The organism is Acetobacterium tundrae (genome assembly GCF_008086615.1).
GTDB classification, from domain to species: domain Bacteria; phylum Bacillota; class Clostridia; order Eubacteriales; family Eubacteriaceae; genus Acetobacterium; species Acetobacterium tundrae.
The window spans coordinates 1-57671 of sequence record NZ_RXYB01000014.1; the positions used below are offsets into that span (position 1 = coordinate 1).

General features: G+C 40.0%; 46 protein-coding genes and 2 riboswitches (1 of these 48 running past the window's edge). Of the genes, 17 read left to right on the forward strand and 29 right to left on the reverse strand.

The annotated features are described in order from the left end of the window. Window positions 1–4: 4 nt before the first annotated feature. From prfA to uvrC, 4 genes are all read right to left on the reverse strand, one after another. Window positions 5–1075: a peptide chain release factor 1 gene (gene prfA, locus FZC40_RS11335; RefSeq protein ID WP_148604421.1), complete on the reverse strand. Its 1071-nt coding sequence runs from the start codon at window positions 1073–1075 to the stop codon at window positions 5–7. Between the two features lie 100 nt (window positions 1076–1175). Continuing rightward, on the reverse strand, window positions 1176–1952 hold the full coding sequence (locus tag FZC40_RS11340) for a phosphatase (protein ID WP_148604423.1): 777 nt from the start codon (window positions 1950–1952) through the stop codon (window positions 1176–1178). 25 nt (window positions 1953–1977) lie between these two features. After that, window positions 1978–2955: an HPr(Ser) kinase/phosphatase gene (gene hprK, locus FZC40_RS11345; RefSeq protein ID WP_148604426.1), complete on the reverse strand. Its 978-nt coding sequence runs from the start codon at window positions 2953–2955 to the stop codon at window positions 1978–1980. An 89-nt stretch (window positions 2956–3044) separates the two neighbouring features. Continuing rightward, on the reverse strand, window positions 3045–4877 hold the full coding sequence (uvrC, locus tag FZC40_RS11350; RefSeq protein WP_148604428.1) for an excinuclease ABC subunit UvrC: 1833 nt from the start codon (window positions 4875–4877) through the stop codon (window positions 3045–3047). Window positions 4878–5010: 133 nt separating this feature from the next. On the opposite strand from uvrC, the gene FZC40_RS11355 reads away from it, so the two are divergent. Together FZC40_RS11355 and FZC40_RS11360 are read left to right on the forward strand one after the other, a co-directional pair. Further along, a complete protein-coding gene (locus FZC40_RS11355; RefSeq protein WP_148568207.1) occupies window positions 5011–5259 on the forward strand; it encodes a hypothetical protein in 249 nt (82 codons plus the stop codon). A gap of 329 nt (window positions 5260–5588) precedes the next feature. After that, the gene (locus FZC40_RS11360; RefSeq protein WP_014356887.1) at window positions 5589–5789 is read left to right on the forward strand and encodes a cold-shock protein; all 201 of its coding nucleotides are present in this window, start codon (window positions 5589–5591) and stop codon (window positions 5787–5789) included. Window positions 5790–5865: 76 nt separating this feature from the next. On the opposite strand, the gene FZC40_RS11365 is transcribed toward FZC40_RS11360, so the two are convergent. The 13 genes from FZC40_RS11365 to FZC40_RS11425 all read right to left on the reverse strand — a co-directional run bounded on the left by FZC40_RS11365 (window position 5866) and on the right by FZC40_RS11425 (window position 24215). Beyond that, a complete protein-coding gene (locus FZC40_RS11365; RefSeq protein ID WP_148604430.1) occupies window positions 5866–6033 on the reverse strand; it encodes a FeoB-associated Cys-rich membrane protein in 168 nt (55 codons plus the stop codon). A gap of 24 nt (window positions 6034–6057) precedes the next feature. After that, window positions 6058–8079 carry a ferrous iron transport protein B gene (gene feoB / locus FZC40_RS11370; RefSeq protein WP_148604432.1) on the reverse strand — a complete coding sequence of 674 codons (2022 nt, stop codon included), beginning with the start codon at window positions 8077–8079 and terminating at the stop codon, window positions 6058–6060. A 79-nt stretch (window positions 8080–8158) separates the two neighbouring features. Beyond that, on the reverse strand, window positions 8159–8383 hold the full coding sequence (locus FZC40_RS11375; RefSeq protein WP_148604434.1) for a FeoA family protein: 225 nt from the start codon (window positions 8381–8383) through the stop codon (window positions 8159–8161). Window positions 8384–8681: 298 nt separating this feature from the next. Beyond that, window positions 8682–11495, reverse strand: coding sequence for an excinuclease ABC subunit UvrA (gene uvrA, locus FZC40_RS11380; RefSeq protein ID WP_148604436.1), 2814 nt, complete (start codon window positions 11493–11495; stop codon window positions 8682–8684). Between the two features lie 23 nt (window positions 11496–11518). After that, entirely contained in the window at window positions 11519–13495 is a 1977-nt protein-coding gene (gene uvrB, locus FZC40_RS11385) for an excinuclease ABC subunit UvrB (RefSeq protein WP_279233335.1), read from the reverse strand. 184 nt (window positions 13496–13679) lie between these two features. After that, window positions 13680–14879 (reverse strand): S41 family peptidase, encoded by a 1200-nt coding sequence (locus FZC40_RS11390; protein WP_148604438.1) that lies wholly within the window; start codon window positions 14877–14879, stop codon window positions 13680–13682. A 197-nt stretch (window positions 14880–15076) separates the two neighbouring features. Then, window positions 15077–16228, reverse strand: a complete 1152-nt coding sequence (locus FZC40_RS11395) for a murein hydrolase activator EnvC family protein (RefSeq protein WP_148604441.1) — start codon at window positions 16226–16228, stop codon at window positions 15077–15079. A 50-nt stretch (window positions 16229–16278) separates the two neighbouring features. Then, the gene (ftsX, locus tag FZC40_RS11400) at window positions 16279–17196 is read right to left on the reverse strand and encodes a permease-like cell division protein FtsX (RefSeq protein WP_148604443.1); all 918 of its coding nucleotides are present in this window, start codon (window positions 17194–17196) and stop codon (window positions 16279–16281) included. After that, window positions 17186–17875 carry a cell division ATP-binding protein FtsE gene (gene ftsE, locus FZC40_RS11405; protein WP_148604445.1) on the reverse strand — a complete coding sequence of 230 codons (690 nt, stop codon included), beginning with the start codon at window positions 17873–17875 and terminating at the stop codon, window positions 17186–17188. The genes ftsX and ftsE overlap by 11 nt, the downstream gene beginning before the upstream one ends. Window positions 17876–18255: 380 nt before the next feature. Then, window positions 18256–19533 (reverse strand): murein hydrolase activator EnvC family protein, encoded by a 1278-nt coding sequence (locus tag FZC40_RS11410; RefSeq protein ID WP_148604447.1) that lies wholly within the window; start codon window positions 19531–19533, stop codon window positions 18256–18258. 445 nt (window positions 19534–19978) lie between these two features. After that, window positions 19979–21259 carry a murein hydrolase activator EnvC family protein gene (locus tag FZC40_RS11415; protein WP_148604449.1) on the reverse strand — a complete coding sequence of 427 codons (1281 nt, stop codon included), beginning with the start codon at window positions 21257–21259 and terminating at the stop codon, window positions 19979–19981. A gap of 343 nt (window positions 21260–21602) precedes the next feature. Then, window positions 21603–22781: a methionine adenosyltransferase gene (gene metK / locus FZC40_RS11420; RefSeq protein WP_148604451.1), complete on the reverse strand. Its 1179-nt coding sequence runs from the start codon at window positions 22779–22781 to the stop codon at window positions 21603–21605. A 91-nt stretch (window positions 22782–22872) separates the two neighbouring features. Further along, a riboswitch (SAM riboswitch) is annotated at window positions 22873–22975 on the reverse strand. Between the two features lie 58 nt (window positions 22976–23033). Then, complete coding sequence (locus FZC40_RS11425) at window positions 23034–24215, reverse strand: M24 family metallopeptidase (RefSeq protein ID WP_148604454.1); 1182 nt, start codon at window positions 24213–24215, stop codon at window positions 23034–23036. A gap of 217 nt (window positions 24216–24432) precedes the next feature. On the opposite strand from FZC40_RS11425, the gene FZC40_RS11430 reads away from it, so the two are divergent. From FZC40_RS11430 to FZC40_RS11445, 4 genes are read left to right on the forward strand one after another with little or no spacing between them, the layout of a single operon-like run. Continuing rightward, window positions 24433–25143 (forward strand): tRNA lysidine(34) synthetase, encoded by a 711-nt coding sequence (locus FZC40_RS11430; RefSeq protein ID WP_148604456.1) that lies wholly within the window; start codon window positions 24433–24435, stop codon window positions 25141–25143. Window positions 25144–25185: 42 nt separating this feature from the next. After that, window positions 25186–25872, forward strand: coding sequence for a response regulator transcription factor (locus FZC40_RS11435; protein ID WP_148604458.1), 687 nt, complete (start codon window positions 25186–25188; stop codon window positions 25870–25872). Next, entirely contained in the window at window positions 25872–27677 is a 1806-nt protein-coding gene (locus FZC40_RS11440; RefSeq protein WP_148604460.1) for a HAMP domain-containing sensor histidine kinase, read from the forward strand. The genes FZC40_RS11435 and FZC40_RS11440 overlap by 1 nt, the downstream gene beginning before the upstream one ends. Next, window positions 27658–28788 (forward strand): hypothetical protein, encoded by a 1131-nt coding sequence (locus FZC40_RS11445; protein WP_148604463.1) that lies wholly within the window; start codon window positions 27658–27660, stop codon window positions 28786–28788. Before FZC40_RS11440 ends, FZC40_RS11445 begins: the two co-directional genes overlap by 20 nt. Window positions 28789–28920: 132 nt before the next feature. On the opposite strand, the gene pyk is transcribed toward FZC40_RS11445, so the two are convergent. Genes pyk through FZC40_RS11460 form a run of 3 tightly spaced genes read right to left on the reverse strand, consistent with a single transcriptional unit; the run spans window position 28921 to window position 35228 of the window. Then, on the reverse strand, window positions 28921–30663 hold the full coding sequence (gene pyk / locus FZC40_RS11450; RefSeq protein WP_148604465.1) for a pyruvate kinase: 1743 nt from the start codon (window positions 30661–30663) through the stop codon (window positions 28921–28923). Window positions 30664–30700: 37 nt separating this feature from the next. After that, window positions 30701–31657, reverse strand: a complete 957-nt coding sequence (locus tag FZC40_RS11455) for an ATP-dependent 6-phosphofructokinase (RefSeq protein ID WP_148604467.1) — start codon at window positions 31655–31657, stop codon at window positions 30701–30703. A gap of 1 nt (window position 31658) precedes the next feature. After that, a complete protein-coding gene (locus tag FZC40_RS11460; RefSeq protein ID WP_243135803.1) occupies window positions 31659–35228 on the reverse strand; it encodes a DNA polymerase III subunit alpha in 3570 nt (1189 codons plus the stop codon). 506 nt (window positions 35229–35734) lie between these two features. On the opposite strand from FZC40_RS11460, the gene glpK reads away from it, so the two are divergent. The 10 genes from glpK to FZC40_RS11510 all read left to right on the forward strand — a co-directional run bounded on the left by glpK (window position 35735) and on the right by FZC40_RS11510 (window position 46541). Further along, window positions 35735–37225, forward strand: a complete 1491-nt coding sequence (gene glpK / locus FZC40_RS11465; RefSeq protein WP_148604472.1) for a glycerol kinase GlpK — start codon at window positions 35735–35737, stop codon at window positions 37223–37225. 142 nt (window positions 37226–37367) lie between these two features. Next, window positions 37368–37985, forward strand: coding sequence for a glycerol-3-phosphate responsive antiterminator (locus FZC40_RS11470; RefSeq protein ID WP_148604474.1), 618 nt, complete (start codon window positions 37368–37370; stop codon window positions 37983–37985). 107 nt (window positions 37986–38092) lie between these two features. Continuing rightward, the gene (locus FZC40_RS11475) at window positions 38093–39562 is read left to right on the forward strand and encodes an NAD(P)/FAD-dependent oxidoreductase (RefSeq protein WP_148604476.1); all 1470 of its coding nucleotides are present in this window, start codon (window positions 38093–38095) and stop codon (window positions 39560–39562) included. Between the two features lie 2 nt (window positions 39563–39564). Further along, on the forward strand, window positions 39565–40833 hold the full coding sequence (locus FZC40_RS11480) for an NAD(P)/FAD-dependent oxidoreductase (RefSeq protein ID WP_148604478.1): 1269 nt from the start codon (window positions 39565–39567) through the stop codon (window positions 40831–40833). Continuing rightward, window positions 40830–41195, forward strand: a complete 366-nt coding sequence (locus FZC40_RS11485; RefSeq protein ID WP_148604480.1) for a DUF1667 domain-containing protein — start codon at window positions 40830–40832, stop codon at window positions 41193–41195. Before FZC40_RS11480 ends, FZC40_RS11485 begins: the two co-directional genes overlap by 4 nt. A gap of 179 nt (window positions 41196–41374) precedes the next feature. Next, on the forward strand, window positions 41375–42148 hold the full coding sequence (locus tag FZC40_RS11490; protein WP_148604483.1) for a GDSL-type esterase/lipase family protein: 774 nt from the start codon (window positions 41375–41377) through the stop codon (window positions 42146–42148). A gap of 15 nt (window positions 42149–42163) precedes the next feature. Then, entirely contained in the window at window positions 42164–42625 is a 462-nt protein-coding gene (locus FZC40_RS11495; RefSeq protein WP_148604485.1) for a DUF4358 domain-containing protein, read from the forward strand. Window positions 42626–42640: 15 nt separating this feature from the next. Further along, window positions 42641–44041 (forward strand): MBOAT family O-acyltransferase, encoded by a 1401-nt coding sequence (locus tag FZC40_RS11500; protein ID WP_148604487.1) that lies wholly within the window; start codon window positions 42641–42643, stop codon window positions 44039–44041. Between the two features lie 10 nt (window positions 44042–44051). After that, a complete protein-coding gene (locus FZC40_RS11505) occupies window positions 44052–45239 on the forward strand; it encodes a DHHW family protein (RefSeq protein WP_148604489.1) in 1188 nt (395 codons plus the stop codon). 225 nt (window positions 45240–45464) lie between these two features. Next, window positions 45465–46541 (forward strand): N-acetyltransferase DgcN family protein, encoded by a 1077-nt coding sequence (locus FZC40_RS11510; protein WP_148604491.1) that lies wholly within the window; start codon window positions 45465–45467, stop codon window positions 46539–46541. Window positions 46542–46623: 82 nt separating this feature from the next. Here FZC40_RS11510 and FZC40_RS17590 read toward each other — a convergent pair whose 3' ends face one another. Then, window positions 46624–47229 (reverse strand): flavin reductase, encoded by a 606-nt coding sequence (locus FZC40_RS17590; protein ID WP_148604493.1) that lies wholly within the window; start codon window positions 47227–47229, stop codon window positions 46624–46626. 228 nt (window positions 47230–47457) lie between these two features. Here FZC40_RS17590 and ade point away from each other — a divergent pair, with 228 nt between their 5' ends. Beyond that, window positions 47458–49182, forward strand: coding sequence for an adenine deaminase (ade, locus tag FZC40_RS11520; RefSeq protein WP_148604496.1), 1725 nt, complete (start codon window positions 47458–47460; stop codon window positions 49180–49182). Window positions 49183–49298: 116 nt separating this feature from the next. Here the strand turns inward: ade and FZC40_RS11525 are convergent, their stop codons facing one another. From FZC40_RS11525 to secA, 8 genes are all read right to left on the reverse strand, one after another. After that, window positions 49299–51665, reverse strand: coding sequence for a homocysteine S-methyltransferase family protein (locus tag FZC40_RS11525; protein ID WP_148604498.1), 2367 nt, complete (start codon window positions 51663–51665; stop codon window positions 49299–49301). 135 nt (window positions 51666–51800) lie between these two features. Continuing rightward, a riboswitch (SAM riboswitch) is annotated at window positions 51801–51903 on the reverse strand. A gap of 62 nt (window positions 51904–51965) precedes the next feature. Next, the gene (locus tag FZC40_RS11530; RefSeq protein WP_148604500.1) at window positions 51966–52412 is read right to left on the reverse strand and encodes an RrF2 family transcriptional regulator; all 447 of its coding nucleotides are present in this window, start codon (window positions 52410–52412) and stop codon (window positions 51966–51968) included. 247 nt (window positions 52413–52659) lie between these two features. Continuing rightward, window positions 52660–52821 carry a YezD family protein gene (locus tag FZC40_RS11535; protein WP_148604502.1) on the reverse strand — a complete coding sequence of 54 codons (162 nt, stop codon included), beginning with the start codon at window positions 52819–52821 and terminating at the stop codon, window positions 52660–52662. Between the two features lie 169 nt (window positions 52822–52990). Then, complete coding sequence (locus FZC40_RS11540) at window positions 52991–53722, reverse strand: UPF0280 family protein (protein WP_148604504.1); 732 nt, start codon at window positions 53720–53722, stop codon at window positions 52991–52993. A gap of 4 nt (window positions 53723–53726) precedes the next feature. Next, window positions 53727–54131, reverse strand: coding sequence for an NIL domain-containing protein (locus FZC40_RS11545; RefSeq protein WP_148568174.1), 405 nt, complete (start codon window positions 54129–54131; stop codon window positions 53727–53729). Continuing rightward, window positions 54128–55294 carry a homocysteine biosynthesis protein gene (locus FZC40_RS11550; RefSeq protein ID WP_148604506.1) on the reverse strand — a complete coding sequence of 389 codons (1167 nt, stop codon included), beginning with the start codon at window positions 55292–55294 and terminating at the stop codon, window positions 54128–54130. The genes FZC40_RS11545 and FZC40_RS11550 overlap by 4 nt, the downstream gene beginning before the upstream one ends. A gap of 51 nt (window positions 55295–55345) precedes the next feature. Beyond that, window positions 55346–56441, reverse strand: a protein-coding gene (prfB, locus tag FZC40_RS11555; protein ID WP_243135804.1) for a peptide chain release factor 2 whose coding sequence is annotated in 2 segments (ribosomal slippage) — window positions 55346–56365 and window positions 56367–56441 — 1095 coding nt in all. Because the reading frame shifts where the segments join, the coding sequence is not laid out codon by codon here. Between the two features lie 54 nt (window positions 56442–56495). After that, window positions 56496–57671: the 3' portion of a preprotein translocase subunit SecA gene (gene secA, locus FZC40_RS11560; protein ID WP_148604508.1), read on the reverse strand. 1332 nt of this gene lie beyond the right edge of the window; 1176 of the gene's 2508 nt are visible here — the last part of the coding sequence; its start codon lies off the right edge, out of view — the gene reads right to left on this strand; it ends in the stop codon at window positions 56496–56498.

Below are 57671 nucleotides of genomic sequence, written 5' to 3' on the forward strand. Positions count from 1 at the left end.
GGCTTTAGGAATGTTGCTTTAATTTCTCGGCCTGATCACTTGTGACCAGGGCATTGATCATTTCATCGATGTCCCCATCTAAAAATGCTTCCAGTTGATAAACCGTCACCCCAATTCGGTGATCGGAAATCCGTCCCTGGGGAAAGTTGTAGGTTCTGATCCGTTCACTTCTGTCGCCGGTACCGACCTGACTTTTCCGGTCTTTTGCTATTTCACTTGCCTGCTTTTGCTCTTCTATTTCTAATAACCGTGCTTTTAGAACTTTCAAGGCTTTTTCTTTGTTTTTCAACTGTGATTTCTCATCCTGGCAAGTTACCACCATACCCGTTGGCAGATGTGTGATCCGAACGGCGGAATCGGTCGTGTTGACACATTGTCCCCCATTTCCAGAAGATCGGTAAACATCCACTCTTAAATCGTTGGCACTAATATCAATTTCAACATCTTCGGCTTCCGGCAGTACTGCTACCGTGGCTGTTGACGTATGAATTCGTCCGCCGGATTCGGTGGTTGGTATCCGTTGGACACGATGAACGCCGCTTTCATACTTTAATCGACTGTAGGCCCCTTTACCTTCTAATAGAAAAATAATTTCTTTAATGCCGCCGATGTCCGGGATACTTGAACTCAAGATATCACTTTTCCATCCTTGTCGCTCTGCATATCGGGTGTACATTCTAAACAGATCTCCGGCAAATAAGGCGGCTTCGCTGCCGCCGGCGCCAGCGCGAATTTCAACAATAACATTTTTGTCATCATTGGGATCCTTTGGCAGTAGCAGCACTCTTAATTCTTCTTCCTGTTGGATGCTTATCTCTGTTAATTCTTCAAGTTCAGCTTCTGCCAGTTCTATGAAGTCTTTGCTTGAATCTTTATCCGCCAACATTTCCTTGGCCTCTTCAATGCCTGTCAATGTTTTCGAATATTCATTGTATTTTTCAATGATTGGTTCGATGTGTGATTGCTCTTTCATCAGCTTTCGCCATTGGTTCTGATCCGCAATCACCTCGGGATCACTGATCTTTTTATTTAATTCAGCATATTGTCCTGCCAAAAAGTCTAATTTATCTAACATATTGCTCCTTATTTCTTCTTATTTTTCTTCTTAAGTTTTTATATTAATCATCAATGTGACTAACCCACCAGGCCAACACGCATTAAAATAGACCTGATCTTTATTTTATCACAGTTTCATCCTTTTTCAAAAACAAATCTTGGACGATCTTTTCCGCAAAGAGAGTTCGACCTTTGTTTTCTAAATAATCAATGAGACGCTTTGTCTCAAGATTGATGATCAATTCATCCGGAAAATCAACCACATCAAGTAACTTGTCCACATAGGTGAAATCGCCAATATCTGTTGCAAAGTGAGTATCCGTTCCCAGTATCACCGGGATCTCCAATTCTTTGCAGCGGTTTGCAATCCATTCGCAGTTTGGTTTGGAACCTTTTCTAACAAAAAATGAACCATTGTTGATTTCAATCAGGGTATTGTGCTTTTTGGCATCCTGAAGAATTACTTCATAATCCAGTTCATACGTTGGATTTCCCAAATGACAGATAAAATCTACATTTGGATTGGCAATTGCTCCCAATACCGCACTGGTATTTTCATTTTTTGTTTTCGGCTTAAAAGTGGGGGTATGCAATGACGCTGAGATGATTTCCAATCTTTGAATAAACGGCATCGGAATATCCGTATTTCCATCGACATCCATAATATTACTCTCAATTCCTTTAAGCAGTTTTACATTATTCAATTTCCCGGGAATAACTCGATAATTGGCAAAGAATAACGGGGTGGGTGCTCCCGGAAGTTCAGGTCCATGCTCGGTGATACAAATCATTTCCAAATTCTTTTTTGCGGCAGCTTCAATTAGTTCCAATATTGTGTTGTAAGCATGTCCGCAGGCTAAGGTATGGGTGTGTGCGTCCAATACATAATTTCTCATTTTTTCTTTAATTTCCTTCCCTGTTTTACTTTTCTGTATTTTGTTTCTCTTCGTTTTCTTTTTTCTGCAATTCTCTTTTTTCGACCTCAAGTTCGTTTTGATGGGCAACCCGATCACAGAATACTTGAGCGGAATGATAACCGTACTGTTTTGTGCGATTATTGATGGCTGCCGTTTCAATAATACAGGCTAAATTTCGGCCTCCTGATACCGGGATCATGACCTTGGGTATTTCGATCCCCAGAATATCAACTTTTTCTTCATCCAGTCCCAAACGATCATAGGGTGAGCGATCATCCCAGTTCTCCAACTGAATGACCATATCAATTTCCACCACACGCTTAACGGCTCTGGCACCGTAAAGAGTTTTGACATCGATAATCCCGATGCCTCTGATTTCCATAAAATGCTGCAGCAATTTTGGTGCTGTTCCCATTAGATGATTGTCCCGGATCCGTTTGACTTCGACAACATCATCGGCAATCAGACAGTGGCCGCGTTTCACAATTTCCAGAGCCGTTTCACTTTTTCCAATTCCACTGGGGCCGGTAATCAAAACACCGACACCGAACACCTCTACCAGGACCCCGTGCAGACTGACCGTTGGCGCCGATAACTCATCCAGATAGCTGACCAAATGATAAAAAAGCGAAGTGGTGTGTTCTTTGCTTTTTAGCAGAATACGCCCATATTTTTTTGCCGCCTCCAAAAAAAAGTCTGTCTCTGCCAAATCCCAACAAACAATAAAGCATGGAAATTCATAAGCAAAGAAATCATCAATTCGCTGCTTTCTTACCTCAATATCAAGATCGAGCAGATAAGCCACTTCAACCTTACCAATTACCTGAATTCGATCTGAATCAAAATAATTATAATAGCCATGCAGTTGTAGTCCCGGTCGATTAATGCCGCTGTCACTCAAGTCTAATTCACTCGTCTGGCAATAGATTTTTTCCAAATTCATTTCTTTGCAAAAATCATCTAAATTTACTTTTCCATTCATTTTTTTCTTGTCTCTTTTCATTGATCTATCGGTTATTAATTTACCCAAATTATTCTACCTCAAAGTTTAATCATATCAAAGTGTTTTCATTAATCCTGATGAAAATATTCAGATATTGCCTGGGCTGTTTTTTCCGACATCCCGGGGATTGCCATTATCTCTTCCATATTCGCATTTTTTATATTATTAATATTCCCAAAATGGGCCATGAGTGTCGCTCGTCGTTTTTTTCCGATTCCTGGTATTTCTTCCAACCGCGATGCCAGCATTTCTTTATTTCTAAGGACCTGATGATACCCCAATGTGTAACGATGAACTTCTTCTGATACTTCAAAAAGAAATACGCCCAGCGGCGTTGCCTTTTTTAAAGCAACTTCGCTACCTTTATAAAAAATTCCCCGAAGTCGATGGTGGTCATCTTTCACCAGGCCGCAAACAGCAATGCTCACGGGATAGAGAGAAACGATGCTTTCTACCGCGGCGACATGCCCCAAACCGCCATCGATCATCATGATTTCCGGAAGGGGCAAAAAGGTGTTTGTTTCCTGGACTTTCATCGCTCGTTCCATCCTGCGAAACACCATTTCCTGCATGCTTGCATAATCATTTTGGCCTTCAACCGACTTTATTTTAAAGCGGCGGCATGCTTTTCGATTTAACTTACCGTCTTCAAAAACGACCATCCCGCCGACATTATTCGTTCCACTGATATTGGAAATATCATAAGCCTCAATGCGCTTTGGTATTTTTTCCAATTCTAAAAGATCCGCCAATCCCTCCAGACGACTTTTTGACCGCTCTTCCTTTTGTCGTTTTTCCAGTAAATGCTGTTTCAAGGCAAGATCAGCATTTTCTGCCACCATTTCCAGCATCTTAATTTTTTTTCCTCTTTGGGGGATATGGAGCTCAATCTTTTTTCCCGCAGTTAGACTTAACCATTGTTCAATGGTTTTTTCATCCTCCATCGCTTCTCTTAAGATGATTTCTCGGGGAATAAATCCACAGCTTGAATAATATTGCTTGACAAAACTTTCCATGATTTCAGAAAGTTTCACTTCGGCAATTCCTTCCAGGAAAAAATGATCACGTCCCATGAGTTTTCCCTCCCGAACATGAAATACTTGAACGCATCCCATATCGTCTGCCATCGCCATCGCAATAAAGTCCTGATCCTGTTTGGTATTCGATATAATTTTCTGTTTTTCAACAATATGTTCAATACCGGATATTTGATCTCGAAGCATTGCCGCCTCTTCATAATTTTGGCGCATTGCCGCTGAATTCATTTTATCCTTGAGTATTTTAATCAGATTGGGGTGTCGACCATTTAAAATATCTAAAATCGATTGAATATCCTGACCGTATTTTTCCATGGATACATTTCCCCGGCACGGGGCCTGGCACTGACCGATATGAAAATTCAAACAGGGTCGGCCAATTTTTTTTCCAAAAACAACCTGACGATTACAGGTTTTCAAAGGATATATTTTTAATATCGCCTCAATGGTGTTTTTTACGGCAAACGCACTGGTAAAAGGGCCAAAATACTTACTGCCGTCTTTTTTGTATTCCCGGGTCATCATAATTCTGGGATAATCTTCATTGATTGTTACTCTGATCCAGGGATAGCTTTTATCATCCTTCAGCAGTATGTTGTATCGGGGCATATGGTTTTTGATTAAATTGCATTCCAGTATCAGCGCTTCCATTTCGGAATCTGTTACGATGGTTTCAATTGTTTCAATATGTGAAACCAGCACCGCTGTTTTAGATGTAAGATTGTGGGGAGAATGAAAATACTGACGCACCCGATTACGTAGGTTTATAGCTTTACCGACATAGATAATCTCCCCCTGATTATTTTTCATCATATAAATCCCCGGACTCTGGGGCAGTTCTTTTAATTTGTCTTTATCATACATTGTTTTTTCACCTTAGCTGTTTTATCTTAAAATAATCTTTTTTTTATATTTTCCTGTTTATTTCCCTATTAACTTTGGTATAATAGTAATACTATTTAAACATCAATTGATTTTAAAGAAAGGAAGTGTTACCATGTTTGAAAAAATAACCCTTGATGGCCACAATACCTTAGTTTCTTTCGGCAATTTCGAAGTGAAAATTGTTCCGAAAATTTACGGTGGTTTTACTTTAACTAAAACGGTTAAAGACAACCCTTTTAAAATTATCGAAATACGTGAGATAAGACTTCCAATTTCAGAAAAAGAAATTATCAAGGAAGCAAAAGAGCTTTTGAAACGAAATTATGAATCGATTGACTTCAATAAGTATTGTATCACATAAATCTTGAGTTCTGCTTTTTTTGACTGAATTGTACTGCTTAAAACATAGTCCTTGTTTCTATCATTATGCTAAAGATTGAGCATGACCGAAACAAGGACGGACGTTTTATCGAGACCCTTCTGATTCTCGCACTTGTCTTAACTGAAATAAAGTATTCGCGAATCCATTTGACAAAGCTTCTTATCTGCTATATACTGAAAGAGAATTAAAGTGTATTTATTGATTTCACATATTTTTGAAAGTCATTTCTTACGTTTAGATGATTTTCAAAAATATGTGTTTTTCTTTTTTGCATCACGATTTATATTAAAATGTAGGAGGTACCTAAAATGAATAATGGTACAGTAAAATGGTTTAACGAGGAAAAAGGTTTTGGTTTTATTTCTGTAGATGGTGGCGAAGATGTCTTTGTACATTTCTCTGCAATTATTGCTGACGGACGTAAAAACCTTGTTGAAGGACAACGTGTAACTTTTGACACCGAAAAAACTGATCGTGGCTTACAAGCTACAAATGTTTTTATTGCATAGTTTCATCATTTAAAAATCCCCCCGTCGTTAAAACGATGGGGGGATTTTTATTGCCCGGATATTTCTTCCGGGACAATTAACACTTATCTTTTTCTGAAGATTCTGTTCCCGTCTTGCAACCGGGGCAGCTTCCCCCTTTACAGCCTTCGCAGGAAAAATCTCCTGATTTCATTTTCTTAACCTTTTTAAAAATAATATAACCGGCCGCGCCTAAAATTAAAGCTGCCAATATCCATGTAACCATTTTCAATCCTTCTCTCTAAACCCTTTAAATAAATATTCTGCTCCCCACCTGATAGATGATTAAAGAAATCATATAGGCTAAACCAAGTTGGTATGCTACTGCGAAAAAAAAGTCTCGCCAGTTTCCCAGCTCTTTTCTCATGGTGGCCAGGGCCGCCATACACGGTGATGCCAACAAAATAAAGATGACAAAACTGTAAGCCGATACTGGTGTGAAAATCTGGCTGATTGCCAGTGTCAGGCCGCCCGCCTGACCAGCGGTCAAGACACTTAATGTACTGATAATCATTTCTTTGGCGGCTATCCCCGTCAGCAAGGCAACGGATGCCATCCAGTTTCCAAAACCCAATGGCGCAAAAATGGGGGCAATCACTTTACCAAAAGTGGCTAAAATGCTTTCATCTGCAGATTGTACCATTTGAAGGCTTAGCGTAAAGTTTTGTAAAAACCATAACACGACTGAGGCCGCAAAAATAATGGTACCTGCCCGGACCAGGAATTCCTTGATTCGCTCCCATACCTGAGTCAGGGTATTTTTCATTTTCGGCAAACGAAACGGTGGAATCTCCAGAAGATAACCTGAATCGGCCCCTTTAAACCAGGTTTTTGAAAGGATAAAGCCGGATGAGAACACCACAATCAAACTGATCAGGTATAAGGAAAACACCAGCAAGGTTTGATTTGTTGTGAAAAACACTGAAGCCATCAGAATATAGATCGGCATTTTTGCGCCACATGAAATGAACGGGGTCAATACCGCAGTTAATTTCCGTTCCCGTTCATTTTCCAGAGTACGTGTTGCCATAATCCCCGGCACCGAACAGCCTAATCCAACTACCATGGGAATAAAAGATTTTCCTGATAAGCCAAAATGTCGGAAAATCCGATCCATGATAAAAGCTACTCTTGCCATATATCCGCTGTCTTCCAAAATAGAGATAAAAAAGAAAAGCGCCATCAACTGCGGTACAAAGGTTAAAACAGCGCCAACCCCGGTAATAATGCCATCATTTATCAGGGCAATGATCCAGTCGGCGGCGCCGATACTTCCCAGTCCTGCAGCAATATTAACAATCAGCACGTCCTTAATGAACCACGTAATTCCGCCGATGGTTACTTGCCCAACCAACGTAATGGATACATAGTAAATGATAAACATAAACAGAAAAAAGATGGGTAAAGCCGCATAGCGATTCATTAATACCTTATCTAGCTGCTCCTGAAATTGCTGGGCATTTTCTTTTGTTTTTCTGGTTGCCAGATTAATTGTCGCGGTAATGAAGCGGTAGCGGTAATCGGCAATGGCGCTATCGACATCATTACCGGAAAACACTTCAATCTTTTTTCTTGTTTTCTCAATGTCTTCCAATAATATCGAACAATCATCAATCTTCGACAGGACTTCATCATCTTTTTCGATCAGTTTTACTGCCCGAAAAATTCTGGGATAGTCTGGCAACACATTGGGAAACTTGTTCTGAAGCAAATTTTCAAATTCCTTAAATATTTCATTGATTTGTTCCGGAAATATTTTTGGGAATTCCTGTTTTTTATCGTTTTTAACGATCCTCTCAACCATTTTAATCAGGCCATCAATCCCCGTTTCCTGTTGGGCCGATATTTCTACAAAGGGAAACCCGAACAATTTTTCCAACGCATCGGCATCAATTTCCACGCCTTTTTTCTGCACCACATCCATCATATTGAGGGCTCCGACCATCGGACAATCCAGCTCCATAAGCTGGGTTGTTAAATAAAGATTCCGCTCAATGTTTGAAGCATCAATGATATTAATAATGAGATCCGGACGCTCTTCCAGCAGAAAATTTCGGGATACAATTTCATCCATGGAATAGGGGGCCAATGAATAAATTCCTGGAAGATCCACCAATGTTATCTTTTCCGAAGTATTTTTCAGATCTCCTTCTTTTTTTTCAACTGTCACGCCCGGCCAGTTGCCAACGTATAGATTACTGCCGGTGAGACAATTAAACAGTGTGGTCTTCCCTGAATTTGGATTTCCCGCCAAGGCAACCTTAAATTTCATATTTTTCCTCGTTTCCATTTTTATGCATAGTATTTTGTTTTTAGACAACGAAGCCACCTTGAAAAAGGTGGCTATTTTGCTACTGAACCATTAAAATGTTTGCGGCGTCTTTTTTTCTTAGACTTAAAGCATAGCCTCTCAGTCGAACTTCAATGGGATCCCCAAATGGAGCTGTCTTATTAACTTCAATTTCAACGCCGGGTGTAACACCCATATCCATTAGTTTACGTCGCATTAAACCCTCAACCGCAATAGCGCCGACACAAGCTTTTTGTCCTGGTTTTAAATCTTTTAATGTAAACATAATAAACACCTCCATATTGTCTTTTTCAAGCCTCAAAATCAAGATCGGCCATCACCATATATGATTGTAATATGGTTATTTTGCCATCCCTCATTTGTTAGTCTTATTATACTTTAATTGAAAACCATTGTCAATTAGATTTTATATCTATTTAAGTTTTTTTAAGGCAAGTCTAACTTATTTTTATGCCCAAACAACGCGCAAAAACAAATCCCGGAGACAATGACTGATGATTGTCTCCGGGACTTGTAGCTTAACAGCCTCAACAATTAGCTAAAAGCCATCTTATTAATAGGCATTAACGCTTTGCTAATATTTTTTTCAGATATTGTCCGGTGTAGGATTCAGGTGCATTTGCAACTTCTTCCGGCGTTCCTGTTACAACAACAGTGCCGCCGCCATCTCCGCCTTCGGGACCCAAATCAATGATATAGTCCGCTACTTTTACAACATCCAACTGATGTTCAATGACAACCACGGTACTGCCGCTGTCTACCAGGCGTTGGAGAACAATAATCAGTTGATGAACATCGGCAATATGAAGGCCGGTTGTCGGCTCATCCAGGATGTATAATGTTTTTCCGGTATTTCTTTTACTCAATTCCGTTGCCAGTTTAATCCGCTGGGCTTCCCCGCCGGATAATTGCGGCGAAGGCTGACCTAAACGAACATAGCTTAAACCGACATCATAAAGAGTTTGCAGTTTGTCTTTTATCTTGGGAATATTAGCAAAAAATTCCAGCGCTTCCTCAACCGTCATATCCAATATATCCGCAATGTTCTTTCCTTTATACTTAACTTCCAGCGTTTCCCGATTGTACCTTTTTCCGTCACAGACTTCACAGGGAACATAAACATCCGGCAGAAAATGCATTTCGATTTTCATAATGCCATCACCGCTGCATTTTTCACACCGTCCACCTTTTACATTAAAACTGAATCGACCTTTTTGATAACCACGTGCTTTCGCTTCCGGTGTCTTGGTAAAAAGATCACGAATCAGATCAAAAACGCCAGTATAGGTCGCCGGATTGGATCGGGGGGTTCTGCCAATCGGTGACTGGTCGATATCAATAACCTTGTCGATGGTTTCGACCCCCTCAATACCGGTGCATTTACCCGGTTTTTTCAAACTCCGATAGAGCTTTTTAGCAATTTCTTTATAGAGAATTTCGTTTATCAACGTGCTTTTCCCTGAGCCGGAAACTCCGGTAACACAGATGAATTTGCCTAATGGAAACGTAACATCGATGTTTTTGAGGTTGTTTTCCCGGGCGCCAATGATCTTTATCTGCTCACCATTTCCATCCCGCCTTATTGACGGGATGGGGATTGACTTTTTTCCGCTGAAATATTGACCAGTAACCGATTCCGGAACCGCCATTATTTCTTCCAATGTTCCCTGGGCGACGACTTCGCCGCCGTGCACCCCTGGACCCGGGCCGATATCGACAATATAATCAGCTTCCTGCATGGTTTCTTCATCGTGTTCTACCACAATTAGGGTATTCCCCAAATTGGTGAGACGACGCAGAGTTTCCAGCAGTTTGCGGTTATCTCGCTGATGCAGTCCGATACTTGGTTCATCCAAAACATAAAGGACGCCAACCAAACCGGAACCAATTTGCGTAGCAAGGCGAATCCGCTGTGATTCGCCGCCAGATAAAGTTCCGGCATTTCTTGAAAGCGTTAAATATTCTAATCCCACATCTTTAAGAAAACTCAATCGGGCTTCAATTTCTTTGAAAATTGATTTACCAATCATGATTTCCCTTGAAGTCATTTCCTGGGTTTTGAAAAATGGCAGTAACTGCACCACCGACATATCAGTAATTTCAATGATATTTTTCCCATGAATGGTCACGGCCAGACTGGTCGGATTAAGCCGCTTGCCGTTACAGGTCGGACAGGGTGTTTCGGACATATACCGTTCAATCAGGCTTCTCATCCGCTCTGAAGTTGTTTCGATATAGCGCCGTTCCATATTTTTGATCAGACCTTCAAAGGTTGATGAATAGGTTCCGGAGAACTTTCCTTCATAGGCAATCTCCACCACCTCGTCACTGCCATACAGCAGCGCCTTTAAAAACTCCGGACTGGCATTTTCAATGGGTTCATCCATTGAAAATCGATGTTTTTCCGCCAGTGATTTTATCATATTAAAATAATATTTTGAATCGCTTTTCAAGCCAAAAAATTTAATTGCTCCACCCGGAATTGATAAACTTTTATCCGGTATCAATAAGTCAGGGTCTACCTGCTGATGAAAACCCAGTCCGTGGCAATCCGGGCACATGCCGAAGGGGTTGTTGAATGAAAAGGTCCGGGGTTCCAGGGTGTCCATGGCAATTCCGCAATCAGCGCATGCCAGCTTTTCACTGAAAAGCTTCTGTTCTTTCCCAATCACATCACAAATCACCAGACCGCCGGAAAGCTTCAAGGCTGTTTCAATCGAATCTGACAAACGCTTCCCTAGGTTGTCTTTTGCAATCAAGCGATCCACTACCACGTCGATGGTATGTTTTTTGTTCTTTTCCAGATTGATTTCGTCAGTAACTTCCATCGGTTCCCCATCAACAATCATTCGCACAAAACCTTCTTTTTTAATATGCTCGATGATTTTTTTATGCTGTCCCTTTTCTTTTCTGACAATGGGCGCTAAAATCTGGAACTTGGTTTTTGGCGGAAGGGTGAGAATGGCATCGACAATCTGATCCACCGACTGGGATTCCACCACTTTCCCACACTTTGGACAATGAGGAATCCCGATTCTGGCATAAAGCAAGCGCAGATAATCATAGATCTCTGTTACGGTTCCAACCGTTGATCGCGGATTTCGATTGGTTGTTTTCTGATCAATGGAAATCGCGGGAGACAGTCCGTCAATACTTTCCACATTTGGTTTTTGAGACTGGCCTAAAAACATTCGTGCATAGGAAGAAAGGGATTCCATATAGCGACGTTGTCCTTCCGCATAAATTGTATCGAATGCCAGGGAGGATTTCCCCGATCCGCTCACTCCGGTTAAAACCACCAGCTGATCCCGGGGTATTTTTAAACTGATATTTTTTAAATTGTGCTCTTTTGCACCTTTGATATCTATAAATTTCATGTTTCTCCTTAAATCGATGGCTGCTAATTATTAAGATGTTTCAACCAATGAATTTCGTCTCGCAGTTTAGCCGCTCGTTCAAATTCCAAGGCTTCGGCAGCGCTTAACATTTCTAATTCCAATTCTTTAATCTTATTCTCAATCTCAAAGGTCTGACCTTCAACTTCATAGGTTTCCTGATTCTCGGCAACCTTAGTGGCTTCAATAATATCTCGGATACCCTTTTTTATCGAGCTGGGGACGATGTGATGTTCCTCATTGTAGGTGGTCTGGATGGCCCGGCGTCGATTCGTCTCACCGATGGCGCGCTCCATTGACGGTGTCATTTTATCTGCATACATGATGACATGCCCCTCAAGATTTCTGGCTGCCCTTCCAACCGTTTGAATCAGTGCGGTTTCTGATCGCAGAAAGCCTTCTTTGTCGGCATCTAAAATAGCTACCAAGCCAACTTCCGGCAGATCAAGACCTTCCCGCAAAAGATTGATACCGACAAGCACATCAAAAGTACCGAGACGTAAGTCACGAAGAATTTTCATCCGATCGATGGTGTCGACATCTGAATGCAGATAATTAACTTTGATCCCATTTTCTTTAAGATAGTCCGTCAAATCTTCGGACATTTTTTTTGTCAAGGTGGTAACCAATACGCGATTGCCTTTTTCTGTCGTGGCATTGATTTCTCCCAGCAGATCATCAATCTGACCGTTAACCGGGCGCACCGTAATTTCCGGATCAATAAGGCCGGTTGGCCGAATAATTTGTTCGACGATTTTCTGGCTGTTCGCTTTTTCGTATTTGCTGGGAGTCGCGGTGGTAAAAACAATCTGATTGATTTTTCCTTCAAACTCCTGAAAATTCAGGGGACGGTTATCATAGGCTGAAGGTAATCGAAAGCCATAATCTACCAGATTCTTTTTTCGGGCTTGATCGCCAGCATACATTCCGCCAATTTGAGGAATGGACACGTGGGATTCATCCGCAATCATTAAAAAGTCTTTGGGAAAATAGTCAATGAGTGTGTAGGGGGGTGAACCTGGCGGCAGCCCATTAATGTAACGGGTATAATTTTCTATGCCATTGCAGTATCCCATTTCACGGAGCATTTCAATATCATAATTCGTTCTTTGCAGAATACGCTGAGCTTCTACCAGCTGATTGTTCTTCGTGTATTCATCGTACCGCAATCGCAATTCGTTTTGTATCTCAGCGATCGCTCTTTCAATATTTTCCGGAGTTGTGGTATAGTGGGACGCCGGAAAAATGGATACGTGATTGAGTTCTCCGTATATTTCGCCGGTCAGGGTATTAATTTCCGTGATCCGTTCTATTTCATCTCCAAAGAATTCCAGTCGCACCGCTTTTTCTGAGGATGCTGCCGGAAATATTTCCAGAATATCCCCTCTGACCCGAAAATTGTTTCGTTCGAAGGCAATGTCATTTCTGGTGTATTGAATATCGACTAATTTTCGGATGATGGCATCCCGATCTTTTTCCATTCCCGGACGTAAAGAAAGCACCAGATTCTCATAATCAATCGGGCTGCCTAATCCATAGATACAGGATACGCTGGCCACGACTATGACATCTCCTCTTTCAAACAGCGAGGCGGTGGCCGAGTGCCTTAATTTATCAATTTCATCATTAATGGATGAGTCTTTTTCGATAAAAAGATCGGCATGCGGCACATAAGCTTCCGGTTGGTAATAATCATAATAACTTACAAAATATTCAACCGCATTATCTGGGAAAAAGCTCCGAAATTCGTTGGTTAGCTGCGCAGCGAGGGTTTTATTATGGGCAATCACAAGGGTTGGTTTTTGGACTGCTTCAATGACTTTCGCCATGGTATATGTTTTACCTGAGCCGGTTACACCTAACAGCGTTTGGAATTTCAATCCTTCTTTTATCCCTTTTGTAATTTCTTCAATGGCTTTTTTCTGATCACCTTTTGGTTCATATTCAGAAACAACCTTAAATGGGTTTTTCATTTTTTTCATCAGCGCCCTCCAATCAACGATCTGAACATTCGTTCTATTATCTTACCATAGGATATTATTTATGGCAATTAGTAACCTTTCTAAATTAAAAGAAATTCAGATTTCCGATTTTCTTTTAAATATAAAAAGCACACCACGCGGGTGTGCTTAAATAATCGACCAATTATTGATCATTTTTATTAAATCAGTTTGTGCCACCAAGATCTGCCAATGCTTTTTGCAATTGAACGTCTTGTTCATCGGTAAAAGCATTGTTTTTCATATAATCACTGGCATCAATGACGTCATTAGGTTGCAAACCAATTTTATTGATGCTATTGCCATTGGGCGTAAAATATTCTGAATTCGTGATTTTTATACCACTGCCATCAGCCAGACTGATTACTTCCTGAACGATGCCTTTTCCAAAAGATTTTGTTCCAACAAGGGTTGCCGCACCGGTATCTTGAAGTGCCCCTGCCAATATCTCTGAAGAACTGGCCGAGCCTTCATTAATCAATACCACCATCGGCAAAGCTAATTGCTGCGTCGCATCCGAATTATATTCGGTCTTCTTTCCTGCTTTATCAACGGTATAAACAACCACTGTCTGGCCCAATAATCGATCGGCAATATTCACCGCCTGTTGTACGCCACCACCGGGATTATTACGCAAATCAATCACCAGCCCGGTAATATTTTGTGCTAATAATGCGTTAAGCTGGGTGTCAAAATCGGTAGCGGTATTATTGCCAAATTCACTGATCTGAATATAACCCTTATTTCCGATCACCCGTGAACCAACCGTTTCGACTTGAATGGCTTTTCTAACCAGTACCAAATCGATTGTTTCTTCACCTCTGAGGATGGTCAGCGAAACGCTCGAATCTGCTGGTCCCTTAACCTTCGATACCACGGCCTCAGAACCGATGGTACTGACATCCTCTCCATCCACTTTAACAATCCGATCGCCGGTTTTAATTCCCGCTGCCTCAGCCGGGGTTCCCTTTTGCGAGGCAATCACCGAGGTATGACCTTCGTCATCTTGTGTCACAACAACACCGATTCCATCATATTCCCCGGTCGCCATTTCCATGAAATCACTGTATTCATCTTTTGTAAAATAAGTGCTGTAGGGATCACCAAGGCTATCATACATTCCTTTAATGGCACCATCCATCATCGTATTATCATCAGTATCCTTATAATAATCTGCGGAAATTTTGTTTTTTAGTTCAATTAGCTTTTTTATTCCATTGGCAGTTTCTTTGCTATCGACATTTACGATCAACTTATTACCCAACAAATAGTTTCCTGTTGTCGCCATCGTAAAGGTGAAAATATTTGTGAGAACCAACAACACTGCAATAATAATAATTAGTTTTTTCTTTAATTTCTTATCCATATTCCTCCTTACAAGCCATTGCTTATCGATTAATATAGCCACCAGAAACGCGCGGCCTAAATTTTTCTGTGTTTCTTAACCCGTCTCAAGTGAGTGATGCACTTTTCAACTTATTGTTTTTTGCACAAAATATAACAGGAGAAAAGAATCACGATTCTTTTCTCCTGTTCTTTATTTTCTATTTTACTTTTAAACTCTTAAAAGTAACCCATAGGATCGACAAAATCTCCGCCAACAAGGATTCCGAAATGACAATGCGGTCCGGTAGAATTTCCCGTTGAGCCAACCAATCCAAGGACATCGCCCCGATTAACCGTTTGTCCGGCAGATACGTTTATTTGACTCATGTGACCGTAATAAGCCTGCATACCGTTACCTAAGTCGATAACAACACAATTTCCATAACCGCCGTTCCAACCAGCAGAAATAACCGATGCATTACCCATCGCTAAAATTGGTGTTCCGGTAGAAGCACCAATATCTACTCCCTCGTGGTATCCGGTGTATGGGTCTGTACGAGGTCCGAAGGGGCTTGTGATCTCGCCGCCGCAAGGCCATGTGTAATTACCAGAAGGTACAAAGGAAGTATTGCCGCCAGTCGTTGAACCATTAGCAGCATTTGCTGCATTCGCTGCCGCTACTTCTGCCGCAATCTGTGATTTTAGATTTGCTGCGTCAGCTGTTTCAGCATCAAGAGCCGCTTGAGCCTGGGCTATGATCGCTTTGTTTTGAGCAACAAGCTGATCCTTTTGTGCTTTAACCTGCTGTTGTTGTGCTAATTGTGTTTCCTGTTCGGCTTTTTTGCTAACCGTTGCCAGTCGATCTGACTCAATGCTCGCTTTTTTATCAGCTATCAGCTGCTTCGTTTCTTCCAGAGCAGTTAATGCTTCTTTATCCGCTTCAACAATATATCGGGACATATCTACCTTTGAAACAAAATCGGAAAAACTGGTAGAAGAAAACAAAAATTCCATGACACTCCCGTTTCCGTACATATACATCGTACGGACACGCTCATCCATTGCCGTTTCTTGTTCGGCCCGTTTTGCTTCGGCAGCATCCAACTCCACCTGGGTCTGCGCAATGTTTGCTTCTAATGCTGCAATATCGGTGTTGATGCCATCGATCACGCCGCTGATTCGACTCATTTCTGCATTTGCATTTGTAATCTCAGTTTCTATGCCATCAATTGTCGTTTGTGTCATATCAATTTGATACTGTGCCGCTGCAGCTCTGTCATTGCTGGCAGCCAATTGGTCTGAAAGCGACTCTGCATTAACTGGTGAAACCACAATGCCCAGCATAATGATGGTCCCCAATATGCCTGATACAATTCTTTTTTTAATCATCCCACTAATCCTCCTGATTTCAAACCACTTCTTTTCAATTTAATCATTTTTTATACGTCCAAAAATTTGCGAATTGCAAATATACTGCCAAGAGCTCCAATTAATCCTCCGTAGATCAGAAAAAAGTAGATGAGTTTTCCCATTACAAGATCAGGTGATGCCAGAGTTGTACCGACGGGCAGAAAAGAACTTCCGCTTAAAAGACCCAACACATAATAGTATGCGATTCGAATAACCAAAAATGCAACAATCGCGCCAATAAGACCTAACAACGTTCCTTCTAAAATAAAAGGTGATCGAATATAATTATTGGTTGCCCCCACATACTTCATAATCCCAATCTCTCTACGCCTGGCAAATACTGTTAATTTAATCGTGTTATAGATGATAAAGATTGAGATGATGGACAAAACAACCAGAACGACCAGACTCAATGTATTGGTGAAGTTACTAAAGTTCACCAGTACCTGAACATATTCTTCTCCATATTTCACATATTCAACACCTTTATCTTTAAACGTCATTGCCAAGGTTTGAACCGCTTCAAGATCATTTGGGTCTTTAACATGAATGATAAAGGATGCCGGCATTGGGTTGTTTTGAGAATTATAACCGCTTAAAAGCGATGAATACTGATCCAGACTTGCTGAAAATTTATCTAATGCTTCCTGTGAACTCTCAAATGTGACACTCTCAATCATGTCACTATCTTCTAGTGCCTGCTGAACCGTAAGCTTTTGGGCATCTGTATAATCAGATTGAAGAAAAACTTTAAGTTCAAGCCTGGATTCTACGTCTTTTGTTAATTCAGAAACATTAATGGTTAAAATTAAAAAAATACCTAAAATAATCAAAGCGGCAATAACAGATAATATTGATGCCGCACTCATCAGATTATTTCGTTCAATACTTTTTAACGTATCACGAACAACATTTTTGGGCATTGTTTTTATTGAACTAAACTTCATATCCGTACCTACCTATTGCATCATCAACTGTGAGCGCACCATCTTCCAGGGTTAATACGCGTTTTTTCATAACATCAACGATCTCGCGATCATGCGTAACCACTACAATTGTCGTTCCACGTCGGTTTATTTCTTCTAAAATACTAATAATTTCATATGAAGTTTCAGGATCCAGGTTTCCGGTCGGTTCATCACAAATGAGGATAGTTGGATTATTAATAATCGCTCTGGCAATAACCACGCGTTGCTGCTCACCTCCTGAAAGTTCATGCGGATAATGGTTGATCCGATGTGATAGGCCAACCATGTCCAGAGCTAACGGTACACGCTTACGTATCTGTTTTTCTGACTTTCCAATAATCTCCATCGCGTAAGCGACATTCTCAAACACGCTCTTATTTTCTAAAAGACGGAAATCTTGAAAAACAATGCCCATTTTGCGTCTCAAAAATGGTATCTCTCTTTTTGAAAGATTGGCAATATTGTAGTTGTTGATAAAAATCGAACCTTGTGTTGGCTCTATTTCTCTTAAAAGAAGCTTAATAAATGTCGACTTACCTGCTCCGCTCCGACCAACAAGAAACACAAATTCTCCCTTGTCAATAAACAAACTCACATTTTTGAGTGCATCACTCTTGTTTTTTTCATAACTCTTGGTTACATTTTTAAATTCTATCATATTCTATTTTTCACTCCCAGGATGCATACCATCCGTATTCATTTTTGCACGACATTTTAACACATCAAGTTACATTATATCTTAATGCTCTTTTAGTAAACTCTCGTTATTTTAGTTCTATTTTGATGGAATGTGAAAGACTTCTAATTTTGCCAGCTTTCATCATTTGCTGCTAAATCAGGCGCTTGCTAATTAATGTATTTATTTTAGCATACTTTCTCATTAATTTCATTAAAAAAATAAATTTTTTGTAACAAATGTAACTTATTTTGATCAAAGCTTCTCAGAATAAATTAAACCCATAAAAAAAAGAAAAGTTGGTTTCTTTTGGGACCAATCTTTTCTCTTTTTCTTTATCTAATTTTCACTTGTAATTTTCACTAAAAATAATTGTATGGATCAACTGCTGTTCCGTAAAGTCGCATTTCAAAATGACAATGCGCCCCAGTAGAATCTCCGGTACTTCCTACCGCACCAAGTGTTTGTCCCATGCTGACAGTATCGCCTCCCGAAACACTAATCGAACTCATATGTCCATAAACCGCTGATAATCCATTTCCAATATCCACAATAACACAGTTGCCATAACCACCGTTCCATCCTGCTGATATAACCGTTCCATTACCTGCGCACGCAATAGCTGCTCCATAAGAAGCTCCTATGTCAACACCAGAATGGTATCGGATTGTGCCAGGGCTAAGTGGATCATCACGATTTCCAAAGAGACTGGTAATTTCTCCTCCGCAAGGCCACTGATACCCGCTTGAGTAAATTGGAGGTGCTGTTGATCCGCCATTGTCCGTACTGCCAGTATTTCCGCCGCCAGATTCAGTACCATCACCTGAGCTATTTCCGGTATTATCAGAGCCACTGCTTGAATTATCAGTAGAACCACTGCTTGCCGTATTATTCTGTGCAACCTGTGCAGCCTGCGCAGCTTGTGCTGCATAATAAGCCTGAATTTGATTTTCAATGTCGGATGAAGTTGCTGCTTCAGAATCTTCAATTGCTTGATATTCTGTTAAGACCGTTTGATTTTGCGCCAGCAATTGATCTTTCTGTGCTTTCACATCTTCTTGTTGACTTAACGCAGCTTCCTGTTCGGTCTTTTTCTCAACTGTCTTTAGTCGATCGGCTTGAATACTCTGTTCTTTTTCATCAATGACTTTTTTTGTTTCTTCAAGAGCATTCAACGAATCCTTATCGGCTTGAATAATGTAACGAGACATGTCCACTTTCGTTACAAAATCCGAGAAATCAGTGGAAGAGAACAAAAATTCAATGACACTGCCATTGCCATACATATACATGGTTCGTACCCGATCACTCATTGCTGCTTCCTGCTCGGCCTTTTTCGCCTCTGCTATCGCTAATTCTCCCTGAGTTTTTGTAATATTCGCTTCTAAACCTGAAATGTCCGTATTGATTGAATCAATTTGACCACTGATCTGACTAACTTGAGTATTAACTTTACTAATCTCTGTTTGAATACCATCAATGGTATTTTGAGTCATATCTACCTGATATTTAGCAGCTGCTTGCCGTGCACTGCTTTGTGCCAACTGCTCAGTAAGAGAAGTAGCATTAACGGGTACTGCCAAAAATGCCAAAACCAACGAACCAGTAATTATCCCTGATATGATTTTTTGTTTTTTCATTTTACCCCTTTTTTTCACAACTTTTTAATCATTATGAAGCTATCTGAATTTTAATTTATCATATTATTTTTGTAACAATTGTATTATAACACATGAAGGGCGATATTAAAACCGAAAACAATAGAAATATTTAAAAATATTTTATCTGAAACATGGATGAATCCTATGTTTTTTCACTTCGAATTGTTCTTAAAGACTTTTTGAGTTTCGGGTCTTTGACAGTTTTACATCAAATAAAATCCTGCAAAGTCAACTGTATCAAGACTTTTCAGGATTTTGTTTTCGTTTAAGTGTTAAACTCTGGTTTTTTTTTTAGCATACTTTTTTTATTTTTATAACAAATGCAACTTATTCCATCTAAATTGTATAAGAATATAAAAGAAAGAGAAAAGATGGTTTTTTCTGTCCCAATCTTTTCTCTTTTTTCATTCTCAACCACAATTATTTAAAAATAATTGTATGGATTAACAGGCGTTCCGGAAAGCCTTATTTCAAAATGAAGATGCGGACCAGTGGCATCTCCGGTACTTCCCACCGCACCGATTGTTTGTCCTATGTTAACCGAATCACCTGATGAAACATAAATAGCGCTCAGATGACCGTAAACTGCAGCTAATCCATTTCCAACATCCACAATAACACAATTGCCATAACCACCGTTCCAACCAGCAGAAATTATCGTTCCATTTCCCATACATGGAACCGGTGTTCCTGTAGAAGCTCCTATATCAACGCCAGCATGAAATTCCGATGAGCCAGGATCATTGGGATCATCACGATACCCAAATGGACTGGTGATTTCTCCATTGATAGGCCACTGATACCCACTTGAATAACTTGGCGGGGTTGTTGATCCGCTGTTATCTGAACTACCAGTATTTCCGCCGTCAGATTCATTTGCGCCATCACCGGAACTGTTGCCGGTATTATCAGAACCACTGCTTGAATTATCGGTAGCACCATTGTTTGCCGTATTATTCTGAGCAACTTGTGCTGCTTGTGCTGCTTGTGCTGCATAATAGGCCTGAATTTGATTTTCAATGTCAGATGAGGTTGTTGCTTCAGCATTAACTTCATCCTGATATTGAGTTAATTGCGTTTGATTTTGTGCCAACAGTTGATTTTCTTGTGCCTTCACATCCTCTTGTTGGCTCAGTGCCGCCTCTTGTTCCGATTTTTTCTCAACCGTCGCTAATTGATCGGCTTGAATACTCTGTTCTTTTTCATCAATGACTTTTTCTGTTTCGGCAAGAGCATTGAGCGAATCCTGATCGGCTTGAATAATATAACGAGACATATCCAATTTTGTTACAAAATCCGAGAAATCTGTCGATGAGAACAGGAATTCAATAACACTGCCATTGCCATACATGTACATGGTTCGCACACGCTCACTCATGGCTGCTTCCTGCTCGGTTTTTTTCGCCTGTGCTATCGCTAATTCTTCCTGGGTTTTTGTAATATTTGCTTCTAAAGCTGAAATGTCCGTATTGATTGAATCAATTTGACTGCTGATCTGACTGACTTCAGTATTTACTTTACTAATCTCTGTTTGAATACCATCAATCGTATTTTGAGTCATATCAACCTGATATTTAGCATCCGCTTGTCGGGCATTGCTTTGCGCCAACTGATCAGTCAGAGAAGTAGCATTAACGGGTACTGCCAAAAATGCCAAAACCAACGAACCAGTAATTATCCCTGATATGATTTTCTGTTTTTTCATTTTACCCCTTTATTATTCGTTTATATTTTTTATAAAAATATCTGAATTTTTAATAATCATATTATTTTTGTAACAATTGTATTGTAACATATGAGGGGCGATATTAAAACAGGAAACAATCGAAATATTAAATATTTTGTCTGAAACTGAAATGGATCCTTCGTTTTTTCAGTTCGAATTGTTCTTGAAAACTTTTAGTATTGCTTCAAACCTTTTGATAAAGTAAAAGTCCTGGAGACAATCGTAACATCAATTGTTTGCATGATGACGAACCGGCCGCCGGTCCGAACATGTAGCAGACAACGATTTACGCTTGTCTCCAGGACGAATTTGTTACAACTTTTTACAAATTACTTTTCAGCTTTTCGACCATATCAAGTCGTTCCCATGGCAAATCAATATCGGTACGTCCAAAGTGGCCGTATGCCGCTGTTTGTCTATAAATCGGAGCCCGCAGGCCAAGATTTTTAATAATGGCCGCCGGTCTGAGATCAAAATATTTATTAATCAATTCAATGATTTTGTCTTCTGATATTTTCCCCGTTCCAAATGTATCAACATGAATGGAAACTGGTCTCGCAACGCCAATGGCATAAGCCAGTTCAACTTCACATTTATCCGCCAAACCTGCCGCAACAATATTTTTGGCAACATGTCGCGCTGCATATGCTCCCGAACGATCCACTTTTGTCGGATCTTTTCCTGAAAAAGCACCGCCGCCATGTCGGCCATAACCGCCGTAAGTATCGACAATAATCTTTCGGCCGGTTAAACCGCAATCTCCCTGTGGTCCGCCGATCACAAATCGTCCCGTGGGATTGATAAAGTATTTGGTATCATCATCCAATAATTCAGCCGGAATCACCGGTTTTATGACCTTTTCAATCATATCCTCCTGGATCGTCTCAAAGGCAACATCAACACTGTGCTGAGTGGAAATAACAATCGTATCGATTCGGGTTGGAACCCCATCATTGTACTCAACAGTTACCTGAGTTTTTCCATCTGGTCGTAAATAATTAACCAGCTTCTCTTTTCGTATATCGGATAAACGTTTGGCCAGCTTATGCGCCAATGAAATTGGCATTGGCATCAATTCTGGGGTTTCATTGCAGGCAAAACCAAACATCATGCCCTGATCTCCCGCTCCGGTAGACAGGTCCAGTTCGTCACCTTCCCCATTTTTCGACTCTAAGCCTTCGTCAACACCCATTGCGATATCACCGGATTGTTCATCAATGCTGGTAATAACTGCACAGGTATCACAGTCGAAACCATATTTCGCACGGTCATACCCAATTTCTCGAACCGTATTACGCACGATTTTGGGAATATCTACATAGCAGGATGTTGTAATTTCACCGGCAACCACCACTAAACCGGTCGTGACCATCGTTTCGCAGGCAACCCGAGCTGTCGGGTCCTGTTCAAAAATAGCATCGAGTACCGCATCTGAAATCTGGTCGCACATTTTGTCTGGATGCCCTTCGGTAACGGATTCCGAGGTAAATAATTTTTTCATCTGTTTCTCCTTTTGAATAATAATGTAACGTCTATTTACCCGATATCAAAAAAGCCTCGTCTTTTGACGAGGTTTTTTTGATTTACATTAAATCCCATCATTGCGAACTTGCAGAAATTCGCAGGTATTGGCACCATGCTTGCGCTGGTTGCCGGGTTTCATAGGGCCTGTCCCTCCACCTCTCTGGATAGGTAAATATTCAATTACTTTTTTAAATGATACACTTCAACTTTTCCGATGTCAATGTTTTTTTTAAAATACTTCACAACCATTCTCCGTGATCACAACATCATCTTCAATCCGAACCCCGATGCCAAGCTTATCCATGTATAAACCGGGTTCCACGGTCAAAACCATGCCTGGTTCTAAGACCAAATCACCAGCGGGACACAAATCATGCGTATCCAAACCTAAAGAATGGCCAATTCCATGATAGTAAAATTCAGTGATATCCTTATCTTTAGGAATAAAGCCGGCATCACAGCATTTTTCCAGAAACAAATCTTTTGCTAATCCTTGGAGCTTTTTCATGACCGCTCCAGGCTTATAGGCCAAAAACATTTCTTTCTGTACAGATTCTACCATGCGAACTATTTTTTCTTGGATAAATGTCATTTCTCCACTCACAGCAAGGGTTCGGCTAATGTCTCCGCAATAACCATTAACTCTTGCTCCCAGATCAAAAAGAATCAGGTCTCCAGCTTTTAGTTTGGCGTGATTTGACACATAATGGAGAGTCGTGGCATTTTTTCCTGATGCCACGATACTTTCAAAGGCCAGTCCATCGGCGCCTGCTTTTTTTAGAAAATATTCAAAAAAGGCAGCGAGTTCGTATTCATAAATACCAGGCTTAATCAACGTCCGCATTTCTTTAAAGCCTTCTTTTGTCATGGCGTTGGCTTTTTTTATTGCCACAATCTCTGCGGGTGTTTTTATCATCCGCATCTTTGCAAGGATCGGGTGCAAATCCTTTAACTCGCATTGTTTTAAAAACTTCTGAACATTTTTATCTTTAGTTTTAAAACTCTGATGTTCAGGTATTTTAAAATCAAAATATAACAACTTGGACGAGTCAACTTCGCCTATTTCTTTTGCCAAATTTTTGCTGTAGTCAATTATTTCAATACCCGATAATATTTGCGCCTGTTCTTTATCAATTTTTTTCCCAACCCATTTCTCCTTAAACGGATCGGCTTCTTCGATAAATAATTTCTCGGTTACAAGGCCATCCATATCTTTTTTTATAATCAAAACCACATTGGGTTCCCTAATACCGGTTAGATAATAAAAGTTGTTGCTGGTAAAAAAAGGATAGTCTTCGTCCAAAGACATCTCAACTGCTCTGCCCGAAAACACTATAGCAATGCTGTTTTTTTCCTGCTGTTCGCCAACTTTTTTTCTGTTATTAATATAAAAGCTTTGTATTAACGCCAATTTTTTCCTCCTGAATTTTTAATTGAATCAATAATTTGATTAAATGACTGCTTTATAAAAGATAATCCCCTTTTAATCTCTCTCATTAAATGTTAAAATAACCCCAGGATGTCTTTTGCTATTTATTGTACCTTCGAAAGAATTTTTTGACAAGGGTTGAAAAGCAACCCAACCAAAAATAATTGTATCGGACATCTGAATGAACAGGAGAATCTTTATGAAAAAAATTCTTGGACCGCTTCGTCGCGGGGTCGAAAAATACGAAATGATCAAACCTGGCGATCGCATCGCCATCGGTTTGTCCGGCGGTAAGGACAGCACCGCTCTCCTAGTTGCGATGAAACGCTTCCAGACCTTTTCTCCGGTTCCTTTTGAACTTGAAGGAATCACTTTAGATATGGGTTTTGGCGGAATGGATCTTTCTCCCTTAGTTGCTTTGTGTGCAAGTCTGGATGTACCCTACACCATAAAAAAAACAGCTATCGGTCCTATTGTATTTAAGGAAAGACACGAGAAAAATCCCTGTTCCCTTTGTGCGCGAATGAAGCGCGGCGCTCTCCACAACTTAGCTCTTGAACAAAACTGCCGAACCATTGCGCTTGGACACCACGCCGATGATGCCATTGAAACCTTTTTTCTCAGTCTCTTTTATGAGGGTAGAATCAATACTTTTTCCCCGGTGACCTATTTGGATCGAAAAGCGATCACTCTTATCCGTCCTTTAATTTTTGTTAAAGAGCGGGATATCATTAGTTACTTTAAAATAAAAAATCTTCCCGTGATCGAAAGCACCTGTCCCGCCAATGGATTCACTAAACGGGAAGATATCAAAAACATGATTAAGGATCTTCGTAAAACCATCCCTGATCTCGATGATCGGGTTTTAGGGGCTATTCAAAATAAAGAACAATTAAATCTTTGGTTTTAAACGATTTAGCAATAAACTAAAAACTAGAAAGTAGGCACTAAAATGAATGAAAAAATACTCGTCGTAGATGACGAAGCATCTATTGTTGATTTAATAAAATTAGAACTTGAGTTTGAAGGATATCAGGTTGAAACGGCGTATGATGGTGTGGAAGCGGTCGAAAAAGCATTAGCTATTCACCCTGATCTGATTGTCTTGGATATTATGCTTCCTAAAAAAAATGGTTATGATGTTTGTCGGGAACTTTGTCCCCAGTTAGGTGTTCCCATTATTCTTTTAACTGCCAAAACCGACATCATCGATAAGGTTTTGGGGTTGGAACTCGGAGCCGACGACTATCTCACCAAACCATTTGACAATCGTGAACTTTTAGCCAGAATCAAAGCTCATTTGAGACGCTCAGCCATTGTAATTGAACCTAAAAAACAAGATTCTCTATTAACGAACGGCGACCTGAGCATTTATGCTGATGAGCGTATGGTTTTGCTTGAAGGAAAAGAAATCCATTTAACGCCAAAAGAATTTGAGCTGCTTTTCCTGCTTGCTTCAAATCTTGAACAGGTCTTCCCTCGGGATACGCTTCTTGAGAAAATCTGGGGCTATGATTACTATGGCGATACCAGAACCGTTGACATGCATGTTCAGAGAATTCGACGAAAAATTGATACCCAAGGAAACAAATACATCCAAACAGTATTTGGAATTGGATATAAAATGAGGAAGCTCTAATGCATCTGAACTACCGAAAAAGAATGATCATCTACAACATTTTTCTTTTTGCTTTTGCATTTTTAATTGTTGTATTTTGTGTCTTTCAAGGAACCTCTTATTATTATATTAATCAAGCAAAAAATAACCTGTTGGAAATGACTCAAGACACCACTTTATATATTGATCAAGCGCTCAAAGACTCCCCGGATTCTGATTCGCTAATGAATCGTTTTTCCGCAAATGGTCTTTACTTATCTAAAAATATCGCTGTTAATGAAAATAATCGTGTTTTGCTTTTTGATACTAGTGGATCCCTTATTGCTGATTCTGTTGACCTAAGCAATACAAATACCCTTGAAACCGAAATAAATTTGTCTAAAGCCCAGTCTGCCCCGGTGTTTACTTTGAAGTCCGTGAACAACGCCAGCGTTGCCTATTATGTCTCTCCCATTAATATTGATAACTCGATAGTGGGGTACATCGGTTTTCTATATCCCCTGCATGAAATGGATACTTTTCTTCATATCACCACTATCCTTTTTGCAATTGGCGGACTCATTGGTCTTTTTGTGTTGGTACTGATAACGACGATTTTTTCCAAACATTTTTTCCAACCGATTAAAGATTTAACAAAGATTTCCAAAGCAATCAATAATGGGAACTTTAATCTGACTATTTACTATAAGCATTCTGATGAAATCGGTGATTTAACGCAAGCTTTCAATGGCATGATTACCAATATCAACAATGTCATTCTTCAGCTGGAATCAGAAAGAAAACGACTTGCTGGGGTACTCGCATCGATTGATGATGGTTTGTTGGCTATTGACAAAAACGGAAATATCATTACTTCAAACAGTTATATAAAAACTTATTTCAATGTCAGCAATCCAAAAACTATTTATGATTTTCAGTATCAATCATTCTTGCGGGATATTTTTGACAGTCTGAAAAACGGGAAAAACCATATTTCAGAAGAAATTGATTGTAATAATCGTAATCTTTTACTGATCGGAAGTCCTATTCGAGAAAAAGGTTTTGAAGAAAACTATTTGATCATAATCCGTAATATGACAGCTGCCCGGCACCTTCAGGACGAACAGCGGAAGTTTATCAGTAGTGTTTCTCACGAATTGCGCACGCCTTTAACAACCATTATCGGGTATACCGATATGCTGACGCGAAGACAGGTTGCTGATCCAGAAATAATAAACCGCTCATTAAACACAATCAACCGTGAAGGCCATCGTCTTCTTCGTCTTGTGGATAATTTGCTGAATGTAAATAAACTTGACAAGGCCGAATTTGATTTTAAAAAAACGAACTTAAATATTGTTGTTTTAATTTCTGAAGTCGTTGAACAGATGCAAATTAAGGCAACTCAATCTGATATCCAAATTAATTATATTTCTGATGACCTTCCTGAAATTCTCGGTGACTATGACCGGCTTCAGCAGGTATTTATAAACATTCTTCACAATGCCATTAAATATTCAAATAACGGTGACATTATCGATGTTATTTCTACTCTTGAAGATGACCATATTGTTGTATCCATTCGTGATTATGGCCCCGGAATCGCAGAAATTGAGCAGCAACGTATCTTTAGCGCCTTTTATCGAGTTGAAGAAGATCGATCCCGAGGACCTGGCGAAGGGGGATCAGGGCTTGGTCTTTATATCGTTAAACAGATTGTTGAAAAGCATGAGGGTAAAATTGAAATTGTCAGCCAGGTTGGCGAAGGAACCAATATTATTGTGACCATTCCCATTTTATCCGTTTTAATATATGGAGGTGACAAAAATGAAAAGCCTAAAGAATAAGAGCCTTTTCCTTGCTTTTATCATCATGATCGCATTGTTTGCCAGCGGCTGTCAGAATATATTTATTCCAGTGAATGTACCGGTCGTCTTAAAAGAAGGCATTTTCTCCGGAATTCAGTCACCCCAGAAAATCAGCATCCAATCATTTAATGTTATTTCGTCCGGTGTCGTTCAAGATATTACCAATAACGGAAATAATTTGATCATCCTCAATCGCGGAACAACCTTTAATATTGATACATTTAATACCGATACTCAGCAATTGTCTTCATTTGTCAATTCAGATAAACATGAGTTATCAGCGCTCTATGATGCCAATGATACTGGTATCTATTATATCGAAAAAACGATTGAACCAAATTCTGGAAACTTGGACAGTCAACTTTTATGGACGGACATCAATAAAAACATCACCCGGACGATCTCAAATCCTGAAGAAAATGTCAATCAGTTTTTCAGTACCAATGAATCTAATCAAGTCGTTTATAGCAACAATAATAATGAACTTGTTTTGGCCGATAACGAAGGAAACCGCACTGTTTACAAAACGCTTCGGGATTATCCCATTCTATCCATCGATTATATTGAAGATGCCCAGGGTTTTGTGTTTATCGCTTATGATCCTGTTAAGGAAGAAAAGACGAATCTGTACTATGCTAAAATAAAAGATGATTCCCTCGAATTATCGCCTAGTTTAATCGCGGAAAATGTAAATAGTTTTGATATTAATGATGTTACAAATCAAGTGATTTTTATAAAAAACGGTGGTGAATCTCAAAGCATCGGCACTTGGAAAACCAGTGATATTAAATCATCAACAATTGCAACCGGTCATTTTGGAACTGTGAAATTTACTCCAAATGGTGAAAATATTATTTACACCCAGTATTCGCCCAATTATGATTCTCAATCACAGTCAATTTGGGTCATGGATGCCAATGGTGATAATCCCCTCCAGGTTACAGCTCCTTTGAAATTAAGCTCGCAGGTGTTTTGTCATCCAAATAAATCAATTCTGTATTTTTCAGCAGAAACAAATGCTGCCAGCACAAATTCTACCGTAGATAGTGTCCCTTCTCAAACCTATCAAATTATGTATAAAATCGATTAATTACCTAAACAAACGATAAAAAGCCTTTCTATTATTATCCGTGTCATGCCCAGATCCGACACCCTTTGGGTGTTCGCCTTGATGCACATCAATGAATAATAGAAAGGCTTTTTTATATTCAGACTAATCTGTTTAAATCATTTGGACTCTTCCCTGGTAAATAATTCCACGTTTTGGATCAAGGGAAATCAACTTGCCATGCTCGATAATTTTCAATGCATTTGAAACATTAACAATGACCGGAATGTCATAATGAAGTCCGGCAATTGCACCTTCTGAACTTAGTCCGCCTTCTTCGGTAATAATCGCTGAAGCCATATGAAGAATATGACTGATCTCTGGTATCAAAGATTTTACAACGAGAATATCACCTTCAATAAAATCGTCAGTATTGACTGCTGTTATAATTTTAGCATAACCAGTAACCGGTTTTTTTCCGATGCCAACGCCAGTGATGATTGCATTACCAACGGTATGAACTTTTATGATATTGGTATTTCCCTGAACGCCCAGTGGTACTCCGGCCGCAACAATTGCTATATCTCCAAATTTTACATACCCCTGCTCAACAGCCTTTTCAACAGCATCCATGATCATGCTGTCGGTATCTCCAAACTCGGGTGTATAAATACAATCAACGCCCCAAACCAACGCCAGACGTCGAACCGTCGTCACCTTATCTGTCACTGCCAGGATCTGGCAATCCGGACGATATTTTGAAATCATTCGCGCTGTATGGCCAGATGATGTTGCCGCAATAATGGATTGCGCATTGAGCTGATCGGCAATTTGGCAAGCCCCTTCGCTCACTGCATTGGTGGTGGTCAGTTCTCCGTGTTCCGGTTTTTGCCGCCTGGCATATTCTTCGGAATTTTCGCTTTTAACGACAATATTGCACATTGTTTTTACTGATTCTATGGGGTAAGATCCCGCCGCCGTTTCACCCGAAAGCATAACCGCATCGGTTCCATCAAACACTGCGTTTGCGACATCCCCAACTTCTGCCCGAGTCGGTCTGGGATTACGCATCATCGAATCCAGCATCTGGGTCGCTGTTATCACCGGTTTCCCAACCAGATTACATTTCCTGATAATACTTTTCTGTACCAATGGCACTTCTTCCGCCGGTATTTCAACCCCCAGATCTCCTCGGGCAACCATTATTCCATCTGAAACATTAAGAATCTGGTCAATTTTTTTGACTCCTTCTCGATTTTCTATCTTCGATATAATATTAATACCACCACCGCCGTTTTGTTCCAACACTCTTCTGATTTCTAAAACATCTTTCGGTTTTCTAACAAATGAAGCGGCAACAAAATCCACTTTTTGTTTGATTCCAAAAATAATATCTTCTTCATCTTTTTTAGTCAAAGCTGGCAATTCGATGTTTACCGCAGGAAGATTGATACTTTTTTTATTACCTAAGGTTCCTCCATTTAATATTCGACAATTAATTTCAGTTCCCTGTACTTTTTCTACTTCAAGCTGAATCAACCCGTCATCAATGAGAATTCTACTTCCCACTGATACTTCGCTGGGAAGATTGTCATAAGAAATACTGAATCGCTTTTCATCTCCCAAAATATTTTCGGTCGTTAAAACGACCATTTTATCAGCTACCAGGTCAACTTTTCCTTTAAGTAATTCCCCTGTTCTTATTTCCGGTCCTTTTGTATCCAACATAATTGCTACCGGTATTCCCAGTTCTTTGCGGAGCTCTTTAATTCGCTGAATTCTTGCCGAATGTTCCTCATGAGAACCATGAGAGAAATTTAAGCGGGCGACATTCATTCCATTTAGGATCAGCGCTCTTAATATTTCCTTTGTATCTGACGCTGGACCCAAAGTACATACAATCTTGGTTCTTTTCATTTTTTTACCTTCTTTCTACTACAAGACTTTTTTTTAATCATATGGATAATACCGATGCCATATCATAAATATCCTGTCGGAATATTTTTGGCATTTTAAGTGCTTCATCAATGGGAATGCCCAAATAAGATCCACAACGTTCAACAATAATACATCCTGTTTCTTTTTTTATGATACTCAACACGGCATTATAACCCATAAAACTTGCTAAAATCCGATCCGCATTTGATGGCGAACCACCTCTTTGAATATAGCCTAAATTCGTTCCTCTTGTCGTTACTTGAGTGCGTTCTTCTATCTTTACGCAATAATCTCGGTAATTTCCACAACCTTCAGCCAACATCACGATACTGTGAAGCTTGCCACGGTCTTTTCCCTGGAGAAGTCTCTCGCAGATAGCATCCAGATCTGTTTCAACTTCTGGCAGAATTAATGCTTCAGCACCTCCGGAAAGTCCAGCATAAAGTGCTATATCCCCGCATTTTCTCCCCATAACCTGAACAACATTGATGCGATTGTGTGAATAGGTGGTATCTCTTATTTTACTGATCGCATCCAAAGCAGTGGTAACCGCTGTATCAAATCCAATAGTATTATCACTGCAGCCTAAATCATTATCAATCGTACCGGGAACTCCCATTACCTTGACTCCGAGTTTTTGAAGTGCCAGGGCGCCGTTCATACTCCCATCACCGCCAATAATAATGAGATGTTCAATGCCGTATTCTTCAAGAACTGCAGCACCTTTTTTAACTCCAGCATCGGTGGCAAAAAAATCACTTCTTGATGTTCTGAGAATTGTTCCTCCCCGTTGAAGAATATCAGCGACTGAGTAAACACTGAGCGGGGTGATATCCTCTTCTAATAAGCCTGCAAAACCCCGGTTAATTCCATAAACTTCAATTTTATTATAAATCGCCGTCCGGACAATGGCTCGGATGGTTGCATTCATTCCTGGGGCATCGCCCCCGCTGGTTAATAATCCAATTCGCATTTTATTTTACCTCCACGTTTTGATTTCCTAAAATATGAGTTAATTCACTGATTAGTGCCTCTCCCGGGGTCACCCATAAGTTTCTATTGGCTCCGAAATTCTTATGATCATTTCTTAAATACAACACAACCGGTACCGGTCCCGGATACTTTATTAGAACTGATTTTACTGTTTTTATCAAGGACTTCTCTGTTAAATCATCGAAACTTAATACCAGTTTCTTTTGAAGCTGGGTTCCATTTGTCGTTTCGTAGGGAGCCGAAAGTTCTTCGACTTGAAGAGTTTTCAATTGCTTCGAAGGTTGTCCTATTGGACATATTTGCGAGGCAATCACTGATGTTTGCGCTTCTTCGTTATAATTTATTCGCCCTTTAATCACAATTGGCTGGTCCTGTTTTAAGTAATGTCGGTATTCATCATAGGTTCGGGGGAAAACAACCACTTCAATCCTTCCATACAAATCCTCAATGGTTAGGAAGCACATCATTTGACCCTTTTTTGTCATCATGGTTTTCAATTCAGCAATTAATCCGCCTACACTGACCTGTTGTCCATCCCTTATGCCGGCATCTTTTAAATCTTGATAACTATCGACCATATTAGAAAAAAGCGTCACTGTTTTTTTTAATATTTCTTCATACTTTTCAAGCGGATGTCCGGTAACATACAAGCCTAAAACTTCTTTTTCCAATACCAACCGCTCTTCCTTCGAAAAAGGTTCCTTTTGCGGGAAATGCTCTTCTTTTAATATCAGCATCGTTCCTGAATCTCCCAAATTTGCCATATCCAACAGTGATATCTGACCTGAGAGCCGATCTTTTTTTTCTCTTTGAACCTGATCCACAATTAATTCCGCAATGGCCAGCATCTGGGCCCGATTGCTTCCGATCGAATCAAAAGCGCCGCCCTTGATAAGACTTTCAATACTGCGTTTGTTCAAAGATTTCAGGTCGACCCGTTCGCAAAAATCCCTCAGGCTTTGAAAATCGCCGTTCTTTTTGCGAGCCTCAATGATTGCCGCGATGGCATTTTTGCCAAGTCCTTTTACCGCCCCCAGCCCAAAGCAAATTGAATTTTCCGAAACACTGAATTTCTCATAACTGGCATTAATATTGGGCGGCAATACCTCAATTCCAATTTTACGACAGTCTTCAATATATTTGGCGACTTTTTTCTCATCATCCATGATGCTTGACATTAACGCTGCCATAAACGCGGTGGGATAAAAATATTTGAGCCATGCCGTTTGATAGGAAATGACTGCATAAGCGGCAGCATGGGATTTGTTAAATGCATATTTAGCAAAATCCTTCATCTCTACAAATATTTTTATCGCGATTTTTTCCGGAACCCCGCGGCGAACCGCTCCATCAACGACGATTTTTCCATTTTCATTCACTTCTCCATGAATAAAAACCTGGCCTTCGGCTTCCATCACATCCCCTTTTTTCTTGGACATGGCGCGGCGGACCAAGTCGCTTCGCCCCATCGAAAAACCGGCTACATCCCTGAATATCTGCATCACCTGTTCCTGATAAACCATACAGCCATAAGTGACATTGAGAATGGGTTCCAGAATCGGATGATCGTACGAAATACAGTTCGGATTTTTTTTGTTTTCAATATAGCGTGGTATTTGATCCATCGGACCGGGGCGATACAGCGATATTCCAGCAATGATATCCTCAAAATTACTCGGCTGGAGTTCTTTCATAAACTGCTGCATGCCACGGCTTTCCAACTGAAATACGCCCAAGGTATCGCCTTTTGAAAGCATCTCATAGACTTTGGCATCATCCATTTCCAAAGCTTCCAGATCCGGGCACGGCCTGCCGGAAAGGGCAATGTTTTCCAGGGCATCGCGAATAACTGTTAATGTTCGCAAACCCAGAAAGTCCATTTTCAGCAGTCCCAAATCTTCCAACAGACCCATCGGGAATTGGGTCGTAATCGCATCGTTATTTCGATAAAGGGGAATATATTCCACCAGCGGCTTGTCTGATATGACAACTCCGGCCGCATGAGTCGAAGCATGACGCGATAATCCTTCAATGGATTGAGCTGTTCTGATCAACTTGGCAACATCTTCATCCGCTGCTTCCATCTTTCTCAACTCGGGATTCTCTTCCAGTGCCTCTTTAATGGTTACATTGGCCCCTTGGTGAATCGGTATCTCCTTGGCGACCCGATCGACTGCATTATAGGGCATATCCAAGGCTCTTCCAACATCCCGTAAAGCCCCTCGGGCCGCCATGGTTCCAAAGGTAATAATTTGGGCAACCCGGTCTTCACCGTACTTATGAACCACGTAATCAATGACTTCCTGACGGCGTTCGTAACAAAAATCAACGTCGATATCTGGCATGGTGACCCGCTCAGGATTTAAGAATCGTTCAAACAGCAATTGATACTTAATCGGATCGATGGTGGTAATCCCTAAACAGTATGCGACAACGCTTCCGGCCGCACTCCCGCGCCCCGGACCGACCATAATTTGATGATCTTTTGCATACTTGATAAAATCCCATACAATTAAAAAGTAATCGTCAAAGCCCATTGTATGGATGGTGTCCAGCTCATATTCCAACCGATCATCCAATTCCGATGAAGCATTCTGATATTTCTTTTGCATTCCCTGGATACACAACTTTTTAAGGTAATCTTTTGCATTTTCATTTGCCGGCAGTTCAAATTTGGGCAAATGCGTTTCTTCCAAATCAAATGTTACTTGACACCTTTTAGCGATTCGATTGGAATTCTCAATCGCTTCCGGCACATCTGAAAATAGTTTGGACATTTCCTCAGGACTTTTTAAATAAAACTCATTATTGGGAAAACGCATCCGTTTTTCTTCCTGAACGGTGGCCGCTGTTTGGATACATAAAAGAACATCATGATTCTCGCTGTCTTCCTTGTTAATGTAATGAACATCGTTTGTCGCTACCAACGGTATCTCATACTTTTTGGAGAATTCCAGCATCCGTTCATTTACCAATGCTTCTTCTCTTAAACGATGATCTTGTATTTCTAAAAAGAAATGATCTTTCCCAAATATATTCTGATATAACAAGCACCGTTGAACGGCTCCGTCGACATCATTATTTAAAATCATTTGGGGAATTTCTCCTCCTATACAAGCAGACAGGCAAATAAGACCTTCACTGTTTTCCTTTAAATAATTGTGATCTATCCGGGGTTTGTAATAAAATCCATCAATAAAACCTTTTGAAACTATTCTCATAAGGTTTTTATACCCCTTGTTGTTTTCAGCTAACAGAATAAGATGGAAACGTTCCTTATCCAATTGTGGTTCTTTTTGTTCTAACCCTCGGGGTGAAACATAAACTTCACAACCGATGACCGGATGTATTTTTTCTTTTTGACAGGCTTTATAAAAATCAATCGCACCAAAAAGAACGCCATGATCCGTCAGTGCCACACTGTCCATCCCTTTTTCTGCTGCTGCTTTCACCAGGGCGTTGATTCGGCAAAATCCATCTAACAAACTGAATTCGCTATGCACATGAAGATGCGTAAAATTTTTTTCCATATTTTCCATATTAGTTACCATTTTTCATTCTTAGATTTATACTTTTTCAAATTTTTCCGATTTTTTATACCAAATATTATACCATACTTTTCGAAAAATAAATAGCTGCTTGTCCCAGCCGGTTATTATTGATCCCACTAAATCATTACTTTTTAAAACGCGTAAGCCTAAAAATTCAGATCTACCGACAATCTTAAATGTTAATTAATTACCCTTAAAATGAGTTGAACAGCCTTTATGTTAATTAATTAACGTTCTTTTTTTATCAGTAACCCTTTACATCATTTCTAAATTGTGTTATTATGACGAAATAAAGCAATTTAATAATTTCACAAAAAGATAAACTAATTTCATATTTGGCAGGAGTTATGGAGGGCCGTACTTTCGTTTTTACATTAAGAGAATATGTAAATTTGTTAGTATGTGCTCTTTTTGTTTTTTTTCGTAATTTTTCGGTTTTTTTCTTTAGATTTTATTATGTTTTTACATAATTAAATAAATAATAAAATAAATAGGGGGTTATACTTATGAAAAAGTATATCTTATCACTGGATGCGGGAACCACGAGTTCAAGAGCGATTTTATTTAATCATGACAGCGAAATCGTCAGTGTTGCACAAAAAGAATTTACGCAGATCTATCCAAAAGCTGGTTGGGTTGAACATGATGCCATGGAAATTTGGGCTACCCAAAGTGGAGTAATAACTGAAGCGATGTCAAAAATCAGCGCAACCGCTGATGATATTGCTGCCATCGGAATTACAAATCAACGCGAAACCACTGTCGTTTGGGACCGAAAAACTGGTGAACCTATTTATAACGCAATTGTTTGGCAATGCCGTCGAACGGCAGCATTTTGCGACGAATTAAAAGCCCGTGGTTTAGAGGACTATGTTCAAGAAAACACCGGACTTGTTATTGATGCTTATTTCTCGGGAACTAAAATAAACTGGATTCTTAATAATGTTCCCGGCGCTCGCGAACGAGCTGAAAAAGGCGAATTAGCCTTTGGAACCATTGATACCTGGTTGATCTGGAAATTGACAGACGGTAAAGTACATGTTACCGATTATTCAAATGCTTCCAGAACCATGGCCTTTAATATCAAAACCCTAAAATGGGATGAAAAAATGTTAAAAGAACTGGATATCCCAGCTTCTATGCTACCAGAAGTGCGACCTTCTTCTGATGTTTATGGAACAACTACTTTATTCGGAAATCCAATTCCAATTTCCGGAGCTGCCGGCGATCAGCAAGCGGCACTCTTTGGTCAAGCTTGTTTTGAACCAGGGATGGCTAAAAACACTTATGGAACCGGTTGTTTCATGCTTATGAATACTGGTGAAAAACCGGTAAAATCAAACAGCGGTTTGATTACAACCATTGCCTGGGGTTTGGATGGTGTTGTCGACTACGCTTTAGAAGGCTCTATCTTTGTCGCCGGTGCAGCGATTCAATGGTTGCGTGATGAAGTAAGACTGGTCGATTCTGCACCTGACAGTGAATACTATTGCAATAAAGTTCCCGATACCAATGGCGTATACATGGTACCAGCCTTTGTTGGATTGGGTGCTCCCCATTGGGATATGTATGCACGTGGTGCCATCTTGGGATTAACCCGTGGTGCCAACAAATCTCATCTTATCCGGGCTACCGTCGAATCTCTTGCTTATCAGACAAAAGACGTATTAGATGCGATGGAAAAAGATTCTCAAATTAAATTGGCAAGATTAAAAGTTGATGGTGGTGCCTGTAATAATGATTTCTTGATGCAGTTCCAAGCAGATCTTCTTGGTGTTCCCGTTGATCGTCCTTCCATCGTCGAAACAACGGCTATGGGTGCTGCTTACCTGGCTGGTTTAGCCGTTAAATTCTGGGATGGTAAAGAAGATGTCACCAAAGCCTGGAAACTCGATCGATCTTTCAATCCAGTGATGGATGCCGATGTTCGTGCTAAATTATATGCTGGCTGGTTAAAAGCCGTTGAATGTTCTAAAGGCTGGGAAGACGTAGAATAATTCTTTTCTGACCAGGCAAACTCTGTTGATGGTGTTGGGGTGTTTTCATCGCACCCCAACAATTTTAGATTTTTCTCTTTCCAAATTAAGCGGTTGTGTTATATAATGAATTTGTAAAATACAATCCATAGGGAGGAGAGTTATGGCTACGAGAAAATGTCTGCTGATGTTTCAGGACAATCCGATCATTGCTGCGGTTCGTAATCCCAAGGATATTTATGATGCGATTCATTCTCAGTCGCAAATCATATTTTTACTGACCGGAAATGTATTTAATCTAAAAAAATTAGTGGAGCTTTGTATTAAAGCTGATAAGTATGTTTTTATTCATTTGGATCTGATTAAAGGTTACTCCCAGGATAATTATTTCATTAAATATCTTAAAGATGAGATTAATCCCACCGGAATCATTACGACAAAAAATAACATTATCACCCGTGCTAAGCAGGAAAATCTGATGACAATCCAACGCTTATTTTTATTGGATTCTTCCGCCATGGATATTTCCATTGAGTCAGCTAAAAAAATCAAGCCTGATGCAGTTGAAATTCTTCCAGGTTTAGTCCCAAAGCTCATTAAAAGCGTTAAAAAAGAAATTAATATCCCCATTGTCACTGGGGGGTTCATTGAGACAGAAGAAGAAGTTCGTTCTTGTCTTGCTGCTGGTGCACTATCAGTCAGCACATCCCATAAACCATTGTGGGATAAAATAAAGCTTATTCGAGAAGAGCAACAATCATTATTGCAAACTATAAGCTAAAATTAAATACAAGGCAACGGAGAGCCACACTGTTTTCTTAAATGATTCCTTCATTTGAGCAAATTGTGTGGTTTTTTATTATTATTAGTTCCAAGGAGGAATAAATTATGTATGATATCGCTATTATTGGAGCCGGCATTGCCGGATCCTACATTGCCCGAGAATTGTCTCGGTACAAATTAGATATTGTTTTGTTGGATGGAGAAAATGATGTGGGTAATCAAATTACAATGGCCAATTCTGCCATTGTCCATGCCGGCTTTGATGCCCCAGCCTATAAACTAAAGGGAAAATTCAATGCTGTGGGAAACATTATGTATGGAAAAATTTGTGATGATCTGGATGTCCCCTTTAAACGTTGCGGATCATTGGTCGTCGCCCATGATGAATTTGAAATGGCAACCATCCACGATTTGTATAAAAACGGTTTGAAAAATGGTGTTCCCGGATTGAAAATTTTATTCAAAGAAGAAGTTCATGCCATGGAACCCAATCTCAGTGAGGATATCTGCGGAGCGCTTTATGCCCCGACTGCTGGAATTGTTTCACCTTTCGAACTCTGTGCCCATGTTGCTGAAAACGCGATTGACAACGGCGTTACCCTTAAACTCAATCATATGGTAACGGCCATTAATAAAGTCGATGATTATTTTAATATCACTACCGCTGATGAAAATATCGATGCCAAATTAGTTATTAATGCTGCCGGTCTGTATGCGGATGACGTTTATGAAATGGTTGGTGAACCCTATTTTAAACTTCTTGCCAGAAAAGGCAATTACTTTATTTTTGACAAAGAAGCGGGTTCTCTCGTGAACAGTGTCATCTTCCCTTGTCCATCAAAAAATGGTAAAGGTATTTTAGTTTCACCAACCGTACATGGCAACCTATTAATCGGTCCGGATGCTTCGCCAGTGGATAAAGGTGATGTCTCAACAACCGGTGAACAACTGGATTATATCAAAGCCAATGCTTTGAAAAATTGTCCTGCTCTGCCCTTTAAAAAAATCATTCGCTCATATGCGGGACTCCGAAATACGCCTGTTGCCGATACCTTTACCACCACCGACGGTGACTTCATCCTTGAAGAATCCCCGGTAAAAGGATTCATTAACGTCGCTGGTTATGAATCCCCCGGATTAACATCGATTCCAGCTGTCGCTCATTATGTTGTTGAAGAAATTGTAAAACCATTAATTCCCAATATTGAAAGCAACCCCAATTTTAATCCAAAGGTTCGTCCTCATCTTCGCTTTGAAGAGCTTTCTGACGAAGAACGGGCTGACATTATTAAGAAAGACCCCAAGTATGGTAAAGTCATCTGTCGTTGCGAAACGATTACCGAAGGTGAAATTCTTGATGTCATCCATCGGAATGCCGGTGCTCGAACAGTCAAATCCGTTAAAAAACGATGCCGTGCCGGAATGGGTCGTTGTCAAGGCGGCTTCTGCTCCCCGCGGGTCGTTGAAATTCTTGCCCGTGAACTCAACTGTTCGTTGGATGAAATTATGTATGATCAACAAGACTCAACCTACATTCTTTCTGGACAAACAAAATCAGCTAAGGAGGAGGCATAATCATGATTTATGATGTTGTTATTTTAGGCGGCGGCCCCGCTGGTTTATCTGCTGCGGTAGAAGCTAAAAAAGATGGCGCGGAAAATGTTCTTATTCTGGAACGGGATCGCGAATTAGGCGGTATTCTGAACCAATGTATCCATAACGGTTTTGGTCTTCATACTTTCAATGAAGAATTAACCGGTCCTGAATATGCGGAACGTTATATTCACCAGGTTACTGACCTTGGTATCCCCTATCTGCTCAATACCATGGTTTTAGACCTGACCGATAACGGCGACCTCAAAACAATTCATGTCATCAACGAAGAAGATGGCTACACCGTTATTCAATCGAAGGCTGTGATCTTGACGATGGGCTGTCGGGAACGAACATCCGGAGCCATTGGTATTCCTGGATACCGTCCATCCGGGGTATTCACTGCCGGCACGGTTCAACGCTATATCAACATGGAAGGTTATATGCCCGGTAAAGAAGTTGTTATTCTTGGCTCCGGAGATATCGGCCTCATTATGGCTCGTCGGATGACTTTAGAAGGCGCTCATGTTAATGCCGTTTGTGAGCTGATGCCTTATTCAAATGGTTTGGTACGAAATATTGTTCAATGCCTGGATGACTACGATATCCCTTTGAAACTAAGCCATACCATTACCTTTATTCATGGTAAAGACCGTATTGAAGGTGTGAGTGTTTCGCAAGTCGATGAAAAAATGAAGGTGATTCCCGGAACTGAAGAATATATTCCCTGCGATACCCTGCTTTTATCCGTCGGTTTAATCCCTGAAAATGAAATCACCCGTACCGCCGGCGTTGAAATGGATGACCGAACCAACGGATCTGTTGTTGGAGAACTTCGCCAAACCTCCATTCCCGGCATTTTCGCTTGCGGTAATGTGGTCCACGTTCATGATCTGGTGGATTTTGTAAGTGAAGAAGCGGTTCTTGCTGGCAAAGGCGCTGCAAAATACGTAAAAGGAACGTTGGATACTAACGTCACTTTTACAACTGTTAATGGAAATGGCATTAGTTATGTCGTTCCTCAACAGGTGGCTATGAAAAATGTCGAGGAAAATGTAACCTTCTACATGCGTGTTCGTCAGGTATTTAAAGATCGGGTTGTCAATGCCTATATCGGTGATCAGCTCGTTGCCACAAAAAAGGAGAAAAAATTACTTCCTGCTGAAATGGTCAATTTCAAAATTGCCAAAGATGTATTAGCCCAATATCCTGCCGGAGAAATCCGCTTTGTCGTAGAGGAGGCCAAAAAATGATCAAAGAATTAACCTGTATCAATTGCCCCATGGGCTGTCAGTTAACCGTTGTGGATAAAAATGATGACGGCAATTATGAAGTTACCGGCAATACCTGTAAACGTGGTCCCAAATATGCAATCAATGAGCTAACCAACCCAACTCGGGTTATTCCTACCACCGTTGTTGTTAGAAATGCCATGCTTCCGCGTCTGCCCGTAAAGACTGCCGAACCTATTCCTAAAGGAAAGATTTTTGATGCCATGAAAGTCATTAATCAAGTCGTTGTCGATGCCCCCATTAAATCGGGCGATATTATAATTGAAAATCTTTTGGGTCTTGGCATTAATGTCGTTTCCACAAAAACCATGGCCAAATGTTAACCTATTAATCTAAAGTGTCAAGGGCCGTCGCTCAGAGATTTTCTGAGCGACGGCCCTTATTTTCATTCAAAATCGTGACATTGAAACAACTAATTTGTTACAAAAAGAACGTTGTATTATCTGCATAATGTGTGATATTGTATTAACTATATGAAAATAACAATTGAAGGTGAATCCCTTTGAAAACAAACAAACTAATCCCCAAAATTAAGACCTCTCCCCGAATAGTTGTGATCATCATCATCCTGATACTAATTATTGGCGTGGTTGTTATTATGAACTTCCAGAATATCGCCAAACAAAACTCAGAAATCAAAGCCGGAGTTGATGAATTGACCTCTTTGGAATCAAGGGATCTTTTTACAATGGAAGAAAAAATTGATTTCATGAAACATGAAGCAGTAGATGCCGGTAATTATCCTGATCTGTTTGATTCTTCTGTTGTTTATGGCGACTCTATCGCTGAAGGTTTAGGACTTTATGGTTATTTGAGCGCTTCTTCGCTGGTAGCGATTCTTGGAAAATCGATTGACAACAGTCAAGAAGATGTTCCCAAGATAGTCGATTTATCTCCTCGAACGCTCTTTATTGAATTGGGTCTAAATGACATCAGCCATCCTGACAGCACGCTTGACTCTTATATTGCTTCCTATGAACAGTTAATTGATGTCATCCAAGAGCAGTTGCCAAACACCCAAATCTATATTTGCAGTATCTTCCCGGTTACGGATAAAGTCCTACAAGAACAACCGGTATTCAGTCAGATTGAAACTTATAATACCGCACTTATCGAAATGGCTAACCGCAAAAATATCCATTATATTGATACCTATACCCTGTTAAAGACAAATCCGCAGTACCATGAGGAAGATGGCATCCATGTGGTAAAGGCATTCTATCCCTTATGGTTGGATAACCTGGTAAAGAATAGTGACCTTTCAAAATTATTATAGAATTGGACAGAACTGATGAAAAAATTCTCCATCATTATACTTATTATCATATTGACTTTCCCTCTTCTTGGCTGCCAACACAACAGCAACCGTTCTTTGACTGATATAGAACCAGATCTTTTAGCTTCTGTTAGTGATTTGGGTATGGTAAAAGGTGAAGGAAAAGATTTAAAACGTTTTTATGGATTAAACGCCAACGATTTTGACGAATATCTCATCTATATCCCGTCAAACTATATGGATGTATCAGAAATGCTGATTGTTAAATCAAACGATTCGGCTCAAATTGATCTTGCTGAAGATGCGATTGAAACACGGGTGACAAAACAGCAGGAGAGTTTTAGCGGTTATGGCCCTGAACAAAGCGCGCTTCTTGATAATTACGAGCTAAAAATAATTGGTAATACCTTATTTTATTGCGTTTCGCCAAACGCAGCTGATCTGAAAGATGCCTTTGTCGCAAGCATGAAAAAATAATAGCAAGGAGTTACTATGGTCTTTAGCAGTATTTTATTTTTGTTTACATTTCTCCCCGTTTCCCTGGGTCTTTACTACATCGTACCCAAACAAATAAAAAATGCCGTATTGCTGTTGGCAAGTTTAATTTTCTATGCATGGGGTGAACCAGTTTATGTCTATCTAATGATCTTTACCATTATTTTCGACTATTCTATTGGAATGATCATGGATAATAAGTCTGCAATTATCCGAAAACGGTTATTTATCCTGACCTTAATCGTAAACCTTGGGGTGCTGTTCTTTTTTAAATACTGGGGATTTCTGCTTGACACCATTAATCAGATTTTTAATCTGGGAATTCCTTATACTCAGCTTCCTTTACCTATTGGAATCTCGTTTTATACCTTCCATATTCTATCCTATTTCATTGATATCTATTTTAGAAAAGCACCTGTTCAAAAGAATATTATTTCCTTCGGATTATATATTACCATGTTTCCGCAACTCATGGCCGGCCCAATTATTCGCTATACTGATATTAATGAACAACTTTCCAATCGACCGGTGAATCAGGAAAAATTTGGAATTGGGGTTGAACGTTTTATTCAGGGTCTTGGCAAAAAAGTGCTTCTTGCAAATAATATCGGCTATATCTGGACCATGATTCAAGCCATTGATGTCGGTCAAATGTCGATCTTAACCGCGTGGATTGGTATTATAGCCTTTACTTTTCAGATTTATTTCGATTTTAGCGGGTATTCTGATATGGCCATTGGTCTTGCCAAAATGTTTGGTTTTGACTACTTAGAGAATTTTAACTATCCTTATATTTCAAAAAGTGTTTCTGACTTTTGGAGACGCTGGCATATCTCTTTGGGGACATGGTTTAGAGAGTACCTCTATATTCCATTAGGTGGCAATCGAGTTCCGATTCCACGGCTTTTTATAAATCTCTGTATCGTTTGGTTTCTCACTGGGCTCTGGCATGGTGCCAGCTGGAATTTTGTGATTTGGGGTCTTTATTACGGCCTCCTCCTTTTTATCGAAAAAGTGTTTCTATCTGCTCTTCTGGAAAAACTACCCGTGTTTCTTCAGCGTTTGTATACCATGCTTTTTGTCATTATCGGTTGGGTTTTTTTCGCCAGTCCAAACTTGGGCTATGCACTTCATTATCTCAGTGTCATGTTTTTCACTGCCGGTGCGCCACTGGTTGATTCAACCGGGGTTTATTATTTGTATACCAATTTCATTTTATTGATTATCTGTGGTGTTTGTTCAACCCCATTCATTCATAATCTATACACAAAACTTATTCACACTGAAAAAAGTTGGATTATTCCAACTGCGCTGGGACTAAATGGCGTCATCGTGTTCCTATCCATTGCTTATTTAGTAACAGAAACATATAATCCATTTTTATATTTTAGATTTTAGGTGAATCCTTATGCGAAAACAAAATACAAGTCAACCTCATGAACATCATAACCGCCCTCTTATTTACAAAAAATACATCAATTATTTAAGTTCATTTTTTGTGGCTCTTTTAATTATTATTCCATTGATAACATTGCTATTGCCGGATGTGAAATTTTCCGCGACTGAAAACCGAATTTTGACACAATTGCCACGTTTTTCCATCGACAGTGTGGTGGATGGACGTTATATGAAAAAGGTCGAAACCTATGCGGCTGATCAACTGGTCGGCCGAAATTTCTGGATTCATGCTAAAACCGATGCCGACCGAATAGAAGGTAAAAATTTCTCAAACGGTGTTTATTTGGGAAAAGATCATACCTTGCTCGAAAACTTTAATCCGCTTGCTTCTGCAGATGTGGAAAAAACGAAAACGGCGTTAAACAATTTTGTGACAAAACATCCTGAACTTAAGCACTACTTTATGCTGGTACCCACTGCTATCAATATTTATAGTGATAAGCTGCCTGCCAATGCGCCGGTTCTTAATCAGAATGATTATATTGATTCCTTTACATCGAGTTTAAATGAAAACACGGTTATCCTTGACCCAAGGCCCATACTGGAAGAAAACAAGGATCAATTACTCTATTATAAAACCGATCATCATTGGACAACGCTGGGGGCCTGGCTTTCTTTTCAAGGTGTTTCCAAATCTATGGGTATTACCCCAGATTTGGACGCCTACACGGTCTATCCGGTAACGAATTCTTTTTCCGGCGCACTCGTTTCTGAAAGTGGTTATTCAATCAAGGATACGGATACTATTGATGTTTACATTCCCAAAAATGATAACGACTATTCGGTTGTCACTTATGTGGAAGAACAAAAAAAGTCACCTTCTCTCTATGCTTCCGATCAACTTACCGGGAAGGATAAATATGCGGTTTTTTTAGATGGAAATCATCCCATTGTTACGATTAAAAATCCCGTCAATAATGGAAAGCACCTACTCGTGCTTAAAGATTCTTATGCTAACGCCTTTATTCCCTTTTTAACCCCTTTTTATAGTGAGATTACGATTGTTGATCCTCGCTATTACTATGACAGCATTGAAACCCTTATTGCTAACGCTAATATAACCGACGTTTTATATCTTTATAACGCCAATACTTTTTTCAGAGATACAAGTCTCGAACCGGTTCTCAATGATATCTAAAAAAGCCCTCGGAAACAGGCTTTTTTAATATCTATTTCTGATACCGGGAATTTTCTTTTAAGTAAATCTAGTGGGTTAGCGTTTAACCATCACTTTATATGGTATAATATATTATGATGTATATCAGACTCTCTTTATTCCCAACCTTTTTTAATCGAAATCAAATTAAATAGTTTGTCTTTTAAAGCAATTGTTCCTGGTTACAACGAAAGGAAGTTTTCAAATATGAAAGAAAAAGCTTTAGTATACTGTGAAGGTCATTTTGGTGATACAGATGGAAAAACAGCAAACGGTTTAATTCGACGTTCTCAAAAATATCAAGTCGCCTGTGTGGTCGACAGCACACATTACGGCATGGATGCCGGTAAGGTTCTGGATGGTACTGAAAATGGCATCCCCATCTATCGTGATTTAATAGATGCCGTAGATAAATTATCGGAACTGCCCAAATACTTTATCTACGGCATCGCACCCAAAGATACCTATTTGTCAAGTGATGAGAGAAGAATTTTTCTCAAAGCGATATCTATGGGTATGAATATCGTTAACGGCCTTCATGAATTTATTTCTGAAGACACCGAATTCAAGCAACAAGCCAAGCGGTATAATGTAAAACTCTATGATATCCGAAAGCCTTTGGCTAATCGTTATCTTCATCTTTTTACCGGAGATATCCTAAAAGTCAAAACCCCCAAACTGGCAATTTTCGGAACAGATTGTGCCGTCGGTAAACGAACCACTGCGATGCTGTTAATTCAAGCTTTAAAAGAACAAGGGCTGCGCGCTTCATTTATCGGAACAGGACAAACGGCTTTGATTCAAGGTGAAAAATATGGAATCGCAATGGATGCCATTCCTTCAGAGTTTATGACCGGTGAATTAGAAAATGCTGTTATGGATGCCGATATCCATGAAAAACCAGATATTATTATTTTGGAAGGGCAGGGTTCACTCAGTCATCAGGCATTTGTCAGCTCATGCGCCATTATCCGAGGGGGAAGGCCAGATGCATTCATTCTTCAACATCCACCCATGAGAAAACGACGAATTGATTTCAATTATCTTAAAATGCCTACAATCAACAGTGAAATCAAGCTTATCGAGGGTTTCTCCCAATCAAAAGTCATTGCACTCACCCTTAATCATGAAGGTATGGGCACTGATGCTATTAAGGAAACCATTAAAACTTATGAGCATGAATACCATCTACCCACAACAGATGTCTTAACCCATGGTTGCAATAAACTTGTTAAAACAATCTTAAAAACATTTCCTGAATTAAAGGAAAAAATTACTATTTAACCAAAAAGAAGCCAATGCGAAAAACGCATTGGCTTCTTGACTTTAATACGATATAATAAAAATAATACCCAACATCTGATAATTATCGAGTTGCATGGTAATAGGCATAGGTCATGGGTTCTTCTTTACTAAACCCATCGCCATCAACGATCTTACCGATAAACATATAATGCGTTCCTAAATCGATGGTCTGTTCAACTTCACACTCGACAAAACACAGTGTTTCCAACAACCCTGGACAGCCTGTTTTTTCACCGGTAATATAGCTTAATGTTTTAAATTTATCAACATCTCTGCCGCTCTGATATCCAAAATGACTGATCAGATTATGATTATCTTTTCCCAGAATTGAAACGCCAAATACTCCGGATTCTCTTACATATTCGGAAGTAAGGGTTTCTTTTCCTAAACAAACACTTGCTTTTAATGGCGAACTTGTAATCTGAATAAAGGTGTTGGATACCATTCCATTTAGCTTCTCGTCTAAGATTGAAGAAATAATATATAACCCATAACTGACGTTGAATAACAATCCTTGAATTGCTTCTCTTTCCTTATCCGGTAAATCATCTGGTAGCTCTTCCACCAAAACAAATTTATCCGGACCGGCTCCACAAATCGGACATTTTTCCGGAGGAGTATCGCCTTCATGTATATAGCCGCATACAGTACAACGCCATTTTTTCATTTTGTTCACCACTTTCTTAGAATTACTTTTCACTTTTACATTTTAGTCACAATAATTTATAAGCAATTTGAAGTCAACGGGATAAAATTACTCTTTTATAATTATATACCTTTTTCTAAGATATTAACATGAAAAATGCATTTTTTTGTAAATATAGGGAATAATATTAATTAGTATTTTGCTTCAAAAAATAAAAAGAGTAAGAAATAAGTGTTAGTAGGTAAGAAAATGAATAAAACTAATCAAATTCAACAAAAGAATATTGCCATATCCAATGGTTTTGAGAAAGCTGATCTTGTTTTGAAAAGAGCTAAAATCATCAATCTTTTTTCTGAAGAAATCCAAGGGGGTGATCTGGCTATTTCAAATGGGTTTATTGTCGGTATTGGTCAGTATGATGGTCTGAGAGAAATTGATTGTTCCGGAAAGTTTATCTCCCCTGGTTTTATTGATGCTCATATGCATATTGAATCAACCATGGTGACTCCTTTAGAACTTGCAAAAGCCATTTTACCGTCCGGAACAACAACCATTATTGCGGATCCTCATGAAATTGTAAATATGGCCGGTAAAATAGGACTGGACTATCTACTAAATACGACCGAAAATATTCCTCTAAATGTATATATCATGCTTCCGTCTTCAGTCCCTGCCACTGAATTTGAAACCAACGGCAGCGGTGCCTTTTTGGTGAACGACATGAATTCTTATCTTAATCATCCCCGTATTCTTGGTCTAGGTGAAGTAATGTGTTTTCCCAATGTCCTTGCAGGAGATCCCGTTATTCTTGAAAAACTCACGATTTGTCGTGATAAAATCTGTGATGGTCATGCCCCTGGACTCTCGGGCAAGGCGCTTCAGGCTTACGCATGTGCCGGGATTGAAAGTGATCATGAATCCACCTCCTTTGAGGAAGCTTATGAAAAATTAGCAGCCGGAATACTAATTCTTATCAGGGAGGGTTCCGCTGCCAAAAATCTCTACGCGATTGTCACCGGTTTATTGGACTCCGGTCTTCCCATGGACCGCTTTCTCTTTTGCACGGATGACAAACATCTGGAGGATATTCATCGTGACGGACATATTCGATGGAACATTAAAATGGCTATTGAACTGGGCATGGATCCGATTAAAGCCATAAAAATAGCAACCCTCAACGCCGCCCAGGCCTATGGACTAAAAAGACTTGGTGCCATCGCACCGGGATACCGTGCCGATTTGGTCATTCTATCTGATCTCCAATCAATGACAGTTGAAAGTGTCTATAAGGATGGAAAACCCCTTGCGCAATATCATTTTGAGAATACAACCGGGGACACCATCGACCCTCGTTTGCTTAATTCGGTCCATATTCATGAATTGTCACCAGCAAAACTCAAACTTCCAGTTTATGAAAAAAATCACGTGATCGAACTGATTCCCAATCAAATTGAAACCAACCATCTTTTCGAGGCCCTCCCCAGCGATGGAAGCTACTTCGTACCCAATGAAACCTACGCCAAACTTTGTGTGATTGAGCGGCATCGAAACACCGGAAATGTGGGGGTTGCTGCAATTAAAGGTTTCGGAATAAAAAAAGGTGCTATTGCCACCACGGTCGCTCATGATTCACACAATATCATAGTCGTTGGCGATAACGATGCCGATATTCTATTAGCCGTGGACTGTTTAGCTAAAATTAAAGGTGGTTATGTTGTCGTCTCTGAAGATAGGGTTCTCGGTTCTGTTCCCTTGCCCATTGCTGGACTCATGAGTCTTGATTCCGGCGAAGCGGTACAGAAAAAGGTAGCTTCACTGATAGCATATGCTCACGATCTTGGCATTCCAACCGGAGTTGATCCCTTTATTACTTTATCATTTATGGCATTGCCGGTTATCCCGTCCCTTCGTCTGACCGATCTGGGTTTGTTTGATGTCAATGCTTTTGCATTAATCAAATATGAAACAGACTGATTGTAATTTTTACGTTAAAAAATCTCAAGGCCAATTATTTATCATTGGATCCTGCGAAAATTCATACCCAATCCAAAGAAATAATTAGCCTTAACTATTGATCTTGTTAGGTTGTCTTATGCAAATACTTTTTTGGCAATATTTGCTCCTTCTCGGGCATCTTTTCCATAATAATCCGCTCCGATAGTTTTAGAATATTCGGGATTCAGGACCGCACCACCAACCATGACCAGCGTATTCGGGCAATATCCTTTGATCTCACTAATCATGATTTCCATGTTTTTCACCGTTGTTGTCATTAAAGCGCTAAGTCCTACCAACCGGATATTTTCTTTTAAAATCACTTCAATAATTGTTTCGGCTTTCACATCCTTGCCTAAATCGATAATTTCATAACCATAATTTTCTAAAATTATTTTGAGAATATTTTTCCCAATGTCGTGGACGTCCCCTTCCACCGTCGCTAAAATGATTTTTCCCTTTGCGACTTGGATTTTTCCAGCCCTTTTCATGGTATCTTTGATCACTTCAAACGCCTTTTGAGCGGTTTCTGCTGCGAAAATCAAATTCGGCAAAAAACACTCTCCCGTTTCAAAAGCATCCCCAACGGCATCCAAACCGGGAATTATTTCATTATTGATAATATCTAATGGCGCTCTTGTTTCTAGCAGTATCTTCGTTGCCTTTCCCGCCTGATCATCAAGTCCTTCTTCAATGATTTCTTTCAGACTTAATGCATCTTTAGTCTTTTCTAAACCCGTCTCTTTTAACGTACTCTCTTTATAAGTATTTGCGTAAGCAATACATTGTCGGTCCAATCCCGATAAAGCCCGAAAAGCGTTAATGGTATCCATCATATCTTGATCACTTGGATTCATAATCGGGTTTGTTAATCCCGCCTCCAGAGCCAAGCCCAAAAATGTGCGATTTAAAAGCTCTCGATTTGGCAGCCCGAAGGAAATATTCGAGACCCCAAGCACCGTCGGAACACCAAGATCATCATGTATTTTTCTGAGCGCAGCGATTGTTTCTTTTACCTCTGCCTGCTGAGCTGAAGCGGTCAAAGCCAAACAATCCAACAGAATATTTTTCTTGTTTATATCAAATAGCTGTGCACAATCAATAATTTTATTGGCAATGGCAACCCGATCTGCTGCTTTTCCGGGGATGCCATTTTCATCCATGGTTAAGCCTAAAACCAGGGCTCCATATTTTTTGGCAAGGGGAAACAATGCATCCATGGAACTTATTTTTCCATTAACCGAATTAATAATGGCTTTCCCCGGATAACTTCGCAATACCGCTTCTATCACTTCCGGATTTGATGAATCGATTTGCAGGGGGCAGTCAACCAATCGGCTGACGGTCACCACCGCATTTTTCATCATTTGTATTTCATCGATGCCAGGCAAACCTAAATTAATATCCAGGATATGCGCGCCATCCTTTTTTTGATCAATGGCCAATTGTGACAATACCGATAATTCTCCGCGACGAAGAGACTCTTTCAAAACCTCATTTGTGGTGGGGTTGATGCTCTCCCCAATCACATGGATATCATTTCCCAATATGACGGTTTTGGTGCTTGATGAAACAAAGCTAAAACCTTTATCTTCAACTTCAAAGAGGGGCAAATTCCTGGTTGTTTGAATCATTCTTTCGATATAGGGCGGGGTCGTCCCACAGCACCCACCTAAAACCAATGCCCCCATTTTCGCTATTTCTACCATGTATCCGGTAAATTCTTCAATATCGATGTCAAATACCGTCTCCCCATTAACCATATGCGGAAGCCCTGCGTTCGGCTCCACCATAATCGGCACACTGGCATAATGAATAAGATCCTTAATGATCGGCAACATGCCATCTGGTCCGGTGGAACAGTTAATTCCGATCACGTCTGCTCCCAATCCTTCTAGAATACTCACCACGGTTAACGCATCGGTGCCCGTTAATGTGCGTTTGTTTTCCTGGTAAGTCATCGAAACGATGACCGGCAAATCCGACACTTCTTTAGCGGCAATCAGCGCCGCCCGAGCCTCGCAGATATCCGTCATTGTTTCAATAACAATCAGATCTGCGCCAGCCGCTTCTCCCACTTCAATGATTTCTTTGAAATAATCCACAGCTTCATCAAAGGACACTTCTCCAAAAGTGCCAATAAGGGTACCTAAAGGTCCGATATCGACTGCTACATAATCGGGGTCAAGTTCCTTAGCATTTTTGACTCCGGCTGATACCAATTGGTTTACCGTAAAATCAGTATTTTTAAGTTTATAGCCATTCACTCCAAACGTATTGGATAATATAATATTTGCCCCGGCATCGATATATAATTGATGAATTTCTTTGATCACTTCAGGGTGGGTTACATTAAGTACCTCCGGTATCGGCCCGATTATATCCAATTTATCCTGGAGTAAACTCCCCATTGCGCCATCTAAATAGAGTCGCTTCTTCTTAAGTATTTCTTTTATATTCACTGATTTTATTCTCCTTCTAAAAAATTTTTCAGCACGCTTTGCAGGTTCTGTGCGATTACCGGGCATCCATTTAGTGATTGCTTTCTCCCATGAAAAAAACCTCGTCGATTCGACGAGGTTAATGATTTTCATTAAACCCCATCATTGCGAACTTTCAGAAATTCGCAGGTATTGGCACCATGCTTGCGCTGGTTGCCGGGTTTCATAGGGCCTGTCCCTCCACCTCTCTGGATAGGTAAATATTCAATTGTTTTTATGAATGATACACTTCAATTCGATCTTTGTCAAGCACTGGATCTTTTAAATATAAAACATGAATCCTTGATCTGAACTGTTTCTTTCTGCTTCTGATACGAGATCTGTTAAGGTAATCTCTTCCAACGTGGATTTGATCGCACTGTCCAATTGATCATAAACGGTGTTTTTCATCGCTGCCTCTATTTCAGGCGCATTTTTCACGATGGATTCTTCGGTATTTTCAAAAAGAGACGTCTCAACCGCAGACAGTATTTCTAAAACAGTAATTCGATAAGGAACGCGTGCTAATTGATAACCGCCATGGGAACCTTTTACAGAGGTTACGATTCCCCCGCGTTTAAGCAAAGAAAAAACCTGTTCCAAATATATTTTTGAGATGCCAAGTTTATCTGAAATGCTTATCAGAGTCACGTATTCATTTTTATTATAACATTGAGCCATGTTCGTTGTTGCCGCCAGCGCATACCGCCCTTTTGCTGATATTCTCATATTAACACTCCATTTCATACATCATAAGTATGTAATCATAATAAATGAAATCAGGCAGATTGTCAAGTACGTATATCCACTCTCAATTGTTTCTATTTTTATATGTTTTTTTATTTTTTACATATTTTTAATAATATCTCTGCCCTTATAAATGTAGCACACATCTTTCATCAATAACCTTAAGCACATTAATCAGATTATTTCTTATCATTCTTATTTTACGATATCCGGTTTGTACTTTTTTAGTTTATTTCATTCTGATCTTTTCATTTTTTTCAATCTGCAGGATCTTCCCATCCTGTATGATCACCGTGACTGAACCATATTGGATTTTTTCTAAAAATTCAATTATTTTTTTTAAATCCCGTTCTTGAACAAAATTCTTTTGTTTATTATGATTCTCCTCCAATATGTTCCTCCTTTTATATTCATATATTTAATATATGAATAGTATGCTTTTTTATAAAGATACCTTATAATATCTTCTTTGTCAATTTTTTTTTACAAAATCACTAAAAAAAGTTATTAAACCACACACCGTGATTTAATAACTTTTTTAAATCTTTTTTAATTTATTATTAGCACAATTCAATTTCTCCCCAGGCCCCAAGCTGATCCTCAATGAGAATAAGCACTCCAAGTATCCCGGGAATTTTGTTTACCCATTCAATCCCTTTGGCCACATCTTCCGGTTTTTTTATGCGGTTGCAAAGAGCCGTCGCTGTTGCATCCGCCAATGGGATATTTTCACTGAGAACCGTTACGGCATCAGCCTTTCCAAAGCTTAGGGAATGCCCCATCACCCCTGAAGAGGTGCAAATCCCCAAAGCCTTTTCGCGCGGATTTATTTTTAAACTAAGATCCTGAAACTGAGAATTTCCGGTATGAATAGCGATCCGGCGGGTCTTACTTGTCTTGATTAAAAGATCCCCCCCATTTTCCACAATAATTTCTTTAGAATAGGGTTTCAATCGTTTCCCGACATATTTTGATACCGCACCTGCAACTGCCGCCATTGGGCCAACACCAGTCATAATTCCGGCCGCCAGCATGTCTGTAACAATCGGAACAGCCAATCGATCCGACTTAAGCGGTATCAGCGATTCGATAAAATTCGGATGTGTGATGTTATAGTCGAAAATGGCTTTTCGAAGCTGTTGAACCTCTTTTAAAACAAGCTGAGATAACAGCGGCTGATTTGCTTTTCCATCAATACCGATAAAAAGGTCGGATTCGAATTCGAGGACCTGGAAATATTCCAGGTCCTCGGATTTCATTTGCTTTCGATAAGTTCGTTCTTCATATGCCATATGATCACATGACGGCATGAATCGCCCGCATTGGACAGGCTTTCACGCATAGCATACACTCAAGACATTTGTCTTCATGATGGATCAATGACCAGTTTTCATCCATTTCAAGGGCATTGACTGCACAAACAGCCGTACAGGCGCCACACGAAATACATTTCTTTTCATCAACGACTACCATCGACTGGACTTCTTTGACCCCAATTTGGTTTTCCCGAAGAAAAACGATTCCGGCATTAAGATCGTTCGCCTCGCCTCTAATCTCCAGCAGAAGCGTTCCTTTGATATTATCATCAATCAGCGCTTTAAGAATGCTAAAATCAAGATTATAGGTTTTTATTAATTCCATCGCCATTGGCTTGCCTGTGGCCACTTTAGGAAAGGATAGCAATATTTTTTTTGTGATCATCGCGATTCTCCTTCCTTTATTTCAAGTCCTTTCAAGGCATTCCCCATGGGAAATGCTTGAATCGGTTCCTGAAGGAAAAATCCGCCCTTTTTAATCCAGTGATTAAGCTCTAAAGCAATTTCTCTTGCTACTTTCAAACTCGACATCGGTGATGTTTTAATAATTTTTCCATTAATGTCCACCGATCCGCTTCTCAGTTCAGCATAACTCACTTTTTTCAGGATTGGATGCCCACCTTTAGAAACACTATAGTCGAGCACATTCGTGTGAAGGTCTTTATTTTCAACCGACACGAAGGACATCATTTCTTCATTTAATATTGGAATCGGAATCCCAACGCCGACAAACATCGATGTTCCGTACTTTTCATACACCGCTCCTCGGATATATTCAGGATTCATCTCCTTCATATTGCCAATCAAGGCTAGTGTCGCCCCTGGTGTCGTCGGGTATCCTTTTTCATCCCTTTCGCAGGCGGTATTAAATTGAGTGCCCATCCAGGAGACGTATCCCTGAGCCCCGCCCAGAAAAATCCGGGTACCCATACCGATTGTTTTTAATAACGGGTCATTAAGGAGTGGACTTAATTCTCCAGCGGTACTGTAGGTGATATTCCCCATGTTGGGTTGCAAAATCCCCATATAAGTGTAGATTCGTTTGCTGGATGTATTGATGGCCGCATTGTAATTCTGGTAACAGTTTCTGGGATTAAATAAATAAGCTTCATTTAAATCAGCCAGGGTCACCCAGGTGTCGATTTCTTTTCGGGGATAGCAGTCGGTTCCCTGGGATTTCGCTACTAAATGCACCTCTTTCCCGGCAATCAAATCATTGATAACATGAGCTCCGCCATATTCTATTCCTCTGTCGTTAGATGGCTGAGTGGCGCCTAAATAAGTATCGACTGCAGCTAAACCGCCGCTTGCTACAACTCCATTTAAGGTGATCTCAGCCATCCGAATGGGGGGATCAGAATGGCCGAAATTAAGGAATGCCCCTGAGGAACACATGGGACCAAAGGTAGCCGTGGTCACGACATCCACATAATCTGCCGCTTCTTTAACGCCCCGTTTTTTTACAATATCAATTACTTCTTCTGCCGTTACTACGACAGCTTCGCCTTTTGCGATTTTCTCATTTATTTCTTGATAGGTTTTTGCCATTTTCCCCTCCAAAATTCTTCATGTTTACCAAACCGACGCTACCCGGTTGTCTCAAACAACCATTGTATTGAGATAAGCATTCATAAAACTATCCAGCTCACCATCCATGACACTTGCTACATTTCCGATTTCCACATTTGTTCGATGGTCCTTAACCATCGTATAGGGATGAAATACATAAGAACGAATTTGGCTACCCCAGGCAATTTGACTATAATCCCCTTTAATGTCCTCAAGCCGATCCATTTTTTCCTGTTCCAAAATTTCCACAAGCTTACCTTTTAACATGCCCATGGCCACTTCCTTATTCTGATGCTGGGATCGCTCATTTTGACATTGAACCACAATTCCAGTTTTAAGATGAGTAATTCGTATCGCAGAATCCGTTTTATTGATATGTTGTCCGCCAGCCCCACTGGCTCGAAAAGTATCAATCCGGATATCGTCAGGCAGTATCTCTATTTCAACGGTATCATCGACCTCAGGAGAAACATCCAGTGATGCAAAGGATGTATGCCGACGACCGGATGAATCAAAAGGAGAAATTCTCACCAGGCGATGCACACCACGCTCTGTTTTTAAATAACCGTAAGCATTCACCCCTTCAATCAGCAGGGTAACGCTTTTTATTCCGGCAACATCACCAGGCTGAAGATCCAGGGTTTTTACTTTGTACCCTTTTTTTTCTGCCCAGCGAGTATACATCCGCAGCAGCATTTCCGCCCAATCCTGGGACTCCGTTCCGCCTGCTCCGGGATGAAGAGAAATAATTGCATTATTGCTGTCATATTCTCCGGAAAGAAGGGTCTCAACGCGAAAGCGATCTAATTTTTCACTAAGCTCATTGATGGCTTCTGCAAACCCTTCCAACTGCTCCCCTTCTTCCACCAATTCAAGCATGACAAGAACATCGTCCAGCGACTCCGCAAGGGCATTGTACTGATCGACTTTTAACTTTATTAATTTTAATTCCTTTAAAACAATTTGAGCGCTTTTTTGATCATTCCAAAAATCAGCGCTTTCTGTTTTCTTTTGCAGTTCTTCTATTTGACCAACCAGTTTGGGTAAGTCAAAGGGAATCCCCCAATTCTTTTAGTTTTATTTCCATTGCATTAATGATTTGTTTTTCTTCATACAAATCGATCACAACGATCACTTCCTTCCCGTTTTATACTCATTGTTTACCAGCTAAACGATACGCTTAAGCGCCGCAGCATTTTTTATATTTTTTACCACTTCCGCAAGGGCAGGGATCGTTACGCCCCACTTTATTATGCGCCGTGGCTGATCCAACCGGTTTTCCTTCAATTTCATTTTCATTTGTTTTCATCTGACTGAAATCAACTGTTTTGTTTGTTTCTTCAGCCGGAACTACTTTGATATTTAAATTAAAGAGATATTTGACTGTATCTTCTTGAATTCTTAAGACCATGTCATCAAAAAGATCAAATCCCTCTTTTGTATATTCTTTGACTGGATCTCTTTGTCCATAAGCTCTAAGACCAATTCCCTGTTTGAGCTGATCCATATTATCAATATGTTCCATCCAGGCAGCATCAACACTGCGAAGAAGAATCATGCGTTCAATATTCTGAAGCTGCTCGAGCCCTAAAAGTTCCTTCTTTTCGTCTAAAACTTTTCGGCCTTCTGCCAGAATGGTTTCTACCAATACTTCCCGGTTTTCTGGTTTTTCAGGAAGGACCAGGCGGTCTTTGGGAAGTACATTTGTCTCAAGATGCTTAGTTAATCCTTCCAAATCCCAGTCATCATAATATTCGCCTTCGCTGGTGAATGAATTGACATAGGCACTAATCAGGGTTTCTGTCATACTCCAGATTTCGTTTTCCATATCTTTTCCATCAATAACTTCCTGACGTTGTTGATAAATAATTTCTCGCTGACGGTTCATGACATTATCGTATTGAAGAACATGTTTTCTGATGTCGAAGTTGCGACCTTCCACCCGTTTCTGAGAATTTTCAATTCCTCTGGTCAGCATTTTATTTTCGATGGGCGTTTCTTCATCCATTCCCAGCGTTTCAATCATACCCTGAATTTTTTCAGATCCAAAAACACGCATGAGATCATCTTCTAATGATACAAAGAATTGTGATGATCCGGGATCGCCTTGACGTCCAGCACGGCCGCGAAGCTGATTATCAATTCGGCGACTTTCATGACGTTCCGTTCCGAGAATATGCAATCCACCGACATCTGTAACCCCGTCCCCCAGGACAATATCCGTTCCACGTCCAGCCATGTTGGTAGAAATCGTCACGGCGTTCATTTGTCCGGCGTTGGCAACAATTTCGGCTTCTTTTTCAAGATGTTTTGCATTAAGAACATTGTGCTTGATCCCTGATCGCTTCAGGTAACC

What these genes read in the sequence shown, in the direction of transcription:
- FZC40_RS11460 (WP_243135803.1), bottom strand. Translation starts at nt 35,228, where the DNA reads ATGGTAACTAATATGGAAAATATGGAAAAAAATTTTACGCATCTTCAT.
- FZC40_RS11375 (WP_148604434.1), bottom strand. Translation starts at nt 8,383, where the DNA reads ATGTTTACATTAAAAGATTTAAAACCAGGACAAAAAGCTTGTGTCGGC.
- FZC40_RS11390 (WP_148604438.1), bottom strand. Translation starts at nt 14,879, where the DNA reads ATGGATAAGAAATTAAAGAAAAAACTAATTATTATTATTGCAGTGTTG.
- prfA (WP_148604421.1), bottom strand. Translation starts at nt 1,075, where the DNA reads ATGTTAGATAAATTAGACTTTTTGGCAGGACAATATGCTGAATTAAAT.
- ftsX (WP_148604443.1), bottom strand. Translation starts at nt 17,196, where the DNA reads ATGAAGTTTAGTTCAATAAAAACAATGCCCAAAAATGTTGTTCGTGAT.
- FZC40_RS11510 (WP_148604491.1), top strand. Translation starts at nt 45,465, where the DNA reads ATGAAAGAAAAAGCTTTAGTATACTGTGAAGGTCATTTTGGTGATACA.
- FZC40_RS11485 (WP_148604480.1), top strand. Translation starts at nt 40,830, where the DNA reads ATGATCAAAGAATTAACCTGTATCAATTGCCCCATGGGCTGTCAGTTA.
- FZC40_RS11440 (WP_148604460.1), top strand. Translation starts at nt 25,872, where the DNA reads ATGCATCTGAACTACCGAAAAAGAATGATCATCTACAACATTTTTCTT.
- FZC40_RS11480 (WP_148604478.1), top strand. Translation starts at nt 39,565, where the DNA reads ATGATTTATGATGTTGTTATTTTAGGCGGCGGCCCCGCTGGTTTATCT.
- FZC40_RS11365 (WP_148604430.1), bottom strand. Translation starts at nt 6,033, where the DNA reads ATGGTTACATGGATATTGGCAGCTTTAATTTTAGGCGCGGCCGGTTAT.
- hprK (WP_148604426.1), bottom strand. Translation starts at nt 2,955, where the DNA reads ATGAATGGAAAAGTAAATTTAGATGATTTTTGCAAAGAAATGAATTTG.
- ade (WP_148604496.1), top strand. Translation starts at nt 47,458, where the DNA reads ATGAATAAAACTAATCAAATTCAACAAAAGAATATTGCCATATCCAAT.
- FZC40_RS11410 (WP_148604447.1), bottom strand. Translation starts at nt 19,533, where the DNA reads ATGAAAAAACAAAAAATCATATCAGGGATAATTACTGGTTCGTTGGTT.
- pyk (WP_148604465.1), bottom strand. Translation starts at nt 30,663, where the DNA reads ATGAAAAGAACCAAGATTGTATGTACTTTGGGTCCAGCGTCAGATACA.
- metK (WP_148604451.1), bottom strand. Translation starts at nt 22,781, where the DNA reads ATGAAAAAATTATTTACCTCGGAATCCGTTACCGAAGGGCATCCAGAC.
- feoB (WP_148604432.1), bottom strand. Translation starts at nt 8,079, where the DNA reads ATGAAATTTAAGGTTGCCTTGGCGGGAAATCCAAATTCAGGGAAGACC.
- glpK (WP_148604472.1), top strand. Translation starts at nt 35,735, where the DNA reads ATGAAAAAGTATATCTTATCACTGGATGCGGGAACCACGAGTTCAAGA.
- FZC40_RS11455 (WP_148604467.1), bottom strand. Translation starts at nt 31,657, where the DNA reads ATGCGAATTGGATTATTAACCAGCGGGGGCGATGCCCCAGGAATGAAT.
- FZC40_RS11500 (WP_148604487.1), top strand. Translation starts at nt 42,641, where the DNA reads ATGGTCTTTAGCAGTATTTTATTTTTGTTTACATTTCTCCCCGTTTCC.
- FZC40_RS11495 (WP_148604485.1), top strand. Translation starts at nt 42,164, where the DNA reads ATGAAAAAATTCTCCATCATTATACTTATTATCATATTGACTTTCCCT.
- FZC40_RS11505 (WP_148604489.1), top strand. Translation starts at nt 44,052, where the DNA reads ATGCGAAAACAAAATACAAGTCAACCTCATGAACATCATAACCGCCCT.
- FZC40_RS11355 (WP_148568207.1), top strand. Translation starts at nt 5,011, where the DNA reads ATGTTTGAAAAAATAACCCTTGATGGCCACAATACCTTAGTTTCTTTC.
- FZC40_RS11340 (WP_148604423.1), bottom strand. Translation starts at nt 1,952, where the DNA reads ATGAGAAATTATGTATTGGACGCACACACCCATACCTTAGCCTGCGGA.
- uvrA (WP_148604436.1), bottom strand. Translation starts at nt 11,495, where the DNA reads ATGAAATTTATAGATATCAAAGGTGCAAAAGAGCACAATTTAAAAAAT.
- FZC40_RS11445 (WP_148604463.1), top strand. Translation starts at nt 27,658, where the DNA reads ATGAAAAGCCTAAAGAATAAGAGCCTTTTCCTTGCTTTTATCATCATG.
- FZC40_RS11360 (WP_014356887.1), top strand. Translation starts at nt 5,589, where the DNA reads ATGAATAATGGTACAGTAAAATGGTTTAACGAGGAAAAAGGTTTTGGT.
- FZC40_RS11415 (WP_148604449.1), bottom strand. Translation starts at nt 21,259, where the DNA reads ATGAAAAAACAGAAAATCATATCAGGGATAATTACTGGTTCGTTGGTT.
- ftsE (WP_148604445.1), bottom strand. Translation starts at nt 17,875, where the DNA reads ATGATAGAATTTAAAAATGTAACCAAGAGTTATGAAAAAAACAAGAGT.
- FZC40_RS11540 (WP_148604504.1), bottom strand. Translation starts at nt 53,722, where the DNA reads ATGGCATATGAAGAACGAACTTATCGAAAGCAAATGAAATCCGAGGAC.
- FZC40_RS11545 (WP_148568174.1), bottom strand. Translation starts at nt 54,131, where the DNA reads ATGATCACAAAAAAAATATTGCTATCCTTTCCTAAAGTGGCCACAGGC.
- FZC40_RS11395 (WP_148604441.1), bottom strand. Translation starts at nt 16,228, where the DNA reads ATGATTAAAAAAAGAATTGTATCAGGCATATTGGGGACCATCATTATG.
- FZC40_RS11435 (WP_148604458.1), top strand. Translation starts at nt 25,186, where the DNA reads ATGAATGAAAAAATACTCGTCGTAGATGACGAAGCATCTATTGTTGAT.
- FZC40_RS11470 (WP_148604474.1), top strand. Translation starts at nt 37,368, where the DNA reads ATGGCTACGAGAAAATGTCTGCTGATGTTTCAGGACAATCCGATCATT.
- uvrC (WP_148604428.1), bottom strand. Translation starts at nt 4,877, where the DNA reads ATGTATGATAAAGACAAATTAAAAGAACTGCCCCAGAGTCCGGGGATT.
- FZC40_RS11430 (WP_148604456.1), top strand. Translation starts at nt 24,433, where the DNA reads ATGAAAAAAATTCTTGGACCGCTTCGTCGCGGGGTCGAAAAATACGAA.
- FZC40_RS11550 (WP_148604506.1), bottom strand. Translation starts at nt 55,294, where the DNA reads ATGGCAAAAACCTATCAAGAAATAAATGAGAAAATCGCAAAAGGCGAA.
- uvrB (WP_279233335.1), bottom strand. Translation starts at nt 13,495, where the DNA reads ATGAAAAAAATGAAAAACCCATTTAAGGTTGTTTCTGAATATGAACCA.
- FZC40_RS17590 (WP_148604493.1), bottom strand. Translation starts at nt 47,229, where the DNA reads ATGAAAAAATGGCGTTGTACTGTATGCGGCTATATACATGAAGGCGAT.
- FZC40_RS11530 (WP_148604500.1), bottom strand. Translation starts at nt 52,412, where the DNA reads ATGAGAATATCAGCAAAAGGGCGGTATGCGCTGGCGGCAACAACGAAC.
- FZC40_RS11475 (WP_148604476.1), top strand. Translation starts at nt 38,093, where the DNA reads ATGTATGATATCGCTATTATTGGAGCCGGCATTGCCGGATCCTACATT.